The sequence below is a fragment of the Pseudomonas sp. LS.1a genome, from assembly GCF_022533585.1.
In the GTDB taxonomy this organism is placed as follows: Bacteria; Pseudomonadota; Gammaproteobacteria; order Pseudomonadales; family Pseudomonadaceae; genus Aquipseudomonas.
This window is the reverse complement of record NZ_CP092827.1, coordinates 586,374-644,044: the sequence shown is the minus strand read 5'-3', so window position 1 is coordinate 644,044 and position 57,671 is coordinate 586,374. Positions and strand designations below refer to the sequence as shown.

The following is a 57,671-nucleotide window of genomic DNA, read 5'->3' as shown; positions in this document are numbered from 1 at the left end:
TGGTCTGGAGTTGAAGCGAGCCGGCCTGGGCTATTGACCTTACCTGCGTGGCAAGGTTGATGCTGGAGGCCTGTCCAAGGAGGAGAGCCATGCCCGCATCCACCACATACGACCTGCCGATCTCCGGCATGACCTGCGCCAGCTGTGCCGGCCGGGTCGAGCGCGCCCTGCGCAAAGTCACCGGCGCTGAACAGGTCAGCGTCAACCTCGCCACCGAACAGGCCCGGGTCCAGGCCCCGGCCAACAGCCTGCCCGCCCTCGTCGACGCCGTACGCGAAGCCGGCTATGGCGTGCCCACCCGCACCGTCGAACTGCAGATTGGCGGCATGACCTGCGCCAGTTGCGTCGGCCGCGTAGAGCGCGCCCTCGGCAAGCTGCCGGGGGTTGAGCAGGTCAGCGTCAACCTGGCCAGCGAACGCGCACACCTCGAAGTGCTCGCGGCCCTCGACGACAACCTGCTGATCGACGCCGTGCAAAAGGCCGGCTACAGCGCCAGCCTGCCGCAAGCCGCCAAGGCCGACCAGCCTGCTACCCAACGCCGCCTGCGTAACGAACGCCTGGCGGTCGCTGCAGCGTTGCTGCTCGCCCTGCCGCTGGTGGTGCCAATGGTAGTGCAGCCGTTTGGCTTGCACTGGATGTTGCCAGCGTGGCTGCAGTTCCTGCTGGCCACGCCGGTGCAGTTCATTCTCGGCGCGCGTTTCTACGTGGCCGCCTGGAAAGCCGTGCGCGCCGGTGCCGGCAACATGGACCTGCTGGTGGCCCTGGGCACCAGCGCCGGTTACGGCTTGAGCCTGTACCAGTGGGCGCAAGCCCCCGCCGGCATGGCCCCGCACCTGTACTTCGAAGCCTCGGCCGTGGTGATTGCCCTGGTGCTGCTGGGCAAGTACCTGGAAAGCCGCGCCAAACGCCAGACCGCCAGCGCCATCCGGGCCCTCGAAGCCTTGCGCCCGGAACGTGCCGTGCGCCTGGTCGATGGCCAGGAAGAAGACGTGGCCATTGCCCAACTGCGCCTTGGCGACCTGGTACTGGTCAAACCCGGCGAGCGCTTCCCGGTCGATGGCGTGGTCGAAGACGGCAGCAGCCATGCCGATGAAGCCCTGATCAGCGGCGAGAGCCTGCCGGTGCCCAAGCAACCCGGGGACAGCGTCACCGGTGGCGCCATCAATGGCGAAGGCCGGCTGCTGGTCCGTACCCAGGCACTGGGTACCGAAACCGTGCTGGCGCGCATCATCCGCCTGGTGGAGGACGCCCAGGCGGCCAAGGCGCCAATCCAGAAGCTGGTCGACCGGGTCAGCCAGGTATTCGTCCCGGCCGTGCTGGTACTGGCGCTGATCACCCTGGTCGGCTGGTGGCTGGCTGGCGCACCGCTGGAAACCGCGCTGATCAACGCCGTCGCCGTGCTGGTCATCGCCTGCCCCTGCGCCCTCGGCCTGGCCACACCCGCAGCGATCATGGCCGGCACCGGGGTTGCCGCCCGCCATGGCATCCTGATCAAGGACGCAGAAGCCCTGGAGCGAGCCCATGCGGTCAACCGTGTGGTGTTCGACAAGACCGGCACCCTCACCTCCGGCAGCCCGCGCGTTGTCCACAGCCAGGCGCAGGTGGGCAGCAGCGCCGACCTGCACCGCCTGGCCGGCGCCCTGCAGCGCGGCAGCGAACACCCGCTGGCCAAGGCGGTACTGGATGCCTGTGCCGAACAGGGCCTGGACGTGCCTGCTGTTGCCGACAGCCAGTCGCTGACCGGGCGTGGTATCGCCGGGCGCGTGGAGGGCCGCGAGCTGGCCTTGGGCAACCGCCGGCTGCTCGACGAAAGCGCCCTGCCACCCGGAGACCTGGCCGCGAAGGCCCAGGCCTGGGAAGCCGAGGGGCGCACCCTGTCATGGCTGATCGAACGCGGCGCACAGCCGCGGGTGCTGGGCCTGTTCGCCTTCGGTGACAGCCTCAAGCCCGGCGCCGCGCAGGCGATCGATACCCTGCACGCGCAACGCATCAGCAGCCACCTGCTGACCGGCGACAACCGCGGCAGCGCCAAAGTGGTGGCCGACGCCCTGGGCATCGACGACGTGCATGCCGAAGTGCTGCCGGCCGACAAGGCCGCGACCGTGGCCGCACTGAAGCAGGATGGCGTGGTTGCCATGGTCGGTGATGGCATCAACGATGCACCGGCGCTGGCTGCAGCCGATATCGGCATCGCCATGGGTGGCGGTACCGACGTGGCCATGCAGGCCGCCGGCATCACCCTGATGCGCGGCGACCCACGCCTGGTACCGGCCGCCCTGGAGATCAGCCGCAAGACCTATGCGAAGATCCGCCAGAACCTGTTCTGGGCGTTCATCTACAACCTGATCGGCATCCCGCTGGCTGCGCTGGGTTACCTCAACCCGGTACTGGCCGGCGCCGCCATGGCCCTGTCCAGCGTCAGCGTGGTGAGCAACGCGCTGTGGCTCAAGGCCTGGAAACCCACCAGCAACACTCAGGAGGCCCAATGAACATCGGCCAGGCCGCCCGCCGCAGCGGGCTCAGCACCAAGATGATCCGTTACTACGAGTCCATCGGCCTGCTCAAGCCCGCCACGCGCAGCGACAGCGGCTACCGCCTGTACCAGGCGGAAGACTTGCACAGCCTGGCCTTCATCAAGCGTTCCCGCGACCTGGGCTTTTCCCTCGAGGAGGTCGGCAAGCTGCTGACCCTGTGGCAGGACCGCCAACGCGCCAGCGCTGATGTGAAAGCGCTGGCCATGCAACATATCGATGAACTGAACCGGCGCATCGAAGAGCTGGTGAGCCTGCGCGACACCCTCGGCGAACTGGTCTCGCACTGCCAGGGGGACGAGCGCCCGGACTGCCCGATCCTCAAGGACCTGGCCAACGGCGCTGCGGGCGGCTGCTGTCACTGAGGCGCCCCGCAATCCTTTGGTATGCCATATACGTCCAAACACGACCGAATAGTCACCAACTGCGACTTTGTCCAATAAATACGGGCGTTTTCCTACATTAAACCCGGATGCTGCCGATGCAGTTGATACCTGCCTCGTGTATCGAAAATAAAAATCCGGGAGCGTCGATGAGCATCAAACAGAAACTGACCTGGGCATTCGCGGTCATCGCCGGCTTGCCCATCGTCCTTGTGGCCACCCTGGTGGTCCTCAACCTGCGTGGCGAAGCCCGCGACGGATTCCTCGATGGCAGCAGCCGGGAAATCCGCCAGGTCAGCAACGCAATGAACATCTTCTTCCAGGGCATCAACCAGAACGTCGAGTACATGGCCTCGCAGCCCCTGGTCGCCGCCACGGGCAGCGAACTGAACAAGTACATGAGCGCAACCCCGTCCTATGAACTGGGCGACCATGCCAGCAAAGTGCTGGAGTTCATGACTCGTCTGGCCACCACGCACCCCAGCTATGCGTACCTGTCCTACGGGGTGAATGACGGTGGTTACGTCGGCTGGCCGGCCGGGCAGAAGTTCGTCAATTACGACCCGCGCACCCGCCCCTGGTACCAATTGGCCATGGCCAACCCTGGCAAGACCTTGCGTACCGGCGCCTACTACTGGGCTGCCGACGACGCCGTGCTGGTCAGTACCGTGCGCACCGTCGCCAACCAGCTGGGCAACCCTGGGGGCGTGGTCAACGTCGACGTGTCGCTCAAAGGCCTCACCGAGATCGTCCAGCAGATCAAGCTGGGCGAAAGCGGCTACTTGCTGCTGGTGGAAAACAACGGCAACGTATTGGTCGACCCCCGTGACGCCAAGCACAACTTCAAGCAACTGGCGAGCTTTGGCGACGGGTACGCCGAGCTGGCCAAGCACGGCAAGGGGCTGGCCGAAGTGGAGCTCAATGGCGTGCGCTACATGGCCAACATCTACCCGGATGAACAGCTGGGCTGGACCTTGATCGGCCTGATCGAGCAAAGCGAAGTGATGCAGACCACCACCCGCCTGACCTGGCTGATCGGCATCGTGGCCGTGGTGCTGGCTGCGCTGTTCGCCGTGGTTGGCGCCACCTTCGCCAAGCTGATCGTGCGTCCGATCAACAGCGTCACCAGCGGCCTGGAAGATATCGCCCAGGGCGAAGGCGACCTGACCCGCAACCTGGAAATCCGTGGCCGTGACGAAACCGCGCAACTGGCCAACTGGTTCAACCAGTTCCTCGGCGCCATTCGCAGCCTGATCCAGCACATCGGTACTGCCGCCAGCAAGATCCTCAGCACTTCCAGCAGCTCGACCCGGGTTTCCAGCGACATGGCCGAAGCCGCAGGCCGCCAGCGCGAAGCAGTGGACATGGTCTCCACCGCCTTCCACGAAATGGTCGCCACCGCCAACGAAGTGGCTCGCTCCTGCAGCCAGGCGGCGCAGTCGGCCGACAGCGGCCAGCAACAGGCACGCGAAGGGCAGCAGCAGATCGATGCCGCAGTACACAGCGTCGACCGCCTGAGCCAGGAGATCGAACAGTCGGCGCAGTCGATCCAGCAGTTGGAGCGTGACAGCAACGCCATCCAGTCGATCCTCGGCACCATCCGCTCGATTGCCGAGCAGACCAACCTGCTGGCGCTCAATGCCGCCATTGAAGCGGCCCGTGCCGGCGAGCAGGGCCGTGGCTTTGCCGTGGTCGCCGACGAAGTGCGTGCGCTGGCCAAGCGGACTGCCGACTCCACCGCCGAGATCGACGGCCTGCTGGGCAACCTGGCCAGCCGCACCGCCGAAGTGGCCGCACAGATGCACGCCAGCCTGGAGGTTTCGCAGCAGTCGGTGAGCCGCATCGGCCTGGCCCGTGACAGCTTCGGGCAGATCCGCGAGTCGGTGGATGTGATCCGCGACATGAACACCCAGATCGCCACGGCGGCCGAAGAGCAGCACCAGGTGGCCGAGGACATCAACCGGCACATCAGCCAGATTCACGGCGATGCGCAGCTGGTGGCGGAACTTGCCCAGGCGGCGCGGGTGGATTCGGAGAGCCTGGCCGGGTTGTCCAATGAGCTGGATGCACTGGTGCGCAGGTTCCGTACCTGATGTGTTGCCTGTGCCGGCCTCTTCGCGGGCATGCCCGCTCCCACAGAATCACCGCAGCTTTGCAGGCTGTGGAGTACCTGTGGGAGCGGGCGTGCCCGCGAAGAGGCCGGCACAGGCGACCAATCACTAAAGCTTCAATTCTCCCGGCGTCGCGCCAAACAATTGCTTGAACGCCGCAATGTAAGCCGAGGTGGAGTCATACCCACACCCCAACGCCGCCTCGGTCACACTCTCCCCCGCCTCCAGCAGCGCCAGCGATGACAACAGCCGCATACGCTGCCGCCAGTTGCGAAAGCTCAAACCCGTCTCCCGCTGGAACAGCCGCATCAGCGTCTTCTCCGAACACCCCAACTCCCGCGCCCACTGCTGCAAGGTCTGCGGCTGGTCCGGTGCAGCGATCAGGCCATTGCACAGCGCCAGCAACCCCGGGTGCCGTGGCAGTGGCAGCGAAAAACCGACCTCGGGCAGCGTGCGCAACTGGTCGAGCAGCACCGCCACCAGCCGCGCCTCGGCGCTGTCACCCTCCGGGTAGTCTGCCGGGAACAGGCAGAACTGCTTGATCAGTTCGCGCGCCAGCGGGGTCACTTCCAGCACACGGCACTGTTCCGGTGCCCATGGGCAGGCATCCCGGCGCACGTACAGGCTGCGCATTTCGGCCTGCATCGAGGTGACCACCTCATGTTCGGCATCGGCTGGTATCCACACGCCCCACTGAGGCGGAGCGAAGTAGCTGCCCTCGTGGGTATACACCCCGAGGACGCCGCTGATCGCGTAGGAGAACTGCACCCAGTCGTGCTGGTGGCGGGTGGTCCAGGAGCCGGCGCCGAGGCTTTCGGCACGGGCATAGAGCGGCCTGGGCAGGTGGTCCAGCGCCGGGATGGCGCGGGGGTGTCCGATGATCGGCATGGCGGCTTCTTGTAGTTCTGATCAGACAAGCCTAACAGTTGATTCATGGTCAAGTCAGGCGCGCTCCCACAGGGTTTGCCTCAGCGCTCTACGATAACCGTCACCCCCTGCCCACCCGCCGCGCAGATCGAAATCAGCCCTCGCCCCTTCCCCGCCCTCGCCAGCAACTTGGCCAGGTTGGCCAATATCCGCCCCCGGTGGCGGCAAACGGGTGCCCGGCCGCCAGCGAACTGCCCTTGACGTTGAGCTTGCTGCGGTCGATCGCCCCGAGCGGCGCATCCAGCCCCAACCGTTCGCGGCAATAATCGGCATCTTCCCAGGCCTTGAGCGTGCATAGCACCTGGGCAGCAAAGGCTTCGTGAATCTCGTAATAGTCAAAGTCCTGCAGCGTCAGGCCATTGCGCGCCAGCAGCCGCGGCACCGCATACACTGGCGCCATCAATAGCCCTTCGCGTCCCGTAACGAAATCCACCGCAGCGGTTTCGCCATCGACCAGATACGCCAGCACCGGCAGCCCCTGCTGCTCGGCCCATTCCTCGCTGCCCAGCAACACCAGCGAAGCGCCATCGGTCAGCGGTGTGGAATTGCCCGCCGTCAGCGTGCCCTGCCCGCTGCGATCGAAGGCCGGCTTGAGCCGGGCCAGTTGCTCCAGGTTCAGGTCGGGGCGCAGGTTGTTATCACGGGTCAACGACAGAAACGGCGTCAGCAGGTCATCCTGCCAACCTTCGGCGTACGCGGCAGCCAGCGCCTGGTGGCTGAGCAGCGCCAGCTCGTCCTGTTCGGCACGGCCAATGCGCCAGGCCTGGGCCATGCGTTCGCAATGCTCGCCCATCGACATCCCGGTGCGCGGTTCACCGTTATGCGGCAATTCGGGTTTCAGGTGGTGGGGGCGCAGCTTGAGGAACGGCTTGAGCCGCTCGCCCAGGCTTTTGCCACGGTTGGCTTGCAGCAGGATGTGGCGCAAGCCTTCGTTGACCGCAATCGGCGCATCGGAGGTGGTGTCCACGCCGCCGGCAATGCCACAGTCGATCTGCCCCAGGGCAATCTTGTTGGCCACCAGCAGCGCCGCCTCCAGCCCGGTGCCGCAGGCTTGCTGGATGTCATAGGCCGGCGTCTGCGGCGACAGACGCGAGCCTAACACGCACTCACGGGTCAGGTTCATGTCACGCGAGTGCTTGAGCACCGTACCGGCCACCACCTCCCCCATGCGCAACCCATGCAAGCGGTAGCGTTCGACCAGCCCTTCAAGGGCGACAGTGAGCATCGCCTGGTCGCTGGCCGTGGCATAGGCACCATTGGAGCGGGCGAAGGGAATTCGGTTGCCGCCCAGGATCGCGACCCGGCGAAGTGAACGCATGCGCTTGTTCCTCCTGAAACAATTTGATCCGTACAGCCTAGGTGTTTTTACCGCATTCGAACGACCTTGCCACAAAGTTGGTCCACACTTTCAAGCTTGCCTTCCGGGAGACCCACTCATGAGCGATCGCTACCTCGGCTTTGCCAACTCCAACCTCGGCCGCCGTCTTGTGGATGCCCTTGGCCTGCCACGCCCGGCGCCGCTGGAGCGCTGGCAGACAGGCCGCCTGCGCCCGGTCGAAGGTGCTCTGGTACTGGGTGGCGGGGCACTGGCGAGCCAGGTCGAAGCCATTGCCCCGTGCCTGACCGACACCCTTTACAGCTTCAATACCGACAACCTCAAGGCCGAGGCATGGGTAGCTGGCCTGGGACCGAAGATCAAGGCCGTGGTATTCGATGCCAGTCACCTGTCCGACAGCGACGCGTTGAAGCAGTTGCGCGAATTTTTCCAGCCACTGCTGCGCAGCCTGGCGCCGTGCGCCCATGTGGTGCTGCTGGGCCGTGCGCCAGAAAGCCTCGACAACCCGTTGGCCAGTATCGCCCAACGGGCCCTGGAAGGCTTCGGCCGCTCGCTGGCCAAGGAACTGCGCAACGGTGCGACCGCGCAGTTGCTATATGTCGGCCCCGGCGCGGAAGACCAGCTGGAAGGCGCCCTGCGCTTCTTCCTCTCGCCCAAAAGCGCCTTCATCTCCGGCCAGGTGCTACGCCTGCAAGCCTGCGCCAGCCAGGTCAAGGACTGGACACGGCCTCTGGCTGGCCGCCGCGCCCTGGTGACGGGCGCCGCGCGCGGCATTGGTGCCGCCATAGCCGAAACCCTGGCGCGGGACGGCGCCGACGTACTGCTGCTCGATGTGCCGCAGGCCAGCCAGGACCTCGATGCCCTGGCCGCGCGCCTGGGCGGCAAGGCGCTGCCCCTGGACATCTGCGCCAGCGACGCGGCAACGCAACTGCTCGCGGCCCTGCCCGACGGCATCGACATCGTGGTGCACAACGCCGGCATCACCCGTGACAAGACCCTGGCCAACATGACCCCGGAATACTGGGACGCGGTGCTGGCGGTCAACCTCAAGGCACCGCAGCTGCTGACCCAGGCGCTGTACGACAACGGCGCCCTGGGTGAAAACGCGCGCATCACGCTGCTGGCCTCGGTCAGCGGCATCGCCGGCAACCGCGGGCAGGCCAACTATGCCGCGAGCAAGGCCGGGCTGATCGGCCTGGCCCAGGCGTGGGCGCCCCGGCTCGCCGAGCGCGGCGGCAGCATCAATGCCGTGGCCCCCGGCTTCATCGAAACCCACATGACCGCCGCCATGCCCATGGGCCTGCGCGAGGCCGGGCGACGCTTGAGTTCGCTGGGCCAGGGCGGCCGCCCGCAGGATGTCGCCGAAGCCATCGCCTGGCTCAGCCAGCCGGGCTCCGGGGCAGTCAACGGCCAGGTGCTGCGGGTATGCGGCCAGGCCTTGATGGGGGCTTGAACATGAGCCGACACTGGCACGACCTGCACAGCCCGGCTTCGCGCGCCAACCTGTACCTGCGCGCGGTCAGCAAGCGCACCATCAGCGGCGCTCATCTGCCGGACGACGGCCTGCGCTGTTTCATCCGCGTCCAGCCGGGCAACCTGGCCGCCTATCGACGGTTGTGCCACTTCACCGACGATGGCCGGCTACCGGGGACTTATCCCCATGTCATGGCATTCACGCTGCAGTTGCAATTGATGACCGCGCCAGACTTCCCCTTCCCGCTGCTCGGCCTGGTGCACCTGCACAACCGCATCGAAGTGGTGCGCCCACTGGGCGGTATCGAAGGGCTGCGCTTTGCGGTGTATGCGGCCAATCTGCAAACACATGCCAAGGGCGGCACCTTCGACCTGGTTACCGAAGCCGAAGACGGCATCGGCCTGATCTGGCGCGAGACCAGCCGTATGCTGGTGCGCGGGCTGAAGCTGGAAAGCGAGGCAGGCGAACCTGCCGAGGACGAGCCACAAGCATTACCAGAGGCGAGCCGCTGGTACGCCGACAAGGATATCGGCCGGCGTTATGCCAAGGTCTGCGGGGACTACAACCCGATCCACCTCAGCGCCGCCAGTGCTCGGCTGTTCGGCTTCCCCACGGCCATTGCCCATGGCATGTGGAGCAAGGCCATGGCCCTGGCAGCACTGCGCGGGCACCTGCCGCACAGTGGCTATGCCTTCGAGGTGGATTTCCGCAAACCGGTGCGGTTGCCGTCGGAGGTGGTGCTAGGTGCCAGTGAGGCGGGGGCTGCGGGTGAGCTGCGGCTGGATGGGCATGGAGGGGTGCTGCATATGGTCGGGCGCTGGGCTCGGCTTTAGGCCCCTTGCTTTGCATCGGGCCTGCGCAGAAGCTATGCAGCATTAGGAGACCCCCGATGAACCTGCAAGAACTCACCCAACGCCTGCACCAGATCCGCGACAACAACGACTGGCGCGGCTTCCACAGCCCGAAGAACCTGGCCATGGCCGCCAGCGTCGAAATGGCCGAGCTGGTGGAAATCTTCCAGTGGCTGAGCGAGGACCAATCGCGCCAGTTGCCCGCCGACCAGCTGGCCCACGCCGGCCAGGAAATCGGCGATGTGGTGCTGTACCTGTTGCTGCTGTGCAGCGAGCTGGGCCTGGACATGGACCAGGTGGTGCGGGCCAAGCTGGCCGACAGCGAGAGGCGCTTCGCCTGATGAACGACCGTCACTTCGATGAGCTCGCCACCCGCTTTGCCGAGAAGATCTACGGCGGTGCCAAGGGCGCGATCCGCCTGGCCGTGTTGCAGGCCGACCTGGCCGAAGCCCTGCCCGACCGCCCGCTGCGCATTCTCGACATCGGTGCCGGGTTGGGCCACATGGCCTTGTGGCTGGCCCAGCGCGGCCACCAGCTGACCCTGGCCGAACCCGCCGCGCCGATGCTCGACGGCGCACGGGCGCGCTTTGCCGAAGCCGGCCAACCGGCCACCTTCATCCAGGCCCCCTGGCAAGACCTGCTCGGCCAGCTGACCGAACCCTACGACCTGGTGCTATGCCACGCCGTCCTTGAATGGCTGGCCGAGCCGGAAAGCATCCTGCCAGTGCTGCACCAGCTCACCGCCCCCTCCGGGTGGCTGTCCCTGGCCTTCTACAACCGCGACGCACTGGTCTATCGCAACCTGCTCAAGGGCCATTTCCGCAAGTTGCGCAGCAATCGGCTGGAAGGTGAAAAGCAGAGCCTGACCCCACAAAAACCGCTTGATCCACGCGAACTCAGGGCGCAACTTGAGCCTATGTGGCAGGTTGAAAGCGAAAGTGGCGTGCGGGTGTTCCACGACTACATGCCCAAGGAATTCCAGGGCAAGGCCGAGCTGCTCGACCTGCTGGAAATGGAACTGGCCTACCGTCGCCACCCCAGCTTCGCCGGGCTCGGCCGCTACCTGCACTGGGTCTGCCGCCCTCGCTGAACCACCCGCCGGGAGGAATACATGCCATACCGTCTGTTGTGCCTGGCCGTGCTGCCGCTTGCCCTGGCTGGCTGCCAGGGCAGCAACCCGTATGTGGCCAGCAGCCGCCCGTTGCCACCGGCCCCTGCCCAGGCGGCCACTACCTTCGATGCCAGTGCCTATCCGGCACCCACCCGTGATTACGGCCACTATCGCAGCTGGAGCTGGCGCAATGGCCAGTTGCCCAGCGGCTCGGTCGATACCGACCCGGCGCAACTGGCCGATGCCGTCAGCGGCGCGCTCGACCAACACGGCCTGCGCCCCGCCCGGGGCAGCCCCGGCGACTTGCTGGTCAGCGCCGACATACGCCTGGAAAAGCGCTTGCGCCAGGTACGTGACTACGATGCCTACGACCCCTACTACGGCCCGTACCCCTACGGGGGGGTCGGCTATGGCGGCTACCGCCATGGCTATGGGGCCTATGCCAGCGTGCCCGTCGTGCGCACCTACGAGGTGCAGGTGATGGTGGTGCGTATCGACCTGTACGACGCCCGCAGCGGCCAGCCGGTATGGAGTGCCAGCGCCGAAAGCGGCAGCGACAAGGACTCGCCGCGTGAACGCGAAAGTGCCTTGCGCGATTCCGTGCACAAGGCGCTCAGCGGCTATCCTCCCAGTTGATATCTAACGGAGAACCATCATGTTGCGCCGTCTCCTTCTACTGTCATTCGCGTTATTGCTCGCCGCCTGCTCCAGCAATAACGTCCAGCAGGATTTCGATGCCAGCCGTGATTTTGCCGCCTACCGCAGCTGGGCATGGCAGGAGCCGGGGCTGCAGTACCGCCCGGACGACCCGCGAATCAAGAGCGACCTGACCGAGCAGCGCATTCGCCAGGCGGTCGCCGACCAACTCGACCAGCGCGGCCTGCGCCCGGTACAAGGTGGTGCGCGGCCCGACCTGACAGTGCGCGCCTACCTGATCGTCGAGCAGCGTCAGCAACAGATCACCACCCACTACGGCGGTGGCTGGGGGGGCTACTGGGGCGGTTACTGGGGTGGCCCGATGTACAACGAAACCCGCAGCGTCGACTACAAGGTCGCCACCATCCAGATCGACCTGTTCGATGGGCATGACAGCAAGCTGGTGTGGCGCGGCAGTGCCGAGCAGATCATGAACAACTACCCGCCGAGCCCCGAGGAACGCAACAGCGCAATCCACAACACCGTGACCAAGGTATTGGCCAACTACCCGCCGGGCAGCAGGAAGTAACCCCCAACGCGTTTATGCATGCGCCACAGTCCCTGTGGGAGCGGGTTCACCCGCGAAGAGAACGACGCGGTGCATGGCACCGGCCTTGCCGGTGTTCGCGGGTGAACCCGCTCCCACAAGGGTCGCCTGCGAGGCCTGTTTCAGCAGCGACAAAATCCGTCCCGGCCACGCCTTTTTGCCTTTCCACCCCACTCCCCCGCAGGTTCCCGTCTATCTTCACTTAAGGAAACCTGACTGACCGGGTAGATGTGTTCAACATTTGGGAAGGACGACCTGCCAATGCAAAGCATTGTTCTCCTGATGTGGCTTGCCTTGTGCTCCGAACAGGACGTGCGTCAACGCCAGATATCCAACATGCTCACCCTTGGCGTGGCTACCTGCGCCCTGGTCTGGCTGTTCGCCACCGGCCACAGCTGGATCGGCGCCGATGCCAGCGATGCCGGCTGGGCGCTGGCCATCGTCATGTTACTGACCCTGCCCGGCTACATGCTTGGACGTTTCGGTGCCGATGACGTCAAGCTGATGGGCGCACTGGCCTTGGCCACCAGCCCGCAATACGTGCTTGGTACCTTTATTGGCGCCGGTGTCAGTGTGCTGCTGTGGCTGCTCACCCGCCGGCGTCTGTGGACCTTGCTCAACCCAAAGGTGAAAAAACGTTTGCAGGCCCTGACCGAGGAAATGGGCGACAAGCAGGCCTTTGTCCCCTATGTGCTGACCGGCTTTCTTTTGACAGCTGTCTGGATCCAATGAATTTGCCTGTGGTCCGATGCCTTGTACATACCTTGTACATATTCGCGTGGTGCGGCTATTTTTAAGCTGCCAGAGCGTCTGGCCCCGGGAGCAGGGCCGTATACGAACAGGGAGTGGATCGTGACCAGACCAGTGAGTGAATTGAAGATTCTAGTGGTAGATGACCAACCGGTCATTGTCGAACAGCTGTGTGAATTCCTCGAAACCAAGGGCTATGTCTGCGTACCAGCCCATTCAACTGACGAAGCCATCGAGCGCTATGCGGCAGACCCGGCCATCGGCCTGCTCATCTGTGACCTGCATATGCCGGAACGAGATGGCATCGAACTGGTGCGAGCCTTGAAAGGGGTCGACCGCAGCCAGCGCATGTTCGAAGCCATCATGTTGACTGGGCGTGCCGAGAAACAGGACGTGATCCGCGCGTTACGCGAAGGCTTTGCCGACTACTACCAGAAACCGATGGACCTCGATGAACTGCTGGAAGGCGTACGTCGGCAGGAAGAGGCGTTGCTGGAGCGCCAGCGCAACTTCCGCGACCTTGGCGGATTGAATCAGCGCCTGCAGGAACTGGCCGAGTCGATTGACGAGCTCTACCAGGATCTGGAAAGAGCCCGGGGCCAAGGTACTCACCGGCGTGCCACAGATGTGGAAGAAAGCGAAAGCGAGCTGCCAGCGGCGTTCGAGAAGCTGTCGCCACGCCAGCTGGAAGTGGCGCGCCTGGTGAGCAAGGGCAAGACCAACTACCAGATCGCCTGTGAGCTGGGCATTACCGAGAACACCGTGAAACTGTATGTGTCGCAGGTGCTGCGCCTGACCCACATGCACAACCGCACCCAGCTGGCACTGGCGCTGACGCCCAGCTCTTCGCCGATGCATCAGCGATTTACCACCCATTGAGTGCCTTGCAGCCAATCACGACACCTGTGGGAGCGGGCGCGCCCGCGAACACCGGCACAGCCGGTGCCGTGCACCGCGTTGGACTCTTCGCGGGCATGCCCGCGCCCACAGCGCCCCCTTACAACTGAACGCCAACAGTCAGAGTCAGCCGAGGCCTACGGTCCAGGCTATCCAATGCCACATCCGCCAGAGGCTTGGCCACCTCCAGCGCCACATTGAACAAGCGCCCATCGCCCAACCGCACACCAAGCGCCGCCGAGGCCAGATGGGCGTCCTCCACCGGCCCGCGGTTGTGCCAGGCCTGCGCCGTATCCAACACCACATAGGGCTGCACCAGCGCCAGCCAGCTATCACGAACGCTGTAGTTCAACTCGTAAGCCACACCCCAGCCCTTGTCCCCGTCCGCCTGGTCACGCGGGTAGCCACGGCCGAAGTTCTGCCCGCCAAACCCCGCACGCTCGCTGTCGGGCAAGCGGTCATCACTCCAGTACAACGCCCCGGACACCACTCCCTGCCAGCTATCGAGCAACGCATCACTCTGCAACCCTGAAAGCCGCAACCGCAGAAAATCCAGATCGTAGCCGGCGTCACTGCGCGCCCCCAGGTAATCCAGCCCCTGATAGACCCCGACACTGGCGATACGCAAACGCCCCGCTTCCACCTTGCGCCAGTCGCCCTCGAATGACAGCGCACGCACATAGGTGTCGTAGTCCCGGGCCAATGGCAACCCATCCACCCGGTCTTCGAAGTGCTCACTGACCGAATACACCTGCCCCTGCACCACCATCCATTCATCCGGCCTGACGATCACCGGCTGGCGCAGGCCGATCGCATAGCGGTCGCTGTCGCGCTTGCGGGTGATGTCGCGGCCATCGTCCAGACGAATACGCGTGCCGGGTTCGCTGCGGTAGCGCGAAGCCGACAGCAGCAACTGGCTGCCGCCCGCGTCCAGATACTGGCTGTAGGCCAGACGCTGGTAATGCACCTGGTCATCCCCCGGTGGCAGCAACAGGCTGGCCTCGATCTGTTCGGCAAAGCGGGTCTGGGCGTGGCTGGTTGCCGTCAACAGCGCCTGCGCGTCGTCGCGGTTGCCATCGACCACGGTAACCGCAGCGCTGAACGGCTTGCGCCGCGCATGCACGGTCAACCGAGCGGCGCCATCAGCGGTTTGCGCCACGGCCAGCTGCGGCTCTATCGTCACCCCCGGCAGGCGCTCGGCCAGGCCCAGGTAGCGCTCCAGCGTTTCCCGGGTGAGCGGGCGCTCGGCGGCAAGCCGCTCCAGCAACTGGTGCAGATAGGTGCTGGCCGGGCCAATATCGCCATCCACGCGGTAATCACGGATATAGCCTTCGACCAGCACCACATTGACCCGGCCATCGGCCACCTCCTGCGGCGGCAGGTAGGCGTACGACAACAGGTAGCCTTCCTGCCGATAGCGCTGGGTCAGGCGCGCGGTGTATTGCTGCAGTTCGCCCAACGTGGTCTGACGCCCGATCAGCGGCTGATAGTGTTCGCGCAGGTCGCTCAAGGGGAACACCGTGCCACCTTCGAAGCGCACTTTATGCAGCACCAACGGGGTATTCGCAGGCGCCCACGCGGGGCTGTCGCCATCCGCCACGCCCAGCTGCAGGTGAGCGCTGACCGGGCGGTAGGCATCTATCGGCAGGTTGGCGCCGGGCAGGCGACGTTCGTACTCATGGCTGTCGAGAAAACCCGGCAAAGGTTCGGCATGGGCCGCAAGCGCCCAAGGCAGCAACAACAGGGGCACGGCCAGAGGACGCATAGGGCGCTCCATGTTCCCTTGGGTTGCGGGGCGCCAGCCGGTCACACCCGTTACCTGCAAGCGTAGGTGCTGCCTCGGTCCTCGTCGAACGGCTACTCGCTGACCTGGAACGCCACGCGCGCCGTCTCGCCGCTTTCATCCAGCGCGCTGATTTCAGCCTGGCCTACCTGCTGGAAACGCACCAGCAGGCTGTCCTGGCCTTGGGTTTCGCCCAATGGCTGGCCGTTGAGGAACCACCAGCGCCGCCCGCCACCGCCCAGCGCCGACACATGCAGTTGCAACGGTTCGCTGCTGGTGGCCGGGCGGCGCAGGTTGTCGCCCGCGCGCACGCCCACGATCGACAGCGGTGGCGCGCTGGCCGGCAGCTGCGGCGGGCAGGCCGGGTCGATGGCCGGCAGGCGCGCCGCACGCCGCTCGACGCGTGGCAGCCAAGGCTCCAGCGGGGCCGGCCAGAGGGCGATGTCGCGGGCCTTGGCGCCCGGGCAACTGCCATCGACGCGCAGCCCCTGGTCGTTGACCCACACGCTTTCGCGCAGGCCCAGGCCGAGTGGCTGGTCGGCGGCCTGCAGGGTTGGCGGCGTGGTGCCATCCAGAGTCCAGGCGAAACGCTGACGCCGGCAGTTGGGATCCTGCTTGTTCATCGGCTGGCCCAGCGGCCAACAGATTGCGGCCACGCCGACATTCGCCGGCACCCGCTCCACCGGCACGCTGATGCCACGCTGGCTGTCACGGTTGCTCAACAGGTCGTGCACCTGCAGCATCAGCGGCGCTGCCGAAGCCAGCCCGAATTGCCCGGGGACCGGCGTGCCGTCGGGGCGGCCGATCCATACGCCGATCAGGTAGCGCGGGCCCACACCAATCGACCAGGCATCGCGAAAGCCATAGCTGGTGCCGGTTTTCCAGGCCAGTTGCGGGCGCTGCACCAGTTCGGCATGCGGGTCGCGGTCGGGACGTGCCTGGCCGCTGAGGATGCGCCGGATGATCCACGCCGCCCCCGGTGACAGCAGGCGCCGTTCCAGTAACGGGTCCTGCGGTTGCAGGCGCACTCGCGCACTGTTGCCACCCCGCGCCAGCGCAGCGTAGCCACCCACCAGGTCCTCCAGGCGACTGCCCGCGCCCCCCAGGATCAACGACAGGTTGGGCTCGGCCAGGGGCGGCAGTATCAACGGCATGCCCGCCATGCGCAGTTGCGCGGCAAAGCGTTTCGGGCCGTAGGCCTCCAGCAGCTGCACCGCCGGCAGGTTGAGCGACAGCGCCAGCGCCGAACTGGCCGATACCGGCCCGCTGAAGCCCATGGAGAAGTTACCGGGGCGGTAGTCGCCATAGCGTCGCGGCACATCCTGCAGCAGCGACTCGGAATGGATCAGGCCGTCATCCAGCGCCATGCCGTAGAGGAACGGCTTGAGCGTGGAGCCGGGCGAGCGCAACGAACGCACCATGTCGACATGCCCGAAGCGGCGCTCGTCGGCCAGGTCGATCGAGCCCAGGTAGGCACGCACCGCCATGGTTTGCGCCTCGACCACCAGGATGGCGGCGGAGGTGCGCTCCGGCAGCCGTGCGCGCCAGCCCAGCAGCAGGTCTTCGAGGCGCCGCTGCAGCGCGGCGTCGAGCGTGGTGCGGATCAGCGGCGGGCTGTCGCTGCTGTTCAGGCGCCGGGCCAGCAGCGGCGCCAGGGCCGGTTCCTGACGTGGCGCCAGCAGCAGCGGTTCTTCGGCTGCCTCACGGATTTGCTGTGCCGGCCACACCTGGTATTCGGCCAGGCGTTGCAGCACCTTGTCCCGGGCGCGCTGGGCACGTTCGGGGTGGCGGTCCGGACGCAGGCGGCTGGGCGCCTGGGGCAGTACGGCCAGCAGCGCCGCTTCGGCCGGGGTCAGGTGCATGGGCGACTTGCCCAGGTAGGCCCAGCTGGCGGCTGCCACGCCCTGCAGGGTGCCGCCGAAGGGCGCGCGGTCCAGGTAGATCTGCAGGATTTCGCGCTTGGAAAAATGCCACTCCAGCTGCGCCGTGCGCCACAGCTGGCGCAGTTTGCCGGCCAGGGTGCGCTCATGCGGGTCGAGCAGGCGCGCGACCTGCATCGACAGCGTGCTGCCGCCCGACACCACACGCCCGCCGTGCAGGTTCAGCCAGGCAGCGCGGGCCAGGGCCAGCGGGTTGACCCCGGGGTGGCTGTAGAACCAGCGGTCCTCGTAGGTCAGCAGTGCCTGCAGATACAGCGGCGAAACCTCGTCGGGGCTGACCGGGTAGCGCCAAACGCCATCGGCATCGGCAAAGCGCCACAACGGCGTGCCGTCCTCGGCCAGCACCACCCGGGCCAGGTCGTCGCCGGGCATGGGCAGCGGCCAGAGGCGGTCGGCCAGCCACAACAAGCCGAACAACACGAGCATGCCGATCATAGTGGCACGCAACAGCCTGCCCGCACGGGTACGCGGCCGCGTTAAGCTTGGCATCGGGAACCGACCTGGCCAGGTGATGGCCAAAGGCTTGGGAACGGCAACCTCGCCGATTCGTTCATCAGGAAGCAACTATGCATGTAGAAGGTTTTTTCGAGTGGCTGGGCCAGGCGCTGGGGTCGTTGATCCGCTTCATCGTCGACGCATTGAGCGGGCTGTTCAACCTGCTGGCCAGTGCCGGTGGCAATTTCATCGATGGCCTGGCGCGCACGTTGGGCATGGAAACCTCGCTGCTCAGCATCCTCGCCCTGATCATCGGGCTGGTGCTGCTGTACTCGGCAATCCGCGCGTTCATGCGTGCCTCGATCATCCTCGGGATCATCTGGCTGCTGCTGGGGTTGTGGGTGATGAGCTGGGTAATACACTGACATTGAACTGCCCGGCGCGGACCTGTGGGAGCGGCCTTGTGTCGCGAAAGGGCTGCGCAGCAGCCCCGGGATTTCAGCTGCGCAGCCTGAATTGCCGGGGCCGCTGCGCGGCCCTTTCGCGACACAAGGCCGCTCCCACATAGCCCGCGCCTGACAGGCGCTTAGCGGGCTCTTACGGTCATCTCCCCTTGCCCATCCCCCACGGCCTGCAGGTTCGGCCGGTACATCGATTCGACTTGCGGCGGCGGCACGCGGTAGGTGCCCGGGGTCACCGCCCGCGCCAGGTACAGCAGGTGGGTGGTGCCGTAGCTGTCCAGCTTGAGCGCGGCGACGTAACGGTCATCGCGGTACTCCTGGTGCACCACACTGGCGTTCTGCATCGACTCGCGCCATTCCTTCACCGCACTGCTGGCGTTGTCCAGGCTGGCGGCACTCTGCGCCAGGTTCTGGTTTTCCAGCTCCAGACCTGCCGGTAGCAAATCCACCACCAGCGCATCCGGCACCCGGTCTTCAGCCTTGAGCGCCAGGTGCACCAGCACCAGGTCGCCACTGCGCAGGTTGTGCAGGTCCAGCGGCTGGCCATTCATGCCCAGGTACTCACGGCGGATCTGCATGCCGTTGCCACCGGCCGCAGGCGCCTGGCGAGGGTAACCCGACAGGGTCAGTTGCTGGTACAGCGTCTCGCTGCCCTGGTTCTGCACACTCAGCGGCGAGGCCAGCAACGGGCCTTCGAGCTTCATGCCGGACTCGGCATTGTTGAACTCGCGCACTTCGCCCGCGCTGTCCAGGCGCGCCTGCCACTGGCCTTCCGGCTTGCCCAACAGGCCACGGCCGGCCAGGAACAGCGCATTGCGCTCCTGGGTCGACAGCCAGCGATTGGCCGCCAGCTCATCCGCCAGGGCGAACAGACGCTGGTCGACCTGGCGGCTGGCCAGGTTGCTTTCCTGCAGCAGCGCCAGGATCAGTGCCTGGTCGCGCAGGGCGCTGCCATAGTCGGCCATCCAGCCTTTACCGCGGCTGATGCCCAGGCCCGCCTGCAGGGCCTGCTCGGCACGCGGCTTGTCGCCCATCTTGTCCAGCGCCACCGCCAGTTGTACCAGCGGCAGGCCAGAGCGGGCGTCGGCGCGGCGTTCGAACAGGCCACGCAGGGCACCCAGCGGCGCCTGCTGGCTGCGCGACAGTACCAACGCCGCGTAGGCCTGCACGGCGAAGCGGGTGTGTTCGGCGTTCTCGCTGTAGTCGACCTCGATCAGGTTGCGCTCCTGCAGGTAGCGCAGCAGGCGTTCGCTGGCCTTCTTCAGCGCTTCGGCCGGCACACCATAGCCTTGGTCACGAGCACGCAGCAGGAAGTCGGTAACATAAGCGGTCAGCCAGTACTCTTCTTCGCTGTCCGAGCTCCACAGGCCGAAGCTGCCGTTGTAGCGCTGCATGCCCAGCAGGTGCTCGATGCCCATCTCGATCTTGCGCTTGCGTACATCGGCCGGCTCGCCCTTGATGCCCAGGCGCTTGAGGCTGTCGGCATCGGCGTACAGCGACGGGTAGAGGCCGCTGGTGGTCTGTTCCAGGCAACCGTAGGGGTAGGCTTCGAGGGCACGGATCTGCTCGGCCAGGTTCAGCGGTGGCCGGCTCGACAAGGCCAGGCTGGCTTCCAGGCCAGCGGGTTCAAAGGCGGCCAGGTCTGCTTCAGGCAGGGTCCAAGGCTGGTCCTTCAAGGCCACGCGGTAATGCTTGAGCATCGCCGGGTAGGCCGGGCGCACGCCCAGCGTCCACTCACGCTCGAACGCGCCGGTCGGCTCGTTCGGCAGCTGCAGACCAGTGACCCGCACATGCACCTTGCCCTGCCCCAGGCCACCCTGGGCCTGTACCGGGATCATCAGCGTCGAGCGCTGACCTTCAGCCAGGGCAACGTTCTGCACGGCGTTGGCCGCCAGGCTCAGCTGCCCTTCGGTGCTGATTTCAACGTTCAGCTGCTGGGCACGGCCCGACAGGTTGGCCAGGTCCAGCGCCAGGCTGGTGCGGTCGCCACCGGCCAGGAAGCGCGGCGCCGAGAGCTCGGCAATCAACGGCGCAGCGACCACGGTCTTGCCTTCGGCCATGCCGAAGTGTTCCTCGGTCCAGGCCTGGGCCATCAGCCGCAGTTCGCCATTGAAGTCGGGGATATCGACCGTGGCCTGGCCCTCGCCCTTGTCGTCCAGGGTCACCGGCAGGCTTTGCTGGGCGACGATGGTCACCGTGGTATTGGGGCGCTTGCCACCCTTGGCCATCGCCGCGTCACCGCCGAACGCCAGGCTGGCCAGGCGGCCCTGGCCGGCTTCGATCAACTGGCCGTAGATATCCAGCTGGTCAGCACCGTAGGCCTTGCGCCCGAACAGGCTGGCGAACGGATCGGGGGTCTTGAAGTCGGTAATGTTGAGGATGCCCACGTCCACCGCCGACAACAACACATGCACCTGCTTGGGCACGCTGCCATCGGCATTTGCAGCCTTGACCTTCACCGTCAGCGGCTGTTTCGGGCGCATTTTCTCCGGCGCCTGCAGGCTCACCGCCAGCTTGCGCTCGGCGCGGTCCAGCGGCAGGTGCAGCACGCCCACCGCACGTTTCGGCGTGGCGTTGGCCTTGCGCTCGCCGGGGCGGATCACCAGCGCGCTGATGTACAGGTCGTGGCGCGCCCACTGCTTGTCCAGCTGCACGTCGAACGTCTTGCCCTCGGCGGGCACGTCGATCTCCTGCCACCACAGCGGGCCATCGCTGGACTCGATCATCAGGTAGCCACTGCCGGCTGCGGGCGGGGTGACGGTGACCTTGGCGGTAGCGCCGTCGGCGTAGGCCGGTTTGTCCAGCGCCAGCTTGACCTGGTCCGGCCGCACCGCACCGCCTTCGGCGTTGTCCTGGGCGCGGTAGCCGGCCCAGAAGCGCGCGCTGGACACCAGGCCAGTCTGTGGGTCTTCCACCTCGACACGGTACGGGCCCCATTCCACCTGGAAGCTCAGCTTGGCGGTGGAGCCGGCCTTGACGCTGACAGTCTCCTCGCTCTGGGTGAGGAACTTCTCGTTGTAGGCGTAGCTCCAGCCATCGCTCTGCGAGTAGTTCCAGTAGTAGTCGCGACGTTCGCGTACCAGGCGCACCTTGAGGTCGTTGGCCGCCAGCTTGTTGCCATCGCGGTCGGCCACCAGGAACTCGAACTCCACCGGCCCGTCACTGTCGGTTTCCTCACCGTCGAACAGGCCGCGCAGGCCTGGCAGGCGCTCGGCCGGCCAGATGGGTTGTTCCAGGCGCCGGGTGATCGGCCGGCCACCGGACTCCTGCAGGCTGGCCTGTACGGTCAGTTGCAGCGGCGAGCGGGCTTCGGCCCAGCGGCTTTCGATATCGACCACGGCCTTGCCGGCCTGGTCCAGGGTGACTTCGTCCAGCTCCAGGTCCTGGTTCAGCTCGGTTTCGGTGACCGAGCCGAACTGATAGCCCGGCAGCGCCGGCACCGCCTCGCGCAGCGGGCGAACATAGGCCTGGCCGCTCAGGCGGTTGCCGGCAGCCGGGGCGCCGTAGAGGTAACGGCCATTGACCTGGATGCGCGCATCCTGATCCGGAGCCAACGGTTTGCTGCTGCCCTTGAGTTCCAGCGCCAGGCGCTCGGGCAGGAAGTCTTCGACGAGGAATTCATACACCTGCTTGCGCCCGCCGCCCAGGTCGAGCAGCAGTTGCCAGCGGCCGGTCGGGGCCTCGCTGGCCAGCTGCAGCTGGTACTGGTACAGGCCGTTGCTGTCGGCTTCCCAGACGAACTTGCGGCTGACCTGCTCATCCGGGCGGCGCACTTCCACGCTCACCGGCTGAGCCTTGACCGGCTTGCCGTCCTGGTCGCGCAGCAGGCCGTTGAGCAACACCGTTTCGCCTGGGCGATACAGGTCACGCGGGCCGAAGATGAAGAACTGCAGCGGGTTGGCCTGCGGGCCGGTGATGTCGAACTCGGCCAGGTCCAGTGCCGCGCTGCTCAGGCGCAGCAAGGTGGTGTGCACACCCTGGGTGGCGATCAGGGTGTCGGCCTTGGGCGTGATCGGCAGCTGGGCGTGGCCATCGCTATCGGTGCTGGCCTGGGCCAGCAGCTTGCCCTTGTCGTCATGGATTTCCAGGTTGACGCCGTTCATCGCCTTGCCGCCCTCCAGGGCCTGGGCGAACACATCCAGGCGGTCGCGGTAGCGATGCGCGGACACACCGATGTCGCTGAGGGTGAACAGGGTCGCTGGCTGCGAGTAATCATAGGTGCCCGAGGCACGCATCACTGCCAGGTACACGCCTGGCTCCTGCAGCGGCTTGATGCCGGCGATTGGCAGCAGCACGGTTTCGCGGGTATTGCGTGCGGGGTTGAGATCGAAGCGGCCGCTGTAGACCAGCTCGGCCATCTCCAGGGTTTCCTTGGACTGGTAGTAGTACAGGCTGCTGTTGCGCCCCCAGTTGACCAGGAAGGTCGAGAGCATGTCCGGCTTCACGCGGAAGAACTCGACATCGACCTTGTCGACGTTGAGGGCAATCACCGGCAGGCCCTCGGCCAGGCGCGTGGGCAACAGCGATCCACGGCTGGCGAAGCCGATGGTCGGCTGCATGTCGCGGGTTTCCAGGCGGCTGACCGACTCGCTGTCCAGCTGCTTGCCGTTGACTGCCTGCAGGCCCTTGTCGACGGTCAGTACCAGCTTGCGCTGCGGCTCCAGATGGCGCAGGCGCAGCTCCATCTGGTTGTCGGAGAGTTCCCAGGCGCCGTCGAGCTTGCCTTTGACCGTGTCGACCAGGTGCACTTTGCTGGCGAAGTCCTGCTTGGCATCCAGCGGTGCGGAGAAGCTGATCGACAGCGTTGCAGCGCCATCGAGCTGCACTTCGGAAACATCCAGCACGGTGAGCTCGCGGCCCTCGTAGCGCTTGGCGAGTACGGCCGGGTCTTCGCGCTCGGGCGCCGGGGTGGCGGCGGGCGCAGTGGCCGCCGGCTTTTCGGCTGGCGCCGGTTTGTCAGGCGTCGAAGAGTCACAGGCACTGAGCAAAGCCAGCGCGCAGGCCAGCAACAATCCTTTGTTGAACATGGAGTAGAACTCTTTGGCAGCATGTACGTTGAGGGCAGCAACTATAGCGCAACTATGGTCGCGCGAATTGGCTACATGGCCGGTACACTGCTGGCAATTTATAAAAGCGGGGGCGCTTCGCACCCCTTTCGCGACGCAAGGCCGCTCCCACAGGTACTGCACAGGCTTCCGGTTTGGGCGCCCCCCTGTGGGAGCGGCCTTGCGTCGCGAAAGGGCTGCGAAGCGCCCCCAGGATTTCCCAGGACACCCGATGACCTCACTGACCACCGACTGGCAGCACCGCCCCACCCACCACAAGGTCTGGGCCCTGGCCGCGCCGATGATCCTGTCCAACATCTCCGTGCCGCTGGTAGCCCTGGTCGACAGCACCGTCATCGGCCACCTCCCCCACGCCCACCAGCTTGGCGCCGTGGCCGTGGGGGCCACGCTGTTCACCTTCATGGTCGGCCTGATGGGTTTCCTGCGCATGGGTTCCACCGGCTTCGCCGCCCAGGCCGCCGGCCGTGGCGATGGTGCTGCGTTGCGCCAGGTGCTGGTGCAAGGGCTGCTGCTGGCGGTCGGTTTCGCCCTGCTGATCGGCCTGCTGGCCCTGCCCTTCAGCCAGTTGGCGCTGCACGCGATGCAACCCAGCACGGCCCTGCAGCAAGCCACCGAAGACTTCTTCCACACCCGCCTGCTCGGCCTGCCTGCGGCACTGGCCAGCTACGCGCTGGTCGGCTGGTTCCTCGGCACGCAGAACGCCAGGGCGCCACTGGCCATCCTGCTGACCACCAACCTGCTGAACATCGCCTTGAACCTGTGGTTCGTGCTTGGCCTGAACTGGGGCGTGCTGGGTTCGGCGCGGGCGTCGGTGATTGCCGAATGGAGCGCCGCCCTGCTCGGCCTGGCCCTTACCCGCCCGGCCTTGCGCGCCTACCCGGGGCAGATCGTGTGGGCGGCGCTCAAGCGCCGGCAGGCCTGGCGGCCGCTGCTGGCGGTGAACCGCGACATCTTCCTGCGCAGCCTGGCGCTGCAACTGGTGTTCCTGCTGATCACCGTGCAGGGCGCACGCCTGGGCGAAGCCACCGTGGCGGCCAATGCCCTGCTGCTCAACGGCCTGCTGCTGACCGCTTATGCGCTTGACGGGTTGGCACATGCGGTGGAGGCCCTGTGCGGCCATGCCATTGGCGCCCGCGACCGCGACACATTGCGCCGCTCGCTGGTGGTGGCCTGTGGCTGGTCGCTGATCACCAGCCTGGGGTTTGCCGGCTTGTTCCTGCTGGGAGGGCACCTGTTCATCGATTTGCAGACCGACATCGAGAGTGTGCGGGCAGCGGCTTATCCGTACCTGCCGTACCTGGCATTGCTGCCGTTGATTGCGGTGTGGAGTTACTTGCTGGATGGGCTGTTCATTGGTGCGACCCGGGCGCGGGAGATGCGCAATGCGATGTTGCTGTCGGTGCTGATTGCGCTGCCCCTTGGGGTGGTCATGAGCGGATTTGGCAACCATGGGTTGTGGTTGGCCTTTCTCGGATTCATGGCGTTACGGGCGGTGACGTTGGGGTGGGTGGGGTGGCGGTTGCAGGAGAAAGGTGAGTGGATTCAGTAATGCCGCGGCCGCTTTGCGGCCCATCGCGACGCAAGGCCGCTCCCACATTGATCGGCGGACGCAGGACTTTGTGGGAGCGGCCTTGTGTCGCGAAATGAGGGCGAAGCCCTCACCTGCTGACTCACAGCCACACACAATCCCAATGTGGATACTCGCCAGCCCGCTTTACCAGGCCAGCCCGAATCGGGTTTGCAATGATGTAGCGGGCGACGGCCCTCACATCCTCCTCGCGGCGCAAAGCCCGGTCATGAAAGCTGGTCTGCCAGATATGCCGCCTGTCGGCCCCTACCTTGTACAGCGCACAACTGCTTCTGGACTTGAACTCGCACATCAGCCTACTCAGGCTCGACGGCCCAAGCTCAACAAGCCAGTGAAGATGATCCGGCATCAAGACCCACGCCAGAGATCGACACGCCTTGCACTCTTCGCTGAGCCGTAATTGCTGGATAACTGTTCTGGCGAACAAAAAGTCTTTGAACAACGGTGTTCGGTTGCGAGTGGTTGTGGTGAGCAGGTAGAGACGCCCTGGTTCGGACACTCGGCCACTACGTAAACGATGGGAGCCGGGACTTTCCATGTCATCCTCCTTTGAACATTGCATTCAAAGGTAGCGGCGCTGATGTGACAGGCGAGGACTGGACCATTACCAGGTATGACGCGGTGAGGGCTTCGCCCTCATATCGCGACGCAAGGCCGCTCCCACAAAAAAGGCAGGAGCGGCCTGGCGGTTACGACGACAGGTACGAAGACCGGGTCAACCCCAGGCGCAAGGCATCCAGATACTGGGTCCGCTCACGCGCAGTGATCTTGGCGCTGGCCACCTTGTCACGGTAGTGGGTCATCAACTCCTCCGGCGACAGGTGCACGTAGCGCAGCATGTCTTCGATGGTGTCGTGGGTCTCGATACCGGCGTGGTACACGCTACCGTCGGCGTTCTGGTAGATGTTCACCGAATCGGTGTCACCGAACAGGTTGTGCATGTCACCGAGGATTTCCTGGTAGGCACCGACCAGGAACACACCCAGCAGGTAGTCCTCGCCCTCCTTCACCGCATGCACCGGCATGCTGGTCTCGATGCTCTGCTCGTCGACGTACTGGTTGATCTTGCCGTCGGAGTCGCAGGTCAGGTCCTGCAGCACGGCACGACGCATCGGCTCTTCGTCCAGGCGGTGCAACGGAATGATCGGCAGTACCTGGCCGATGGCCCAGGTATCCGGCAGGCTCTGGAACACCGAGAAGTTGCAGATGTACTTGTCGGCCAGCTTGTCGTTCAGCTCGTCCAGCACCTGACGGTGCGAGCGCTGGCGGGCTTTCAGCGAGTTGTGCAGGCGGCGGCACACGGCGAAGTAGCACTGTTCGGCCAGGGCCTTCTCGGCCAGGCTGATCTTGCCATCGGCATACTGCGCAGCCACGTCACCCAGGTAGTGGGTAGCGCGCCAGTAGGTCTCGGTGACCATCTCGATGTCGGTCGGGCCGAGCAGGTCGACCAGCCACTGCACGGTCTCGGGCAGGGCTTCCTTGTTCTCGATGGTCGGCACGTCGTCGTTGTGCTTCTCGACGTCGGTCACCTGGATCACCAGCATGGCGTGGTGCGCGGTCAGCGAACGGCCACTCTCGGAGAAAATGTGCGGGTGCGGCAGGCCCTGCGCGTCGCAGAACTCCTTGAGCATGCCCACCACCACGCCGGCGTAGTCGTCCATGTCGTAGTTGATCGAGCTGGCATTGCGCGAGTGGGTACCGTCGTAGTCCACACCCAGGCCACCGCCAACGTCGATGTGGTCGACCGGCAGGCCCAGCGCACGCAGCTCACCGTAGTAACGGATGGCTTCCTTGAAGCCGTGCTGGTAGTCGGCCAGGTTGGCGATCTGCGAGCCCATGTGGAAGTGCAGCAGGCGGATACCCTGGTCCAGGCCGGCATCGCGGAAGCGCTGCACCACCGAGATCAGCTGGGCGGCGGACAAGCCGAACTTGGACTTTTCGCCACCGGTGTCGGCCCACTTGCTCGAGGCCAGCGACGACAGGCGCACGCGCAGGCCGACCTGCGGCTTGACCTTGAGCTCGGCAGCCTCGTCGATCACCAGGGCCACTTCCGACTCTTTCTCGATGACGATGAACACATTGTGGCCGAGCTTCTGGCCCATCAGCGCCAGGCGGATGAACTCGCGGTCCTTGTAGCCGTTGCAGACGATGGTGCCGCCTTTCGGCGCCAGCGCCAGCACTGCCAGCAGCTCAGGCTTGGAGCCGGCTTCCAGGCCAATGGAGACGTTCTGCGTGGCGATGATGTTCTCCACCACCGCTTCCTGCTGGTTGACCTTGATCGGGTACAGCGCGGTGTACTTGCTCTGGTATTCCAGGCGCGCGATGTTGGCGTCGAAGGCGCCGGTCAGTTGGCGCACGCGGTCCTGCAGAATGTCGGGGAAGCGCACCAGCAATGGCAGCGACAGGCCGCTCTGGCGCAGTTCGTCGACCTGTTCGAACAGGTCGATCGGTGCGCTTTTCGGGCCGTTGGGGCGTACTTCGACGCGCCCGGCTTCATTGATGGCGAAATAACCAGCGCCCCAATGGCGGATGCCATAAACACTGCGGCTGTCGGCCACGGTCCATTGGCTACCATCGTCTTTGCGTGTGCGTCGTACGGACATTCAAGTCCCCTATAGATAAGTCGAAGACACTGCCCCGCAAGGAGGCGGGCGCAGTGTAAAAGCCAAAAATGACGATTCGTCCGTGCCCTGGGATAGACCCTGGTCACGGCAACGAGTTTAGAAAGCACTGGGCAAAAAATCGCGTGGCCGCATCAGCCGCCGGACTTTTTCGCCTTGAAACCCTGCTTGGTCAGCTCACCGATCAGCAGCTCGACATGGTCGCCCTGGATTTCGATGACCCCATCCTTCAGGGCGCCACCGGTACCGCAGCGGCGCTTGAGGGTAGAGGCCAGCTCCTTGAGCTGGTCGAGCGGCAGCGGCACGCCGGTGACGGTGGTCACGGTCTTGCCGCCGCGCCCTTTGCTTTCGCGGCGCACACGGGCAATGCCATCGCCTTCGGGGATGATTTGCTGCTTGCAGGTACAGGCATCCACCGGCTGGCCACAGTCGGGGCAGTGCCGACCAGCGTCGGTGGAGTAAACGAGACCGCCAAGGGCGGCGAAGGAAGAAGCTTTCTTGGCCACTTTTGTTCCTCTGTGCTGAGGACAAAAACTGGTCGGCCCCAGGGGGTTGAGCCCGACCGCGAAGCCCCACTCTGGCAGGGGCGGCGCTACCACCGCAAGACCTGCGGCAGCCCGAAAAGGGCGCGCAGTTTAACGATAAATCCGGCCGTTGCTAAGTACTGGATTGCGGCATTTTGCGAATGTTTTGCGACCCCTTCGCGGGTAAACCCGCTCCCACAGGTACTGCGCAGGTTTCACGGCCTGTGAAATCCCTGTGGGAGCGGGTTTACCCGCGAAGGGGCCGGCATGGCCCACGCATCTATTTGAGGCTTGCTTTATAGCGCTGCAACGCCGCCAACGAGTCCGGGCAATACGGCTTCGTCAGGCTCTCCTCTTCAGCCTGTTCCAGGCCAATGAAGCGCGCCTCGATCACCTCTTCCGGCTGCAGCCGCAACGGCGCATCCGAAACCGCCGAATACACCGCACACCACAAGCGGTTATCCGGCTGGTCGAAGTAGAACCGCTCATGAAAGCGCAGCTCCACACCGTCGATCCCCAGCTCCTCGGCCAGCTCCCGCGCCGCCGAATCGGCATACGCCTCCCCGGCCGTCACCATGCCGCCTGCCGCCACATCCCAGTACCCCGGGTACAGCGCCTTGCTCAGGGTGCGCCGGTGCACGCACAGCTCACCGGCGCTGTTGAACAGCAAAATGAACGTGCAACGCCCGATCAGGCCGCGCTCGCGCAGTTCGGCGCGAGGCAAGGCCCCCAGCACCTGGTCGGCTTCGTCCACCCAGGTGACCAGCTCACGGTCGGAAGCCGCCCGGTGGGCGGCCTCGTTTGGGCTGATAGCCATCATCAACCCTGCGACAGCAGCTGACGCAGGTCGATGACCGCGGCGTTGGCCCGGGAAATGTAGTTGGCCATGACCAGCGAGTGGTTGGCCCACATGCCGAAGCCGCTGCCGTTGAGCACCATCGGGCTCCACAGCGCTTCTTGCGAGGCTTCCAGCTCACGGATGATCTGGCGCACGCTGACCGTGGCGTTCTTCTTCGCCAGCACGTCGGCAAAGTCCACCTCGATGGCGCGCAGCAGATGCGACAGTGCCCAGGCCTGGCCACGGGCTTCGTAGAACACGTTGTCGATCTGCAGCCACGGGGTTTCCACCAACTCCTCGTCCACCTGCGGCGCCTGGCCGGCGACCACCGACTCGGTCTTCAGCGTGGTGTTGAGCTTGACCCGGCCAACGCTGGCCGACAGCCGCTGCGACAGCGAGCCCAGGCGGGTGGCCACGTCACCCAGCCAGTTGTTCAGGTTGTCGGCACGGGTGTAGAAGATCGCGCCCTTGTCGCCGGCAGCCAGACGGGTCTGGTAGCGGGTCAGCGACTTGATGCCCTCTTCGAACTCCGACTCGCTCGACGGCAAGATCCAGCTCTTGTTGTCGAAGTTGAAACGCGGCTCGGCCTTGGCCAGGTCGGCGTCTTCGGTGGACTGCGACTGCGAACGGGCGAAGTCCTTGCGCAGGGCACGGGACAGGTCGCGCACCTGGACCAGCACGCCATATTCCCAACTCGGCATGTTGTCCATCCACAGCCCCGGCGGGAAGCGGTCGTTGGAAATGTAGCCACCCGGCTTGTTCAGCAAGGTGCCGGCCACGGTCTTGAGGGTTTCGATAGTGGTGTAACCCACCACCATCTGCTGGCCAGTGCGCTCGGCGGCGGCCTGGGCGTTCTGCTGCACCGGGAACAGGTCCGGCTCCTGGCTCCAGTACCAGCCCAGGCCGATACACACCAGCAGGTACAACCCGATCAGGGTCCCCAGGGCACGGCTCCAGAGGCCGCCAAGGTAGCTACGGGCGGCGGCGCCACGGCCGTCGACACGCTCGCGGGGCTCGGCTTTGGCCTCGCGGTTTTTCCAGTCCAGCATGGCTTTGTCCTTATCAGTCACGACGGTTCAGGGGCTTGGACCACAGGCCTGCGCCAGGGTGCCACGGCAAGCCCGCATGGCAGCACTATAAAGCAGACACCGCCTTACGCATAAGCGACCAATCAGTCAGCAACTGAATATTCGTTCTACCCGCTTTGTTGATGCAGGGCACTCACGCATCCGGCAAGAGCTGCTAGCATAGAGCCATCATTGCCCCTGCACATCCCAACCTAAAGTAGCCAGGACATGAGCCAAGCAGTCGAGCCGAGCCCGCAGTGCCCCGCCCAACAGCAGACGCGTAGCGGCCTGCGCAAGGACGACCCGCTCGATCAGGTGCTGCTGCCGCCCCTGCGCAAGCCGGTGTACATCCTGCTGCAGGACCACGAACGTGCCCAGCGCCTGGCCCAGCAACTGGAGTTCTTTGGCCTGGTGGTGCAGGCGCTGGCCAGCCCTGCGGCGTTTCACGCCTCGATCGACGAATACCCGCCTTCGGCCATCATCATGGATGTCGACTTCAGCGGCACCGGCCAAGGCCTGCTGCTGGCTGCCCAGGTGCAGCAGGGGCTGGCCCGACACATCCCGCTGCTGTTCTTCAGCCACCACGAAACCGACACCCCGACCCGCCTGGCCGCCGTGCGCGCCGGTGGCCAGGACTTCCTCACCGGCACCCTGGAAGCCTCCAGCCTGCTGGAAAAGGTCGAACTGCTGACCAATGCCGCCCAGCACGACCCGTTGCGCGTGCTGATCATCGACGACTCGCGCACCCAGGCCCTGTACACCGAACGTGTGCTGGCCAGCGCCGGCATGATCACCCGCAGCCTGACCGACCCGATCCGCACCATGGCCGAGCTGGCCGAGTTCCAGCCCGACCTGATCATCCTCGACCTGTACATGCCGGCCTGCACCGGCCCTGAGCTGGCCAAGGTGATCCGCCACAGCGACCGTTATGTGAGTGTGCCGATCATCTACCTGTCTGCCGAGGACGACCTGGACAAGCAGCTGGATGCCATGAGCGAAGGCGGTGATGACTTCCTGACCAAACCGTTTCGCTCACGCCACCTGATCACCACCGTGCGCAACCGCGCCGCCCGTGCCCGGCACCTGAAGGCGCGCATGGTGCGCGACAGCCTGACCGGGTTGTACAACCACACCCACATCCTGCAACTGCTGGAAGACTGCAGCTTCCGCGCCCGTCGTGAGCAGCAGCCGTTGAGCTTTGCCATGCTCGACATCGACCACTTCAAGAAGATCAACGACCGCCACGGCCACCCCATGGGCGACCGGGTGATCAAGAGCCTGGCGCTGTTTCTCAAGCAGCGCTTGCGCAAGACCGATTTCATTGGCCGTTATGGTGGCGAAGAGTTCGCCGTTGTCATGCCCAATACCGCGCTGGACGCGGCGCACAAGGTGCTGGACGAGATCCGCCGGCGCTTTGCCGAGATTCTCTACCCGGCGCAGCCTCGGGACTTGCAGTGCACCTTCAGTGCAGGCGTGGTGCAGCTGGATGAGGGGCTGGATGCGCTGACCATGGCCAGTGCGGCGGACGAGGCGCTGTACCGGGCCAAGCATGCGGGGCGTAATTGCGTGGTGCGTGTAGAGCCCTGAGTTCTTCATCGCCTGTACCGGCCTCTTCGCGGGCTTGCCCGCTCCCACAGGGATTGCGCCTGCATTCAGGTCTGGTAGATATCCTGTGGGAGCGGGCAAGCCCGCGAAGAGGCCAGTACAGGCAATGCAAATACAGGCACTGTGCCACTTTTTTATGACGCCAACCGCCTGTCGTCATCACCCCGTCACAAAATCGCAATAACTTCAGCCACCGACCTCTCCCCCTCCCCGCAGGAAGCTCGCGGCTATGCGCCTGAAGTGGCTGACCAATTTCAACACCCTGTTGCTGGTAACCGTGTGTATTGCCCTGGGCGCCACCTTGTGGTGGTCGCAGCGTGCCCTGGAGCGCCCCTACCAGTTGATGGAGCGCTACCTGGGCCTGTCCCAGCAGTTCCAGAACCAGGCGGCCCGCAACATCCAGGCCTACCTGGGCAGCGGCGATGCCCTGCGCCATGCCGCAGCCATGGAGGCCAACCAGAAACTGCAGGCCGCGCTGGCCGAGTGGCCTGGCGCACTGGCCGACAAACTGCGCCCCAGCCTGGACAGCCTGCAGGCCTTTACCGCCGAGGAGCTGCTGGCCGCCGGCAAGCTGGCTGGCGACCCGCAAGCCCTGCTGCTGCAGGCCGAGCGGGAACTGGGAGCCAACTTCGAACAACTGGCCGGCTACGCCCGTGACAGCGGCAGCGCCGACGCCAACCGCTACCTGGTGCCATTGCTCGACGCCACCGTGCACCTCGGCCGCCTGTCGCTGGCCCGGGACAAGCTGGTCAGCAGCGGCCGCCCGGAACTGGCCGACGAAGTGGAGCGCGAGCTGCAACTGATCCGCGCCCAGGCCCAGGCGATCGACGCCTTGCCCTTGCTGGGCGTAACCCGTACCGCCGAATCCGGTGCCGACGACTTCGCCGCGATGATGGGCCTGGAAACCCAGGCCAGCGCCCAGCAGGAAGACATTGCCGTTGGCCTCAAACGCGAACTGCAGAGCCTGCTCAGCCGCTACCCGGCCGAACTGCAGCGCACCCGCGAACAGATCGAGCGCCGCGTCGCCCTGGCCGCCAGCACCAGCCAGCGCCTGGAGGCCGTACAGCAGGCCATCGCGGCGCTGGAGCCCGAGGTACGCGGCCAGCACGCGAAAATTGCCGCCGAAGTGCGCATCATCCAGGGCCTGATGATCGGCCTGATCCTGCTTATCGCCCTGCTGATCGACACCTTGCAACGGCGCCTGGCGCGCACCCTGACCGGCCTGGCCCCGGCCCTGTCACGCTGGGCCGAGGGCGACTTCGCCGAGGCCATCGCCCTGGGCAAGACCAACCGCGAATTGCGCGACATCCAGGAATCGCTCAACCGCCTGCGCCAGTACCTGGTGGAGCTGGTCGGCACCATCCGCCACAACGCCGAGCAGGTGGCTGGCAGCAGCCACGCCCTGGCCGGCATGAGCGCCGCCCTGCATGACGGCGCCGAGCGCCAGGCCGGCGACACCGGGCAGATCCGCGATGCCCTGGGCGAACTGGAAGCGACCATCCAGCAAGTGGCCGGCGACGCCAGCGCCGCCGCCGACGCCAGCCGCGATGCCGGGCGTGCAGTGGAGCAAGGCCAGGCGGTGATTGGCCAGAGCCTGTCGGGCTTGCGTGAGCTGGTCGATGAAGTGCAGGGCAACGCCCGCATGATCGAACAACTGGCGGAAGAGTCGGCCACCATCGGCGGCGTGCTGACAGTGATCCGCTCGATTGCCGAGCAGACCAACCTGCTGGCGCTGAATGCCGCGATCGAAGCGGCCCGGGCCGGTGAGATGGGCCGTGGATTTGCCGTGGTGGCCGATGAGGTGCGTTCGCTGGCGCAGCGCACCACCGGGGCTACCGGCGAGATTCAGGCCTTGATCGACCGCTTGCAGCAGGCAGCCAGAAGTTCGGTGGCCGGGATGCGCGCGCAGCTCGAACATGCCGAGGCCACGGCCAACCAGGCCCAGGCGGCGGATGGGGCGCTGGACGAGATTGTCTGTGCCATTCGCACCATTTCGGACACTGCGGTGCGGATTGCCGATGTCACGGCGCAGCAGAGCGGTGCCGTGAGCGAGATTCGCGACCACAGCGAGCGGATACATGAGTTGGGTGAGGACAACCTGCAGCGCATTGGCGAGGGGCGTGAGCAAGGCGAGCAGTTGCTGAGTTTGGGGGGCGAACTGAACCGGGCGGTGCGGGCCTTCAGAGTCTAGGTTGGCCTGTACTGGCCTCTTCGCGGGTAAACCCGCTCCCACAGGGATAGCCTATGCGCTCGAGGTGGGAGCGGGTTTACCCGCGAAGAGGCCGGCACAGGCAGCACATGAGCCAGCGGCCATGTGTCGCCCCTTCCGCCAGCATGGCCCCAACCTGCACCAACTCCGCTATCATGCCCAGCACGTTCCACCTCGCGAGTCCGCCATGCGCCGCCTGTTTTTCCTGCTGTTCCTGCTGCTGGCCAGCCCTGCCTTCGCCACAGGCCTGCTCGACAACCGCCCCAGTGCCACCCTCGGCGCCGCGTCACTGGCCAACAACGCCGACTTCCTGCCGGTACACGAGGCCTTCAAGCTCAACCTGGTGCAGGCCGATGCGCAAACCATCAAGCTGCGCTTCGTCGCCACCGATGGCTACTACCTCTACCGCCACCGCTTCCAGTTCCGCACCGAACCGGCCGACATTGCCCTAGGCACACCGAACATCCCCAAGGGCGAGGCCAAGCACGATGAATTCTTCGGCGATGTCGAGGTGTACCACGGCGTGCTCGATATCGAGCTGCCGCGCAACGATCCGCGTGCCTTCACCCTGCTGGTGGGCTACCAGGGCTGCGCCGACAAAGGCCTGTGCTACCCACCGGAAACCGCACGCCTGAGCATCGATGGCGAAGGCGGCGCAGGCACCCCGGCCACCGCTGAACACGCCTGGACCTGGAAGTCGCTGCTGCTGTTCTTCCTCGCCGGGGTCGGCCTGACCTTCACCCCCTGCGTGCTGCCGATGCTGCCGATCCTCTCCGGCGTGGTGCTGCGAGGCCAGGCCGGTGGCCTGCGCGGGCTGGCGCTGTCGCTGGCCTACGTGCTGCCGATGGCGGCCAGCTTCGCGGTACTCGGTGCCCTCATGGGGCTGTTCGGCGCCGGCCTGAACCTGCAGGCACGCCTGCAGTCGGCCTGGGTGCTGGTGCCTTTCGCGCTGTTCTTCGTGGTGTTTGCCCTGGCCATGTTCGGCCTGTTCGAGCTGAAACTGCCGCAGGCCTTGAGCAACCGTCTGAACAATGTCGCCAGCCACACCCGGGGCGGCTCGCTGCTGGGCGCGGCAATACTCGGCGTGCTCTCCAGCCTGCTGGTTTCGCCATGTGTGTCGGCGCCCCTGGCCGGTGCGTTGCTGTACATCAGCGCCAGCGGCGATGCCCTGGGTGGCGCACTCAAGCTGTTCGCCCTGGGCCTGGGCATGGGCGCCCCCTTGCTGCTGGTGGCCACCGGTGGCGCGGCCTGGCTGCCGAAAAGCGGCCCTTGGCTGAACACGGTGAAAAACGCCATCGGCGTCCTGCTGCTGGGCCTGGCCATCGGCTTGCTCAGCCGTGTGTTGCCGGGCCCGATGACCTTGCTGCTGGTCGGGTTCCTCGCCGCTGGCGTGGCACTGTTCCTCGGCGCCCTCGAGTTCGTCGTCAAGACCGCACGCCAGCGCCTGGCCCAACTGCTTGGCCTGGCCTTGCTGGTGTACGCCCTGGCCTGCTGGTACGGCGCCCTCAGCGGCCAGGGCGACCCGCTGCGCCCGCTACCGCCGGCAACCCTTGTGGCCACCGGCAACAGCCCGGCGGTGCAGGCGGATAGCTGGCAGACCATCACTACCCCCGCCGCACTGGACGCCGCACTGGCCCAGGCCAAGGCGGCCGGCCAGCCGGTACTGCTGGACTGGTACGCCGACTGGTGCATCAGCTGCAAGGTGATCGAGCGCGAGGTGTTGACCGCGCCGCAGGTGCAAGCACAGCTGGCCGGCTTCAAACTGCTGCGTTTCGACATCACCGAAAGCAATGCCGACCAACGCAGCCTGCTCGACCGCTACCAGCTGTTCGGCCCTCCTGCCCTGTTGTTCTTTGCCGCGAACGGTAGCGAAATAACCGCTGATCGGGTCATTGGCGAGATAAATGCCGGTGAATTTGCGCAAATTCTGACACGCGTACGCGACAAAGTCGGTCTATAACTTCCCCCGAGCTGTGAAAAATCCTGAAATCAGTGACCAAACCTAATCATTTGGTCACATACTTCGCGCGAACCTCGGACATCGTGCTGGCTATTGCCGGGAACTGGACACTTGCCGTCGCTTTACGGCACACTCGCCGCGCTGTGTCGAATTGCCCTACAAATCCAAGGAATCCGCAGATGGCAACGCTACTGGTGCTTCACGGCCCCAACCTCAACCTGCTCGGTACCCGCGAGCCTGGCCACTACGGCGCCGTGACCCTGGCCCAGATCAACCAGGACCTGGAGCAACGTGCCCGCGCCGCAGGCCACCATCTGCAGTACCTGCAGAGCAATGCTGAATACGAACTGATCGACCGCATTCACGCCGCACGCAACGAGGGTGTGGACTTCATCCTGATCAATCCGGCTGCTTTCACCCACACAAGCGTCGCATTACGTGACGCATTGCTTGCGGTGAGCATCCCATTCATCGAAGTGCACCTGTCCAACGTGCACAAACGCGAACCGTTCCGCCACCACTCCTACTTTTCCGATGTTGCCGTAGGGGTGATCTGCGGCCTGGGCGCCAGCGGTTATCGCCTGGCCCTGGAGTCCGCGCTGGAACAACTGGCTGCCAACGCACAGCCCAAATGATGAAAACCCTGGCCTCAGTGGGCCAGGGTTCGAGAGAAACGTTTCAGATACGTTTTTTTGTATTTCGCCCCCTGACCGAACCTTTGGGAGTTGATGATTAATGGATATCCGTAAAGTCAAGAAACTGATCGAGCTGCTGGAAGAGTCTGGCATCGACGAACTGGAGATCAAGGAAGGCGAAGAGTCGGTCCGTATCAGCCGTCACAGCAAGACCCCAGCTGCCCAGCAGTACTTCGCACCGGCTCCGGTAGCCGCTGCCCCTGTTGCTGCCCCGGTCGCCGCCGCTGCCGCTCCGGCCGCTGAAGCCGCTGCCGCCGCCCCGGCCCTGAAAGGCACCGTGATCCGCTCGCCGATGGTAGGTACCTTCTACCGCAAGCCTTCGCCGACCTCGCCGAACTTCGCTGAAGTTGGCCAGACCGTGAAGAAAGGCGACACCCTGTGCATCGTTGAAGCCATGAAGATGATGAACCACATCGAAGCCGATGTTGGCGGTGTCATCGACGCCATCCTGGTAGAAGACGGCCAGCCGGTTGAATTCGACCAGCCGCTGTTCACCATCGTTTGAATCGCGGAGAGCCAACGATGTCTGGGAAGCTCGAAAAAGTCCTGATCGCCAACCGCGGGGAAATTGCCCTGCGGATCCTGCGTGCCTGCAAAGAGCTGGGTATCAAGACCGTCGCCGTGCACTCCACCGCCGACCGTGAACTGATGCACCTGGGCCTGGCAGACGAGTCGGTCTGCATCGGCCCTGCATCGTCCAAGGATTCCTACCTGCATATCCCGGCGATCATCGCTGCCGCCGAAGTGACCGGCGCCACCGCGATCCACCCGGGCTACGGCTTCCTGGCGGAAAACGCCGACTTCGCCGAGCAGGTGGAAAAATCCGGTTTCGCCTTCATCGGCCCGAAAGCCGACACCATTCGCCTGATGGGCGACAAGGTTTCGGCCAAGGACGCGATGATCAAGTCGGGCGTACCGACCGTGCCGGGCTCCGATGGCCCGCTGCCGGAAGACGAAGAGGTCGCCCTGGCGATCGCTCGTGACGTCGGCTACCCGGTGATCATCAAGGCCGCCGGTGGCGGTGGTGGTCGCGGCATGCGCGTGGTGCACAAGGAAGAGGACCTGATTGCCTCGGCCAAGCTCACCCGTACCGAAGCCGGTGCCGCCTTCGGCAACCCGATGGTCTACCTGGAGAAGTTCCTGACCAACCCACGCCACGTGGAAGTACAGGTACTGTCCGACGGCCAGGGCAACGCCATCCACCTGGGTGACCGTGACTGCTCGCTGCAGCGCCGCCACCAGAAGGTGCTGGAAGAAGCGCCAGCCCCGGGCATCGATGAAAAAGCCCGTCAGGAAGTGTTCAAGCGCTGCGTCGATGCGTGCATCGAGATCGGCTACCGTGGTGCGGGTACTTTCGAGTTCCTGTACGAGAACGGCCGCTTCTACTTCATCGAGATGAACACCCGCGTGCAGGTTGAGCACCCGGTTTCGGAGATGGTCACTGGTATCGACATCGTCAAGGAGATGCTGAGCATCGCCGCTGGCAACAAGCTGTCGTTCCGCCAGGAAGACGTGGTGATCCGTGGCCATGCGCTGGAATGCCGTATCAACGCCGAAGACCCGAAGAAGTTCATCCCGAGCCCAGGCAAGGTGAAGCACTTCCACGCCCCGGGCGGCAACGGCGTGCGTGTGGACTCGCACCTGTACAGCGGTTACTCGGTTCCGCCGAACTACGACTCGCTGATCGGCAAGCTGATCACCTACGGCAAGGACCGCGACGAAGCCATGGCGCGCATGCGCAATGCCCTGGACGAGATCGTCGTCGACGGCATCAAGACCAACATCCCGCTGCACCGCGACCTGGTGCGTGATGAAGGTTTCTGCAAAGGCGGCGTCAACATTCACTACCTCGAGCACAAACTGGCTAGCCAGGAGTGATCGCGTAGTGTGATGTACCGAAACCCCGGACTTGTGCCGGGGTTTTTTATTGCCTGGGAGATCCTGGGGCCGCTTTGCGGCCCATCGCGACACAAGGCCGCTCCCACAGGGTTTCGCAAGGTCTCAAGGTTGACGCTGTACCTGTGGGAGCGGCCTTGTGTCGCGAAAGGGGCGCAACGCGCCCCCAGGACCCTACCCCTTCATCCGCGGCATCTCGATGTGATGCTCATGAACCCGCCGGTACAAGGTCGCCCGCGATATCCCCAGGGCCCGCGCCGCATCGGCCGGCTTCCAGCGATGGCGGATCAGCGCATCCAGCAACAACTGCCGCGCCGGGCACGACACCCCGCTTTCAGCCGAGCCAACCGCTTCACCCCGCACCTCCTGCGGCAGGTCCTGCAACTGCACCCGCCCGCCCTCACTCACCGCACAGGCATAGCGCAACACCTGACGCAGCTGGCGCAAATTCCCCGGCCAGCGGTAAACCAGCAGCGCCTGCAGCGCATCATCCGCCAGCACCACCTCAACCCCACAGGCCTCGGCCTCCTCGGCCAGCAACTGGTGAATCAGCCCCAGGCGGTCCTCACGCTCGCGCAGCGGCGGCAACTCGAACCGGGCATTGGCCAGGCGGAAGTACAAATCCTCACGAAAACGCCCCTCCTCCACCATCGCCGCCAAATCACGATGGGTCGCGCAAATCACCTGGATATCCACCCGCTCCCGCCGCGCCGCGCCCAGCGGCGCCACTTCACCCTCGGCCAGCACGCGCAGCAACCGGGTTTGCAGGTTCAGCGGCATGTCACCGATTTCGTCGAGGAACAGCGTGCCGCCATCGGCCTGCTGCAAAAGCCCCTGCATGCCTTTGCTGGAAGCACCGGTGAAGGCCCCGGCCACATAGCCGAACAGCTCGCTCTCGATCAGGCTTTCCGGAATGGCCGCGCAGTTCAGGGTGACGAACGGGCCATCGCGACGCAGGCTTTGCTGGTGCAGCTGGCGGGCGAACACCTCTTTGCCAGCCCCGGTCTCGCCTTGCACCAGCACCGCCAGGTTGCAGTCCTTGACCCGTGTGGCCAACCGCAGGTGCTGCTCGATGCGGGCGTCCTGGGCCTGACGCAACGGCTGCGCAGGCTGGCGCTGGCGGGGTGCGCTGACCCGGCCGTATAGCCCACCCAGGCCCGGCAGGCGTTGAGCGGACGATGCGTTCACACGGCGCAGCTGGTCCATGTCGAACAGCTCGCCAATGTGCTCGGGCAAACGCCCCAGGTGCGCCACCAACCGCTGACGCGCCAGGCTGTTGATCGCCTGCAGGCGGCCATCGGCATCCCAGGCCAACAAGTAGTCGGGCTGGCTTTCCACATAACCCGGCGTGCCATGGGCGCGCATCACCCAATGGCCCTGGGCGCTGTGCATGAAGAAGGCATTTTCGATCTCGCGGGCGGTCTGCTCGACCAATTGGCGGATAAGGTGCTGGCTGCGGCGGTCGTCCGGCGACTGCAGGGCCGAGACATCCACGACGCCCAGCAACTCGCCCAGCGGGTCGAACACCGGCGCCGCCGTACAGGTCAGGCCAATGAACGCAGCGCGGAAGTGGTCGCGCTTGTGCACCGTGACCGGGGCCTTGCTGGTCAACACCGCCGCCACGCCGCAGGTGCCCTCCTCGCCCTCCGACCAGCAGGTGCCCAGGTACAGCCCGGCCTTGCGGCAGTCGTTGCGGATGGCCGACTCGACCCGGTAATCGATGGTGCGCCCCAGGGCATCGGTGAGCAACACGCAGTAGTCGGCACCGCGTACCCGCTCATGCAAGCGGGCCACGGCATCGCTGGCAATGCGCAGGAACAGTTCGGCGCGTTCGCGGCATTCGTTGAGCAGGCTTTGGGACAGGATGCGCGGCCCCTGCTGGGACCCGGGATCGAGGCGGTACAGCTCCATGGAGCGGCGCCATGAATCGAGAATCAGCGGTGGCACCGGCGCCTGCGGCAGGCGGTCGGCATTCTTCAACACCCTGCTGACGCAGTCGACATGGGCTCGGGAGTTCGCGGCAAGCATTCAGGCCCTCCGGTTCTCGTTGCTGTTTTTATCGTTGTCCGGCCATTAAGCGCTTCCGGGCATGCCCCGACAAGCACTGCGTGATTACCGGCCGGCTTGAGACGCAGCGTCTCAGCGTCTCGGCAAGGTCGGCCCAGCGCTGGCACCGGGCGTCTCGCCAGCAGAACCATCAGCACCTGACGGGGCGCAATGAAACCGCTCTATTGCAGGCACTTCAGCCAATTCAAAAGAAGCTGGCACCGCGCTTGCTCCTGCCCTGACAAACAAGAATACGAGGTGCGCCATGCCGCTACCCGCCCCGACCGTCGGGATCGTTGCCAACCCTGCCTCTGGCCGCGACCTGCGCCGCCTGACCGCCAACGCCGGGCTCTATTCGAGCACCGACAAGGCCTCGGCAATCCAGCGCCTGCTCGCTGCCTTTGGTGCCACCGGCATCGGCCAGGTGTTGCTGCCCAGCGACATGACCGGCATCGCCGCCGCCGTGCTCAAGGCCAGCCAGGGCCCGGCAGCCCGTGACCAGCACTGGCCGGCCCTCGAAATACTCGACCTGCCGCTGACCCAGACCGTTGCCGATACCCGCCTGGCCACCCGCCGCATGGTCGAGCGAGGCGTGGCGATGATCGCCGTGCTCGGCGGCGACGGCACCCACAAGGCAGTGGCCGCCGAGGCCGGTGACGTACCGCTGCTGACCTTGTCCACCGGCACCAACAATGCTTTCCCCGAACTGCGCGAGGCCACCAGCGCCGGCCTGGCCGGCGGCCTGCTTGCCAGCGGCCGGGTACCGGCCAGCATCGGCCTGCGCCGCAACAAGCGCCTGCTGGTGAAGGTGCCCGAGCAGCAGCTTGCCGAATGGGCCCTGGTGGAGGTGGCGGTGTCGCCCCAGCGTTTCATCGGCGCTCGGGCACTGAGCCGCAGCGAGGACCTTTGCGAAGTCTTCGCCTGTTTCGCCGAACCCCATGCCATCGGCCTCTCGGCCCTGTGCGGCCTGTGGTGCCCGGTCTCGCGCCAGGACCCGCACGGCGCCTGGGTACGCCTGAACCCCGGCGCCGAACAAGCGCTGCTCGCGCCGCTGGCACCCGGCCTGCTGCAAGGCTGCGGCATCACCGCCAGCGGCCCACTGACGCCCGGCGTCGCCCACCGCCTGAGCCTGGCCAGCGGCACGCTGGCGCTGGACGGCGAACGCGAAATCGAATTCGCCGAGCGCGATACCCCCACTATCACCCTCGACCACCAAGGCCCATTGAGCGTGGACGTCGAGGCCGTGCTGGCGCATGCCGCCCGCCATCACCTGCTGGCCGTACCGCGCGGCCACCGGTTGCACCCTGCAAACCCGTGTTGAGACAACCCTGGAGAACAACAAGATGTCCAATCAACTCAGTACCGAACAATTGCTGCATGCCTATGAAGTGATGCGCACCATCCGCGCCTTCGAGGAGCGCCTGCACGTGGAGTTCGCCACCGGCGAGATCCCCGGCTTCGTCCATCTGTATGCCGGCGAAGAGGCTTCCGCTGCCGGGGTCATGGCCCACCTGCGCGACAGCGACTGCATCGCCTCGACCCACCGCGGCCATGGCCACTGCATCGCCAAGGGGGTCGACGTGTACGGCATGATGGCCGAGATCTACGGCAAGAAGACCGGCGTTTGCGGCGGTAAAGGCGGCTCGATGCACATCGCCGACCTGGAAAAAGGCATGCTCGGCGCCAACGGCATCGTCGGTGCCGGTGCCCCCTTGGTGGCCGGCGCCGCGTTGGCGGCCAAGATCAAGGGCAACGACGATGTGTCGGTGGCATTCTTCGGCGATGGCGCTTCCAACGAAGGTGCCGTGTTCGAGGCCATGAACATGGCATCGATCATGAACCTGCCGTGCATCTTCGTGGCCGAGAACAACGGCTACGCCGAAGCCACCGCCTCGACCTGGTCGGTGGCCTGCGACCACATCGCCGACCGCGCTGCCGGTTTCGGCATGCCCGGCGTCACCATCGACGGTTTCGACTTCTTTGCCGTGTACGAGGCCGCCGGTGCTGCCATCGAGCGCGCACGTTCCGGGCAAGGCCCATCGCTGATCGAGGTCAAGCTCAGCCGCTACTACGGCCATTTCGAAGGCGATGCACAAACCTACCGCGCCCCCGATGAAGTGAAGAACCTGCGCGAATCCCGCGACTGCCTCATGCAGTTCCGCAACAAGACCACCCGCGCCGGCCTGCTCACGGCTGCGCAACTGGACGCCATCGACGCCCGCGTCGAAGACCTGATCGAAGACGCTGTGCGCCGCGCCAAGTCCGATCCCAAGCCACAGCCCGCCGACCTGCTCACCGACGTCTACGTCGCCTACCCCTGAGCCGCGGATTACAAGAACAACAGGAGAATCACCATGGCAAGAAAGATCAGCTACCAGCAGGCCATCAACGAAGCCCTGGCCCAGGAAATGCGCCGCGACAACACGGTGTTCATCATTGGCGAAGACGTCGCCGGCGGCGCCGGTGCCCCCGGCGAGGATGACGCCTGGGGTGGCGTGCTGGGCGTGACCAAGGGCCTGTACCACCAGTTCCCGGGGCGCGTGCTCGACGCGCCGCTGTCGGAAATCGGCTACGTCGGCGCCGCCGTCGGTGCCGCCACCCAGGGCCTGCGCCCGGTGTGCGAGCTGATGTTCGTCGACTTCGCCGGCTGCTGCCTGGACCAGATCCTCAACCAGGCCGCCAAGTTCCGCTACATGTTCGGCGGCAAGGCGGTCACCCCGCTGGTGATGCGCACCATGTACGGCGCCGGCCTGCGCGCAGCGGCCCAGCACTCGCAGATGCTCACCTCGCTATGGACGCATATCCCCGGCCTGAAGGTGGTCTGCCCGTCCTCGCCGTACGATGCCAAGGGCCTGTTGATACAGGCGATCCGCGACAACGACCCGGTGATCTTCTGCGAGCACAAGCTGCTGTACAGCATGCAAGGCGAGGTGCCGGAAGAGGTCTACACCGTGCCGTTCGGCGAAGCCAACTTCCTGCGTGATGGCGACGATGTGACCCTGGTGACCTACGGCCGCATGGTGCATGTGGCGCTGGAGGCCGCCAACAACCTGGCCCGCCAGGGTATCGACTGCGAGGTGCTGGACCTGCGCACCACCAGCCCGCTGGACGAAGACAGCATTCTGGAAAGCGTGGAAAAGACCGGCCGCCTGGTGGTGATCGACGAAGCCAACCCACGCTGCTCCATGGCCACCGACATCAGCGCACTGGTGGCGCAGAAGGCCTTCGGCGCGCTCAAGGGCCCGATCGAGATGGTCACCGCCCCGCATACTCCTGTGCCGTTCTCCGATGCACTGGAAGACCTGTACATCCCTGACGCGGCGAAGATCGAGGCTGCGGTACGCAAAGTGATCGAAGCCGCAAGGAGTGCCGCATGAGCCAGATCCATACCCTGACCATGCCCAAGTGGGGCCTGTCGATGACCGAGGGCCGGGTGGACACCTGGCTGAAGCAGGAAGGTGATGAAATCAACAAGGGCGACGAGGTGCTGGACGTCGAGACCGACAAGATCAGCAGCAGCGTCGAAGCCCCGTTCAGCGGCGTACTGCGTCGCCAGGTGGCCAGGCCGGATGAAACCCTGCCGGTCGGTGCGCTGCTGGCAGTGGTGGTGGAAGGGGAAGCCGAAGAGGCTGAAATCGATGCCGTGGTGCAGCGCTTCCAGGCCGAGTTCGTCGCCGAAGGTGGCGCTGACCAGGCCCAGGGGCCAGTGCCACAGAAGGCGGAAGTGGGCGGTCGCCTGCTGCGCTGGTTCGAGCTGGGCGATGGCGGCACGCCGCTGGTGCTGGTGCACGGCTTTGGCGGCGACCTCAACAACTGGCTGTTCAACCACCCAGCGCTGGCAGCCGAGCGGCGGGTGATCGCCCTCGACCTGCCGGGGCATGGTGAGTCGGGCAAGGCCCTGCAACGCGGCGACCTGGATGAACTGAGCGAAACCGTGCTGGCCCTGCTCGACCACCTGGACATCACCAAGGCCCACCTGGCCGGCCACTCCATGGGCGGCGCAGTCAGCCTGAACGTGGCGCGCCTGGCACCGCAGCGGGTGGCCAGCCTGAGCCTGGTGGCCAGCGCCGGGCTGGGCGAGGCGATCAACGGGCAGTACCTGCAAGGCTTCGTCGCTGCCGCCAACCGCAATGCCCTCAAGCCGCAGATGGTGCAGCTGTTTGCCGACCCGGCACTGGTCACCCGGCAGATGCTAGAGGACATGCTCAAGTTCAAGCGCCTGGAAGGGGTGGACGACGCGTTGCGCCTGCTGGCATCGGCCATCGCCGACGGCGACCGACAGCGCCACGACCTGCGCGGGGTGCTGGGGCAACACCCGGCCCTGGTGGTGTGGGGCGGCAAGGACGCGATCATCCCGGCCAGCCATGCCGAAGGGCTGGAGGCTGAAGTGCTGGTGCTGCCTGAGGCTGGGCACATGGTGCAGATGGAAGCGGCCGAACAGGTCAACCAGCAACTGCTCGCATTCCTGCGCAAGCACTAAGCCCTTTCCGTGAGCCTGGAGAAAACCCATGAACGACCTGAGCCACACCCACATGCGCGCCGCCGTCTGGCATGGCCGCAATGACATTCGCGTCGAACAGGTGCCCCTGCCGGCCGACCCTGCGCCCGGATGGGTGCAGATCAAGGTGGACTGGTGCGGCATCTGCGGCTCCGACCTGCACGAATACGTCGCCGGCCCGGTATTCATCCCGGTGGAGGCACCGCACCCGCTGACCGGCATCCAGGGCCAGTGCATCCTCGGCCACGAGTTCTGCGGCCAGATTGCCAAGCTGGGTGAAGGCGTGGAAGGTTTTGCCGTCGGCGACCCGGTGGCTGCGGACGCCTGCCAGCATTGCGGCACCTGCTACTACTGCACCCATGGCCTGTACAACATCTGCGAGCGTCTGGCCTTCACCGGCCTGATGAACAACGGTGCCTTCGCCGAGCTTGTCAACGTGCCCGCCAACCTGCTGTACCGGCTGCCGCAGGGTTTCCCGTCGGAGGCCGGGGCGCTGATCGAGCCGCTGGCGGTGGGCATGCATGCGGTGAAAAAGGCCGGTAGCCTGCTGGGCCAGACCGTGGTGGTGGTCGGCGCCGGCACCATCGGCCTGTGCACCATCATGTGTGCCAAGGCAGCGGGGGCGGCGCAGGTGATCGCCCTGGAAATGTCCTCGGCGCGCAAGGCCAAGGCTAAAGAAGTTGGCGCCAGCGTAGTGCTGGACCCCAGCCAGTGCGACGCCTTGGCGGAAATCCGCAAGCTGACTGCCGGGCTGGGAGCGGATGTGAGTTTTGAATGCATCGGCAACAAGCACACGGCCAAGCTGGCCATCGACACCATCCGCAAGGCGGGCAAGTGCGTGTTGGTGGGGATATTCGAGGAGCCGAGCGAGTTCAACTTCTTCGAACTGGTGTCCACTGAAAAGCAGGTGCTGGGGGCGTTGGCCTATAACGGCGAGTTTGCCGATGTGATTGCCTTCATCGCTGACGGCAGGCTGGATATTCGCCCGCTGGTGACCGGGCGGATCGGACTGGAGCAGATTGTCGAGCTGGGCTTCGAGGAGTTGGTCAACAACAAGGAGGAGAACGTGAAAATCATCGTTTCGCCGGGCGTGCGCTGATTGCACCTCAAAGGCTAAACGGAACCTGTGGGAGCGGGCGTGCCCGCGAAGCAGGCGACGCGGTGCCTGGCACCGGCTTCGCCGGTGTTCGCGGCTAAAGCCGCTCCCACAGGTATTGCGCAAAGCTGAAAGTCACCGCTGGACCTGTGGGAGCGGGTTTACCCGCGAAGAAGACCACACGGTGCCTGGCACCGGCTTCGCCGGTGTTCGCGGCTAAAGCCGCTCCCACAGGTATTGCGCAAAGCTGAAAGTCACCGCTGGACCTGTGGGAGCGGGTTTACCCGCGAAGAAGACCACACGGTGCATGGCACCGGCTTCGCCGGTGTTCGCGGCTAAAGCCGCTCCCACAGGTATTGCGCAAAGCTGAAAGTCACCGCTGGACCTGTGGGAGCGGGTTTACCCGCGAAGAAGACCACGCGCTGCATGGCACCGGCGTCGCCGGTGTTCGCGGGCACGCCCGCTCCCACAGGGACCGTGCCAGCTTTTCGATGCAGTGCAGGCTCGAGAGCTGCACCAGCACATGCGTTCGCTGTTTCAGGATCCCATTCTGCGTCATACTCGGCAGACCTATTGCCCGGTTCTCGCCATGCGTCCATTGCTCCCCATCACCCTGGTCCTGCTGCTCGCCGCCTGCGGCGATGGCGAATCGCTGCTCCCGCCGGACGCGCGTCTGCCCGACGGTGGACGGTACCGGGGGCAGGTGGTCGATGGCCTGCTGCAAGGCGAAGGCCGGATCGACTACCCCAACGGCAGCTGGTACGCCGGCAGCTTCAAGGACGGCCAATGGCACGGCCAGGGCGAATGGCACGGGCGCAACGGCGAGGTGTACCGTGGCCAGTTCGCCGCAGGGCTGTTCCAGGGGCTGGGTGAGCTGACCACCCCGGGCAGCCACTATGCCGGCACCTTCAGCCGAGGCCGCCGCGACGGCGAAGGTACCCTCAAGCAAGCCGACCAGACCTACCGCGGCCAGTTCAAGGACGACCTGTATGAAGGCGCCGGCGAGCTGGAACTGGCCGACGGCAGCCGTTACCAGGGCCTGTTCGCCAAGGGCAAGCCCAACGGTGCCGGGGTGCGCAGCGATGCCAGCGGCAACCAGTTCAGCGGCCGCTTCATCAACGGCCAGCTGGAAGGCAGCGGCACCTACGACAGCGTCGACGGCGAGCAGTACATCGGCGAGTTCAAGGACAACCGCCTGGAGGGCCGTGGCCGCTACGAAAACGCCGAGGGTGATGTGTGGATCGGCGAATTCAAGGACGGTTCGCTGGTCGGCGAAGGCGAACTGCTGGGCAGCGACGGCAGCCACTACAAAGGTACCTTCGCCGACTGGCGCCTGTCGGGCCAGGGCAGCCTGCAACTGGCCGACGGCAGCAAGTACATCGGCGGCTTCCTCAATGATGCCTACCACGGTCAGGGCCGGCTGATCCTGGCCAGCGGCAAGGTCGAAAGCGGCACCTGGAGCAACGGTGTGCGCATACGCGACCAGAATGGCAAGCTGTTGCCCGACCCGCTGGACCTGGCGTTGCTCAATCAGGGCCGGTTGCTGGACGAGGCACTGGCCCGGGTACCGCGCTCGACACCACCGGTCCAGCTATACAGCCTGGTGGTGGCCGGCGATGGCCAGCAGAGCGTGTTCCTGCGCGAAGCCGACTACGTCAGCAACATGCTCAAGGTGCGTTTTGGCGCCCGCGGCCAGGTAACCTTGGTCAACCACCGCGACCATATGACCACCCGCGCCATGGCCACGCGCGAGAACCTCACCCGCGCTGCCCGCACCCTGGCCGAGCGCAGCGGCCCCGAAGACCTGGTGTTCATCTACCTCACCAGCCATGGCAGCCAGGACCACCAGCTGGTGCTCGACCAGCCGCGCCTGCAGCTGGCCGACCTGTCCACCGACGAACTGGCCAGCGCCCTGGCACCGCTGAAGGATCGCGACAAGGTCATCGTCATATCCGCCTGCTATTCAGGGGGCTACATCGCAGCGCTCAAGGATGAGCGCACGGTGATCATGACCGCCGCCCGGGCCGACCGCGTGTCCTTCGGTTGCTCGGAAGAAGCCGATTTCACCTACTTTGGCGATGCCCTGTTCGCCGAGGCGCTGAACCAGACCGACGACCTGAAACAGGCGTTTGAACTGGCGCGCGCCAGCGTTGCCGAAAGAGAACAAAGGGAAGGTTTCGAGGCCTCTGAACCGCAGCTGTGGGCGCCGCCGAGTGTGCTCGAGCACTGGCAGCACCTGCGCCGGCAGCAGGCCGAAGAAGCATTGCGTAACGCCGCACAGGCCACCGTGGGGGAACAGGCGCAAACGCCACGCAGCCACTAAGCTTGTGTGTAACAAGGGAGAGACATCATGTATTTGACGCCTCAGCATGTCCTGCTTGCCGGTGCCACGGGTCTGACAGGTGAACACCTGCTCGACCGCCTGCTCAACGAGCCAACCATCACCCGCGTACTGGCGCCTACCCGCCGGCCATTGGCCGAGCATCCGCACCTGGAAAACCCGGTGGGCGACCCGGCGGTGTTCCTCCCGCAGCTGGCCGGGCGGGTCGATATCGCCTATTGCTGCCTGGGTACCACGCTGAAGCAGGCCGGCTCCGAATCGGCCTTCCGTGCGGTGGACCTCGACATGGTGGTGGCCTTCAGCAAGCGTGCCCGGGAGTTGGGCGCGCGGCATCTGCTGGTGGTCAGTGCGCTGGGCGCCGACCCGAAATCGTCGATTTTCTACAACCGGGTAAAGGGCGAGATGGAAGAGGCACTCAAGGCCCAGGATTGGCCGCAGCTGACCATCGTGCGGCCGTCGTTGCTGCTGGGCGAGCGGGTCCAGCCGCGGCTCGGGGAAAAGCTGATGTCGCCGTTTTCCAGGCTGATACCCGGGAAATATCGGGGGATCGAGGCTTGTACCTTGGCCCGGGCGCTGTGGCGGCTGGCGCTGGAGGAGGAAGACGGGGTGCGGATCGTGGAGTCGGATGAGTTGCGCAGGTTAGGCAAGAAATAGGCTTCACTGGTGATGGCCTCTTCGCGGGCACGCCCGCTCCCACAGGTACTGTGATCACTTGAGGATTACACAGAACCTGTGGGAGCGGGCGTGCCCGCGAAAGGGCCCTTACAGGCCGCCAGTGGCCTGGAAGCCTACACCGGCCGCTGTCAGCAACGACAACGGCAGCAACAGGGTATCGAGCAGCATGCTCCCGGGCAGGTCCAGCCCCGGGTACGCCGGGGCATCAGCCCCATAATGATCACGCGGGCAACACCCGCCATTGATCACATACAAATCCAGCCGGGTACCGGCATACACCACCGGCGCCCCGGGCTTGTTGGCATCCAGCGTGCGCACCGTGGCACAGCCACCGAGCAGCACCAGCGCCAGCACAACCGCCAGCGCTCGCTTCAATCATCCACCCCGAAATGGTGCTCACCCCAACGCGGCAACATGTCCTGGGGAATGTTCAGCAGGTTGAGAATGCGCGCGACGACAAAGTCGACCAGGTCATCGATGGTCTGCGGCTGGTGATAAAAGCCCGGCGCCGCCGGCAGGATCACCGCGCCCATCTGCGACAGCTTGAGCATGTTCTCCAGGTGGATGGTGGAGAACGGCGCTTCGCGCGGCACCAGGATCAGCTGGCGACGCTCCTTGAGGGTAACGTCGGCAGCACGCTCGATCAGGTTGTTGCAGGCACCGGTGGCAATCGCCGACAAGGTGCCGGTGGAACAGGGCACCACCACCATCGCCGCCGGGGCGCCGGAACCCGAGGCCACCGGCGACATCCAGTCTTCCTTGCCATACACGCGGATCTGCCCGTCGGCGGCTCCGGTGTATTCGGTGAGAAAGGCCTGCATCGCCTGCGGCTTGGCCGGCAGCAACACGTCGGTCTCGGTGGCCATCACCAGTTGCGCGGCCTTGGAGATCAGGAAGTGCACCTCGCGGTCCTCACGCACCAGGCAGTCGAGCAGGCGCAGGCCATACTGGGCGCCAGAGGCGCCCGTCATGGCCAGGGTGATGCGTTCCGGCCCGCTCACTTCAGTGCCTCGGCCAGCTTGCCGTGCAGGCCGCCGAAGCCGCCATTGCTCATGATCACAACGTGGGTACCTGGGCGGGCCTGGCCCTTGACTCGCTCGATGATCGCTTCGAGGCTGTCGGCCACCACGCTGGGCACTTTGCATTGCGCGGCAGTGGCAGCCAGGTCCCAGCCCAGGTTGGCCGGGGCGTACCAGATCACTTGGTCGGCGTCGTTGACGCTTTCCGGCAGGCCGTCACGGTGGGCACCGAGCTTCATCGAGTTGGAGCGCGGCTCGATCACGGCGATCACCGGGGCCTCGCCAACGCGCTTGCGCAGGCCGTCGAGGGTGGTGGCGATGGCGGTCGGGTGGTGGGCAAAGTCATCGTAGATGGTCACGCCCTGCACTTCGGCAACCTTCTCCATGCGCCGCTTGACGCTCTTGAAGGCACTCAGGCCTTCGATGCCCATGGCTGGCACCACACCTACATGGCGCGCCGCTGCCAGGGTGGCCAGGGCGTTGGCGACGTTGTGCTGGCCAGTGAGTGCCCAATCCACCACGCCCTGCACTTCGCCGTCGAACAGCACTTCAAAGCGCGAGCCGTCGGGGCTGAGCAGACGCGCTTGCCACTGCCCACCTTCGCCAGTGGTCTGCACCGGGGTCCAGCAGCCCATGCCGATCACCCGCTCCAGCGCCAGCTCGGTAGTGGGGTGGATGACCAGGCCTTCGCTGGGGATGGTGCGCACCAGGTGATGGAACTGCCGCTCGATCGAGGCCAGGTCGGGGAAGATGTCCGCATGGTCGAACTCAAGGTTGTTGAGGATCGCCGTGCGTGGATGGTAATGGACGAACTTCGAGCGCTTGTCGAAGAAGGCGCTATCGTACTCGTCGGCTTCGACCACGAAGAACGGCGTATCGCCCAGGCGCGCCGACACCGAGAAGTTCTGCGGCACACCGCCGATCAGGAAGCCCGGGCTCATGCCGGCGTGCTCCAGCACCCAGGCCAGCATGCTGCTGGTCGTGGTCTTGCCGTGGGTACCGGCAACGGCCAGCACCCAGCGGCCCTGCAGCACGTGATCGGCCAGCCACTGCGGGCCGGAAACATAGGGCAGGCCCTTGTTCAGCACGTACTCCACCGCCGGGTTGCCACGCGACATGGCGTTGCCGATGACCACCAGGTCTGGCGCCGGGTCCAGCTGGGCCGGGTCATAGCCTTGGGTCAGCTCGATGCCCTGGGCTTCGAGCTGAGTGCTCATCGGGGGATAGACGTTGGCGTCCGAGCCAGTGACGCGGTGGCCAAGTTCCTTGGCCAGCACCGCCAGCGAGCCCATGAAAGTGCCGCAAATACCGAGAATGTGAATATGCATGGTCGACCTCGCAAAACATCGAGGCAGGGTAGCCCAGGGCGCGATAAATCGCACCAGATGTTTCGCTCAGCCGGCCCTGGTGATGCCGTGTTTGCGCAGTTTTCGATACAAGGTATTGCGGCTGATGCCCAAGTGCTCGGCGACACGGGTGAGGTGCCAGTGTTTTGCCTCCAGGGTCGCCAGCAGCGCATGGCGCTCGGCATCCTCCAAAGCGGCAGGCCCTATCGCCGGCAAGCCGGCTCCCACAGGGTTTGCACATGGCTTGAAGCCATTGCCGTCGATGTGGGAGCTGGCTTGCAGGCGATCGAGGGCGAAGCCCTCGCGAACAATGGCGGGGAGATCCGGGAACACAATCCGGGAGTCTTCGCAAAGCGCCACCAAGGTACGCAGCACATTACGCATCTGCCGCACATTCCCCGGCCAGGCGAAATCGAGCAGTGCCTGGCGCGCCCTCGGCTCGATGTCGATCAGCTGCCCCTGCGCCTCCTGACGCAGCAGAAAGTCCAGCAACTGCGCCTTGTCACTGCGCTCGCGCACCGCCGGCAACGCCACTTCCAGGCCATTCAGGCGGTAATACAGGTCCTCGCGGAAACTGCCCTGCGCCACCCGCTCCAGCAAGTCGCGGTGGGTGGCGCTGACAATGCGCACGTCGACCGCCTGCGGTTCGCCACCGATCGGCACCACCTGGCGCTCCTCCAGCACGCGCAGCAAGCGGGTTTGCAGAGTCAGTGGCATGTCACCAATCTCGTCCAGCAGCAAAGTGCCGCCGTCAGCCTGCAACAGCTTGCCGCGCATGCCTTCCTTGCGCGCGCCGGTAAAGCTGCCGCCACGGTAGCCGAACAGTTCGCTCTCGATCAGGCTCTCCGGGATCGACGCGCAGTTGATGGCGACGAACGGCTTGCCGCGCCGCTCGCTGGCCTGGTGCACAGCCTGGGCGAAAGCCTCCTTGCCACAGCCGGTCTCGCCACGCAGCAGCAGCGGCACATCGCGCTCGAACACCCGCACGCTGCGGCGGAAGTCGTTCTGCAAGGCCGGGTCGAGCAGGCAGATAAGCGGCTCCACGTCCCGCACGGGTCGCGGCTGGGCAGCTGGCACCGACCACACCGGTGCGCGCGCCTGACCACGCAGGCTGGCGAACACCTGGCGCCCGTCCAGGGTGCGCAGCGGCCAGGCCGTGCTGCCAGCGGGCGTGGCGCGGCTGAACAGTTCGTCGTGGCTGCAAGCGAAAAAGCGTTCCAGCGGTTTGCCCAGCACGCCACCACGCACCGTGCCCAGCAGGTTCAGCGCGCTCTGGTTGGCGGCGCAGATGCGCCCGTCACCGTCGAAGGCCAGCAGGCCTTCGCTGAACAGACCGACCGACTCGGCCTGCAGGTGAAAACGCAACAGCCATTGCTGTTCGAAATGGCGCAGGAAGTAGCAGCTTTCGATCATCTTCGCCGACAGGTTGACCAGGGCCATGGTGTGGAACTGGCTCTGCCGGGAAACGTCGGGCCGTGCCGAAGACACATCCAGCACCGCCAGCAGCTCGCCGTGCGGGTCGAACACCGGGCTGGCCGAGCAGGTCAGGCCGGTGTGGCGACCACGGAAGTGCTCGTTCTGGTGAATGGTCAGCGCCTGGCGCTCGACCAGACAGGTGCCGATGCCGTTGGTGCCCTCGCGTGCCTCGCTCCAGTCGGCGCCCAGCCACAGCCCGGCGCGCTCGAAGCTGCGCCGCTCGGTCGGCGCGCTGACGCAATTGAGGATCACCCCACGGGCATCGGTCAGCAGCACCGCATGGCCGGCCCCGGAAAGCTGCTGGTGCAGGCTGTTCATTTCATGGTCGGCAATCTGCAGCACCTGGCGCAGGCGCTCGCGGCTTTCCAGCAGGCGCCCGTGTTCGAGCACCACCGGGGCCTCGATCACCGACGGGTCGAGGTGGTAGTCCTCCAGGCAGCGCAGCCAGGAGCGGGCGATGGAGGGGTCGCTGCCGCCCTCTCCGGCCCCACCATGGGCAACGCTGTGGACTTGCTGGGCATGGCGACTGAAAAGATTGCTCTGCATTGTTGTAGTTCTCCGCAGATAGAGAGTCCCGCCAGCATCCTCCACCCGGGAAGGCTTTGCAATGCACCCTCCGGTTACGTGTCGCAAATGGCACAAAGTGTCACCCCCGCGCGTACCGGTGCTGGCACAGCAACCGTGGGGCAGGCTTTGGGAATCGAGCCAAGTCATTGATTTTACTGGCACTCGAAACGCTGGCCCAACCTTTGCTCTACGCTTTCCAACTCCCTAACAAACACAATAGCCAGGAGACACACCATGCGTTACGCACATCCCGGTACCGAAGGCGCGAAGGTTTCCTTCAAGAGCCGCTACGGCAACTACATCGGTGGTGAGTTCGTTCCTCCGGTAAAGGGGCAGTACTTCGAAAATACCTCCCCGGTGAATGGCAAGCTGATCGCTGAATTCCCTCGCTCCACTGCCGAAGACATCGACAAAGCCCTGGATGCCGCCCACGCTGCGGCCGACGCCTGGGGCCGCACTTCAGTGCAGGATCGCTCCAACGTTCTGCTGAAGATCGCCGACCGTATCGAGCAGAACCTCGAACTGCTGGCCATTACCGAAACCTGGGACAACGGCAAGCCGATCCGCGAAACCCTCAACGCCGACATCCCGCTCGCGGTTGACCACTTCCGCTACTTCGCTGGCTGCATCCGCGCCCAGGAAGGCGGCGCTGCCGAGATCAACGAAGGCACCGTGGCCTACCACATCCACGAGCCACTGGGCGTGGTCGGACAGATCATCCCGTGGAACTTCCCGATCCTGATGGCCGCCTGGAAGCTTGCTCCGGCACTGGCCGCCGGCAACTGCGTGGTGCTCAAGCCGGCCGAACAAACGCCACTGGGAATCACCGTACTGCTCGAAGTCATTGGCGACCTGCTGCCACCTGGCGTGCTCAACGTGGTGCAAGGCTATGGCCGCGAAGCCGGTGAAGCCCTGGCCACCAGCAAGCGCATCGCCAAGATCGCCTTCACTGGCTCTACCCCGGTCGGCTCGCACATCATGAAATGCGCCGCCGAGAACATCATTCCGTCCACCGTCGAACTGGGCGGCAAGTCGCCGAACGTGTATTTCGAAGACATCATGCAGGCCGAGCCAAGCTTCATCGAGAAGGCGGCCGAAGGCATGGTGCTGGCGTTCTTCAACCAGGGCGAGGTATGCACCTGCCCGTCGCGGGCACTGGTACAGGAATCGATCTACCCGCAGTTCATGGAAGTGGTGATGAAGAAGGTGCTGCAGATCAAGCGCGGCGACCCGCTGGACACCGACACCATGGTCGGCGCCCAGGCCTCGCAACAGCAGTTCGAGAAGATCCTGTCGTACCTCGACATCGCCCAGAAGGAAGGCGCCGAGCTGCTGACCGGCGGCAAGGTGGAAAAACTGGAAGGCTCGCTGGCCACCGGTTACTACATCCAGCCGACCCTGCTCAAAGGCAACAACAAGATGCGCGTGTTCCAGGAAGAAATCTTCGGCCCGGTGGTCAGCGTCACCACCTTCAAGGACGAAGCCGAAGCCCTGGCGATTGCCAACGACACCGAGTTCGGCCTGGGCGCCGGCGTGTGGACCCGCGACATCAACCGTGCCTACCGCATGGGCCGTGGGATCAAGGCTGGCCGCGTGTGGACCAACTGCTACCACCTGTACCCGGCGCATGCGGCGTTCGGTGGCTACAAGAAGTCGGGGGTCGGGCGTGAGACCCACAAGATGATGCTCGATCACTACCAGCAGACCAAGAACCTGCTGGTGAGCTACGACATCAATCCGTTGGGCTTCTTCTAAACCGCGCCGTCTTCTTCGCGGGTAAACCCGCTCCCACAGGTACTGCGCTTGCTTAAGGTGCTGTACACCCCCTGTAGGAGCGGGTTCACCCGCGAAGAGGCCTGGCCTGCTTTACACAAAACCCAGAGCGGTAACCGTGCACCAACCGCTCTGGCTCGCTTCCTGCAATACACATCACCATCGGCCCGGAACCCGTCCGGCCACCAAGAAAAACAACAGGTGAATCTATGCCAAGCGATCATTCCGCCGGCTCGCCGGCAGGCTCTTCCGTCGACTTCGAAAAAGTCGGCTCGGACTATTTCCAGCAACGTGAACTGAAAAAAGGCGCCGCAGGCTGGGTCCTGCTGGTCGGCCTGGGCGTGGCTTATGTCATCTCGGGCGACTATGCCGGCTGGAACTTCGGCCTGGCCCAGGGCGGCTGGGGCGGTATGTTCCTCGCCACCCTGCTGATGGCCACCATGTACCTGTGCATGTGCTTCTCGCTGGCCGAGCTGTCGTCGATGATCCCCACCGCAGGCGGCGGCTATGGCTTTGCCCGCAGCGCCTTCGGCCCCTGGGGCGGCTTCCTCACCGGGACGGCGATCCTCATCGAGTACGCCATCGCCCCCGCCGCCATCGCGGTGTTCATCGGCGCCTATTGCCAGTCACTGTTCGGCATCGGCGGCTGGATGATCTACCTGGCGTTCTACATCGTGTTCATCGGCATCCACATCTTTGGCGTGGGTGAGGCGTTGAAGCTGATGTTCATCATCACTGCCATCGCCGCCATCGCCCTGGCCGTGTTCCTGGTGAGCATGGTGCCCCATTTTGATGCAGCCAACCTGTTCGACATCGCCAAAACGGACGCCGTGGGCGCCAGCAGCTTCCTGCCGTTCGGCTATGTCGGCGTATGGGCGGCCATCCCCTACGCCATCTGGTTCTTCCTCGCCGTAGAGGGCGTGCCACTGGCCGCCGAAGAAACCAAGAACCCCAAGCGCGACCTGCCACGCGGCCTGATCGGCGCCATGCTGGTACTGCTGGCCTTCGCCCTGCTGATCCTGGTGGTCGGCCCCGGCGGCGCGGGCTCCGAAGCACTGAAAGCGTCCGGCAACCCACTTGTAGAAGCCTTGTCCAAGGCCTACGGCGGTAGCACCTGGATGGGCGGCTTCGTCAACCTGGTCGGCCTGGCCGGGCTGATCGCCAGCTTCTTCTCGATCATCTACGCCTATTCCCGGCAGATCTTCGCCCTGTCCCGCGCCGGCTACCTGCCGCGCAAGCTGTCGGAAACCAACAAGAGCAAGGCCCCGGTACTGGCCCTGATCATCCCCGGGATCATCGGCTTTGCCCTGTCGCTGACTGGCCAGGGTGACCTGCTGATCCTGGTGGCGGTGTTCGGCGCTACCCTGTCGTACGTGCTGATGATGGCCGCGCACATCACCCTGCGCATCCGCCGGCCGAAGATGGAGCGCCCCTACCGTACCCCCGGTGGCATCTTCACCTCGGGTTTGGCCCTGGTGCTGGCCTGCATCGCCGTGGTCGCCGGTTTCCTGGTCGACCCACGGGTGGTGATTGGCGCCGCAGTGATCTATGCGGTATTAATTGCCTACTTTGCTTTCTACAGCCGCCACCACCTGGTCGCGGGTACACCGGAAGAGGAATTCGCCGCGATCCAGAAGGCCGAAGAGGCCCTGCACTGATCGCCGCCACCCGCCGCGGGGCAACCCGCGGCTCTGGAGAGTCTGTATGGCAAGTTTCGTACACACGGTCGGCCACCTGGTCTACCGCTTCGACAGCCTCAAGGAAGTGATGGCCAAGGCCAGCCCCGCCCGCTCCGGGGACTACCTGGCGGGCGTTGCGGCCAGCAACGACGGCGAACGGGTCGCCGCGCAGATGGCCCTGGCCAATATCCCGCTGACGCATTTTCTCAATGAAGCGCTGATCCCCTACGAAGATGATGAAGTCACGCGCCTGATCATCGACACTCACGATGCCCAGGCCTTCGCCCCGGTCAGCCACCTGACCGTGGGTGGCCTGCGCGACTGGCTGCTGAGCGAAGAGGCCAACGAGGACAGCCTGCGCAGCCTGGCGCCAGGGCTGACGCCGGAAATGGCCGCCGCGGTGTCGAAGATCATGCGCGTGCAGGACCTGGTGCTGGTGGCGCAGAAGATCCGCGTGGTCACCCGCTTCCGTGGCACCATGGGCCTGCGCGGGCGCCTGTCGACCCGGCTGCAGCCCAACCACCCGACCGACGAGCCGGCCGGTATCGCCGCCAGCATTCTGGACGGCCTGCTGTACGGCAACGGCGATGCCATGATCGGCATCAACCCGGCCACCGACAGCATCGCCTCGATCTGCGCCCTGCTGGAAATGCTCGACGCCATCATCCAGCGCTACGACATCCCCACCCAGGCCTGCGTGCTGACCCACGTCACCACCTCGATCGAGGCGATCAACCGTGGCGTGCCACTGGACCTGGTGTTCCAGTCCATCGCCGGCACCGAGGCGGCCAACGCCGGGTTCGGCATCAACCTGAACGTGCTGCAGGAAGGCTACGAGGCGGGCCTGTCGCTG

The 57,671-nt window shown here is 65.3% G+C and carries 44 protein-coding genes and 2 pseudogenes (2 of these 46 cut by a window edge); 31 read left to right on the top strand and 15 right to left on the bottom strand.

All coding sequences use genetic code 11. The features are described from left to right. The 5 genes and pseudogenes from MKK04_RS02890 to MKK04_RS26560 all read left to right on the top strand — a co-directional run. Positions 1-37: the 3' end of a hypothetical protein gene (locus MKK04_RS02890; protein WP_207838104.1), read on the top strand. The gene continues 350 nt to the left of window position 1, outside the view; only the last 37 of its 387 coding nucleotides appear in the window; the start codon falls outside the window, past its left edge; the stop codon is at positions 35-37. Between the two features lie 52 nt (positions 38-89). Further along, positions 90-2,489, top strand: a complete 2,400-nt coding sequence (locus tag MKK04_RS02885; RefSeq protein WP_241106212.1) for a heavy metal translocating P-type ATPase — start codon at positions 90-92, stop codon at positions 2,487-2,489. Further along, positions 2,486-2,896: a Cu(I)-responsive transcriptional regulator gene (gene cueR / locus MKK04_RS02880; protein ID WP_063911119.1), complete on the top strand. Its 411-nt coding sequence runs from the start codon at positions 2,486-2,488 to the stop codon at positions 2,894-2,896. The genes MKK04_RS02885 and cueR overlap by 4 nt, the downstream gene beginning before the upstream one ends. 107 nt (positions 2,897-3,003) lie before the next feature. After that, positions 3,004-4,149, top strand: a pseudogene (locus MKK04_RS26565) (HAMP domain-containing protein); the annotation flags it as partial. Between the two features lie 90 nt (positions 4,150-4,239). Further along, positions 4,240-5,007, top strand: coding sequence for a methyl-accepting chemotaxis protein (locus MKK04_RS26560; protein WP_372239043.1), 768 nt, complete (start codon positions 4,240-4,242; stop codon positions 5,005-5,007). A gap of 126 nt (positions 5,008-5,133) precedes the next feature. On the opposite strand, the gene MKK04_RS02870 is transcribed toward MKK04_RS26560, so the two are convergent. Together MKK04_RS02870 and MKK04_RS02865 are read right to left on the bottom strand one after the other, a co-directional pair. Next, positions 5,134-5,913: an AraC family transcriptional regulator gene (locus MKK04_RS02870; protein WP_207838095.1), complete on the bottom strand. Its 780-nt coding sequence runs from the start codon at positions 5,911-5,913 to the stop codon at positions 5,134-5,136. Between the two features lie 80 nt (positions 5,914-5,993). Then, positions 5,994-7,270, bottom strand: a pseudogene (locus MKK04_RS02865) (acetyl-CoA C-acetyltransferase). A gap of 118 nt (positions 7,271-7,388) precedes the next feature. Between MKK04_RS02865 and MKK04_RS02860 the strand changes: the two are divergent. The 8 genes from MKK04_RS02860 (at position 7,389) to MKK04_RS02825 (ending at position 13,596) form a co-directional block, all read left to right on the top strand. After that, positions 7,389-8,741, top strand: a complete 1,353-nt coding sequence (locus MKK04_RS02860) for a 3-oxoacyl-ACP reductase (protein ID WP_207832845.1) — start codon at positions 7,389-7,391, stop codon at positions 8,739-8,741. Positions 8,742-8,743: 2 nt separating this feature from the next. Further along, a complete protein-coding gene (locus MKK04_RS02855; protein ID WP_241106211.1) occupies positions 8,744-9,595 on the top strand; it encodes a MaoC family dehydratase in 852 nt (283 codons plus the stop codon). 56 nt (positions 9,596-9,651) lie between these two features. Continuing rightward, complete coding sequence (locus MKK04_RS02850; RefSeq protein WP_241106210.1) at positions 9,652-9,954, top strand: MazG-like family protein; 303 nt, start codon at positions 9,652-9,654, stop codon at positions 9,952-9,954. Beyond that, positions 9,954-10,703: a methyltransferase domain-containing protein gene (locus MKK04_RS02845; RefSeq protein WP_100413275.1), complete on the top strand. Its 750-nt coding sequence runs from the start codon at positions 9,954-9,956 to the stop codon at positions 10,701-10,703. Before MKK04_RS02850 ends, MKK04_RS02845 begins: the two co-directional genes overlap by 1 nt. 21 nt (positions 10,704-10,724) lie before the next feature. Continuing rightward, positions 10,725-11,360 carry a DUF4136 domain-containing protein gene (locus tag MKK04_RS02840; RefSeq protein WP_207832841.1) on the top strand — a complete coding sequence of 212 codons (636 nt, stop codon included), beginning with the start codon at positions 10,725-10,727 and terminating at the stop codon, positions 11,358-11,360. Between the two features lie 19 nt (positions 11,361-11,379). Further along, positions 11,380-11,949: a DUF4136 domain-containing protein gene (locus tag MKK04_RS02835; RefSeq protein WP_207832838.1), complete on the top strand. Its 570-nt coding sequence runs from the start codon at positions 11,380-11,382 to the stop codon at positions 11,947-11,949. 279 nt (positions 11,950-12,228) lie between these two features. Continuing rightward, positions 12,229-12,699, top strand: coding sequence for an A24 family peptidase (locus MKK04_RS02830; RefSeq protein ID WP_063911110.1), 471 nt, complete (start codon positions 12,229-12,231; stop codon positions 12,697-12,699). Between the two features lie 120 nt (positions 12,700-12,819). Next, positions 12,820-13,596, top strand: a complete 777-nt coding sequence (locus MKK04_RS02825; protein WP_233694893.1) for a response regulator transcription factor — start codon at positions 12,820-12,822, stop codon at positions 13,594-13,596. Positions 13,597-13,714: 118 nt separating this feature from the next. Here the strand turns inward: MKK04_RS02825 and MKK04_RS02820 are convergent, their stop codons facing one another. Further along, positions 13,715-15,379, bottom strand: a complete 1,665-nt coding sequence (locus MKK04_RS02820) for a ShlB/FhaC/HecB family hemolysin secretion/activation protein (protein ID WP_233694892.1) — start codon at positions 15,377-15,379, stop codon at positions 13,715-13,717. 92 nt (positions 15,380-15,471) lie between these two features. Further along, the gene (gene pbpC / locus MKK04_RS02815; protein ID WP_241106209.1) at positions 15,472-17,826 is read right to left on the bottom strand and encodes a peptidoglycan glycosyltransferase PbpC; all 2,355 of its coding nucleotides are present in this window, start codon (positions 17,824-17,826) and stop codon (positions 15,472-15,474) included. Between the two features lie 77 nt (positions 17,827-17,903). Here pbpC and MKK04_RS02810 point away from each other — a divergent pair, with 77 nt between their 5' ends. After that, positions 17,904-18,197: a hypothetical protein gene (locus MKK04_RS02810; RefSeq protein WP_025337571.1), complete on the top strand. Its 294-nt coding sequence runs from the start codon at positions 17,904-17,906 to the stop codon at positions 18,195-18,197. A gap of 161 nt (positions 18,198-18,358) precedes the next feature. On the opposite strand, the gene MKK04_RS02805 is transcribed toward MKK04_RS02810, so the two are convergent. Next, positions 18,359-23,260, bottom strand: coding sequence for an alpha-2-macroglobulin family protein (locus MKK04_RS02805; RefSeq protein WP_207832830.1), 4,902 nt, complete (start codon positions 23,258-23,260; stop codon positions 18,359-18,361). Positions 23,261-23,510: 250 nt separating this feature from the next. On the opposite strand from MKK04_RS02805, the gene MKK04_RS02800 reads away from it, so the two are divergent. Beyond that, a complete protein-coding gene (locus MKK04_RS02800) occupies positions 23,511-24,848 on the top strand; it encodes an MATE family efflux transporter (protein WP_241106208.1) in 1,338 nt (445 codons plus the stop codon). A 121-nt stretch (positions 24,849-24,969) separates the two neighbouring features. On the opposite strand, the gene MKK04_RS02795 is transcribed toward MKK04_RS02800, so the two are convergent. The 5 genes from MKK04_RS02795 to MKK04_RS02775 form a co-directional block, all read right to left on the bottom strand. Then, positions 24,970-25,425, bottom strand: a complete 456-nt coding sequence (locus tag MKK04_RS02795; RefSeq protein WP_063911105.1) for an REP-associated tyrosine transposase — start codon at positions 25,423-25,425, stop codon at positions 24,970-24,972. A 151-nt stretch (positions 25,426-25,576) separates the two neighbouring features. Beyond that, positions 25,577-27,490, bottom strand: a complete 1,914-nt coding sequence (gene speA, locus MKK04_RS02790) for an arginine decarboxylase (RefSeq protein WP_207832825.1) — start codon at positions 27,488-27,490, stop codon at positions 25,577-25,579. 152 nt (positions 27,491-27,642) lie between these two features. After that, complete coding sequence (locus MKK04_RS02785; protein WP_063911103.1) at positions 27,643-28,014, bottom strand: translation initiation factor Sui1; 372 nt, start codon at positions 28,012-28,014, stop codon at positions 27,643-27,645. Positions 28,015-28,312: 298 nt separating this feature from the next. Further along, a complete protein-coding gene (locus tag MKK04_RS02780) occupies positions 28,313-28,849 on the bottom strand; it encodes an NUDIX hydrolase (RefSeq protein WP_207832823.1) in 537 nt (178 codons plus the stop codon). Positions 28,850-28,851: 2 nt separating this feature from the next. Further along, positions 28,852-29,919: a DUF2333 family protein gene (locus MKK04_RS02775; RefSeq protein WP_207832821.1), complete on the bottom strand. Its 1,068-nt coding sequence runs from the start codon at positions 29,917-29,919 to the stop codon at positions 28,852-28,854. Between the two features lie 246 nt (positions 29,920-30,165). On the opposite strand from MKK04_RS02775, the gene MKK04_RS02770 reads away from it, so the two are divergent. The 6 genes from MKK04_RS02770 (at position 30,166) to accC (ending at position 38,284) form a co-directional block, all read left to right on the top strand. Next, positions 30,166-31,524, top strand: coding sequence for a diguanylate cyclase (locus tag MKK04_RS02770; RefSeq protein ID WP_207832819.1), 1,359 nt, complete (start codon positions 30,166-30,168; stop codon positions 31,522-31,524). Positions 31,525-31,771: 247 nt separating this feature from the next. Next, entirely contained in the window at positions 31,772-33,733 is a 1,962-nt protein-coding gene (locus MKK04_RS02765) for a methyl-accepting chemotaxis protein (RefSeq protein ID WP_233688293.1), read from the top strand. A 205-nt stretch (positions 33,734-33,938) separates the two neighbouring features. Beyond that, the gene (locus MKK04_RS02760) at positions 33,939-35,711 is read left to right on the top strand and encodes a protein-disulfide reductase DsbD (protein WP_241106207.1); all 1,773 of its coding nucleotides are present in this window, start codon (positions 33,939-33,941) and stop codon (positions 35,709-35,711) included. Between the two features lie 179 nt (positions 35,712-35,890). Beyond that, positions 35,891-36,346, top strand: coding sequence for a type II 3-dehydroquinate dehydratase (aroQ, locus tag MKK04_RS02755; RefSeq protein ID WP_003255330.1), 456 nt, complete (start codon positions 35,891-35,893; stop codon positions 36,344-36,346). Between the two features lie 100 nt (positions 36,347-36,446). Continuing rightward, the gene (accB, locus tag MKK04_RS02750) at positions 36,447-36,911 is read left to right on the top strand and encodes an acetyl-CoA carboxylase biotin carboxyl carrier protein (RefSeq protein ID WP_207832813.1); all 465 of its coding nucleotides are present in this window, start codon (positions 36,447-36,449) and stop codon (positions 36,909-36,911) included. Between the two features lie 17 nt (positions 36,912-36,928). Then, on the top strand, positions 36,929-38,284 hold the full coding sequence (accC, locus tag MKK04_RS02745) for an acetyl-CoA carboxylase biotin carboxylase subunit (RefSeq protein ID WP_046615992.1): 1,356 nt from the start codon (positions 36,929-36,931) through the stop codon (positions 38,282-38,284). A 192-nt stretch (positions 38,285-38,476) separates the two neighbouring features. On the opposite strand, the gene MKK04_RS02740 is transcribed toward accC, so the two are convergent. After that, the gene (locus MKK04_RS02740; protein ID WP_063911097.1) at positions 38,477-40,330 is read right to left on the bottom strand and encodes a sigma-54-dependent Fis family transcriptional regulator; all 1,854 of its coding nucleotides are present in this window, start codon (positions 40,328-40,330) and stop codon (positions 38,477-38,479) included. A 283-nt stretch (positions 40,331-40,613) separates the two neighbouring features. On the opposite strand from MKK04_RS02740, the gene MKK04_RS02735 reads away from it, so the two are divergent. The 7 genes from MKK04_RS02735 to MKK04_RS02705 all read left to right on the top strand — a co-directional run bounded on the left by MKK04_RS02735 (position 40,614) and on the right by MKK04_RS02705 (position 48,937). Next, positions 40,614-41,669: an ATP-NAD kinase family protein gene (locus tag MKK04_RS02735; RefSeq protein ID WP_241106206.1), complete on the top strand. Its 1,056-nt coding sequence runs from the start codon at positions 40,614-40,616 to the stop codon at positions 41,667-41,669. Between the two features lie 22 nt (positions 41,670-41,691). After that, a complete protein-coding gene (locus MKK04_RS02730; RefSeq protein WP_207832806.1) occupies positions 41,692-42,669 on the top strand; it encodes a thiamine pyrophosphate-dependent dehydrogenase E1 component subunit alpha in 978 nt (325 codons plus the stop codon). A 33-nt stretch (positions 42,670-42,702) separates the two neighbouring features. After that, positions 42,703-43,725 (top strand): alpha-ketoacid dehydrogenase subunit beta, encoded by a 1,023-nt coding sequence (locus tag MKK04_RS02725; RefSeq protein WP_013970705.1) that lies wholly within the window; start codon positions 42,703-42,705, stop codon positions 43,723-43,725. Further along, positions 43,722-44,828, top strand: a complete 1,107-nt coding sequence (locus MKK04_RS02720; RefSeq protein ID WP_233688291.1) for an acetoin dehydrogenase dihydrolipoyllysine-residue acetyltransferase subunit — start codon at positions 43,722-43,724, stop codon at positions 44,826-44,828. The genes MKK04_RS02725 and MKK04_RS02720 overlap by 4 nt, the downstream gene beginning before the upstream one ends. A 52-nt stretch (positions 44,829-44,880) precedes the next feature. After that, entirely contained in the window at positions 44,881-45,945 is a 1,065-nt protein-coding gene (locus MKK04_RS02715) for a 2,3-butanediol dehydrogenase (RefSeq protein WP_233688305.1), read from the top strand. Positions 45,946-46,531: 586 nt separating this feature from the next. Then, positions 46,532-48,265, top strand: coding sequence for a C13 family peptidase (locus MKK04_RS02710; protein ID WP_207832798.1), 1,734 nt, complete (start codon positions 46,532-46,534; stop codon positions 48,263-48,265). A 27-nt stretch (positions 48,266-48,292) separates the two neighbouring features. Further along, a complete protein-coding gene (locus tag MKK04_RS02705; protein WP_207832796.1) occupies positions 48,293-48,937 on the top strand; it encodes an oxidoreductase in 645 nt (214 codons plus the stop codon). Positions 48,938-49,045: 108 nt separating this feature from the next. On the opposite strand, the gene MKK04_RS02700 is transcribed toward MKK04_RS02705, so the two are convergent. The 4 genes from MKK04_RS02700 to MKK04_RS02685 all read right to left on the bottom strand — a co-directional run bounded on the left by MKK04_RS02700 (position 49,046) and on the right by MKK04_RS02685 (position 53,345). Then, complete coding sequence (locus MKK04_RS02700) at positions 49,046-49,333, bottom strand: YceK/YidQ family lipoprotein (protein ID WP_233688377.1); 288 nt, start codon at positions 49,331-49,333, stop codon at positions 49,046-49,048. Further along, entirely contained in the window at positions 49,330-49,959 is a 630-nt protein-coding gene (gene ubiX / locus MKK04_RS02695) for a flavin prenyltransferase UbiX (RefSeq protein WP_016715383.1), read from the bottom strand. The genes MKK04_RS02700 and ubiX overlap by 4 nt, the downstream gene beginning before the upstream one ends. Then, a complete protein-coding gene (gene mpl, locus MKK04_RS02690) occupies positions 49,956-51,305 on the bottom strand; it encodes a UDP-N-acetylmuramate:L-alanyl-gamma-D-glutamyl-meso-diaminopimelate ligase (RefSeq protein WP_063911089.1) in 1,350 nt (449 codons plus the stop codon). Before mpl ends, ubiX begins: the two co-directional genes overlap by 4 nt. 66 nt (positions 51,306-51,371) lie before the next feature. After that, positions 51,372-53,345 carry a sigma-54-dependent Fis family transcriptional regulator gene (locus tag MKK04_RS02685; RefSeq protein ID WP_241106205.1) on the bottom strand — a complete coding sequence of 658 codons (1,974 nt, stop codon included), beginning with the start codon at positions 53,343-53,345 and terminating at the stop codon, positions 51,372-51,374. Between the two features lie 255 nt (positions 53,346-53,600). Between MKK04_RS02685 and exaC the strand changes: the two genes are divergently transcribed. From exaC to MKK04_RS02670, 3 genes are all read left to right on the top strand, one after another. Continuing rightward, positions 53,601-55,121, top strand: a complete 1,521-nt coding sequence (gene exaC / locus MKK04_RS02680; RefSeq protein WP_012270312.1) for an acetaldehyde dehydrogenase ExaC — start codon at positions 53,601-53,603, stop codon at positions 55,119-55,121. A gap of 227 nt (positions 55,122-55,348) precedes the next feature. Then, a complete protein-coding gene (eat, locus tag MKK04_RS02675) occupies positions 55,349-56,797 on the top strand; it encodes an ethanolamine permease (RefSeq protein WP_013970695.1) in 1,449 nt (482 codons plus the stop codon). 46 nt (positions 56,798-56,843) lie between these two features. Next, positions 56,844-57,671, top strand: partial view of an ethanolamine ammonia-lyase subunit EutB gene (locus tag MKK04_RS02670; protein WP_013970694.1) — the 5' portion only. The gene runs 567 nt beyond the window's last position; 828 of the gene's 1,395 nt are visible here — the first part of the coding sequence; its start codon is at positions 56,844-56,846; its stop codon lies off the right edge, out of view.

Bases quoted from the DNA above. Each gene is read 5' to 3' on its own strand.
- MKK04_RS02885 (WP_241106212.1), top strand. From the start codon at position 90: ATGCCCGCATCCACCACATACGACCTGCCGATCTCCGGCATGACCTGC.
- cueR (WP_063911119.1), top strand. From the start codon at position 2,486: ATGAACATCGGCCAGGCCGCCCGCCGCAGCGGGCTCAGCACCAAGATG.
- MKK04_RS26560 (WP_372239043.1), top strand. From the start codon at position 4,240: ATGGCCGAAGCCGCAGGCCGCCAGCGCGAAGCAGTGGACATGGTCTCC.
- MKK04_RS02870 (WP_207838095.1), bottom strand. From the start codon at position 5,913: ATGCCGATCATCGGACACCCCCGCGCCATCCCGGCGCTGGACCACCTG.
- MKK04_RS02860 (WP_207832845.1), top strand. From the start codon at position 7,389: ATGAGCGATCGCTACCTCGGCTTTGCCAACTCCAACCTCGGCCGCCGT.
- MKK04_RS02855 (WP_241106211.1), top strand. From the start codon at position 8,744: ATGAGCCGACACTGGCACGACCTGCACAGCCCGGCTTCGCGCGCCAAC.
- MKK04_RS02850 (WP_241106210.1), top strand. From the start codon at position 9,652: ATGAACCTGCAAGAACTCACCCAACGCCTGCACCAGATCCGCGACAAC.
- MKK04_RS02845 (WP_100413275.1), top strand. From the start codon at position 9,954: ATGAACGACCGTCACTTCGATGAGCTCGCCACCCGCTTTGCCGAGAAG.
- MKK04_RS02840 (WP_207832841.1), top strand. From the start codon at position 10,725: ATGCCATACCGTCTGTTGTGCCTGGCCGTGCTGCCGCTTGCCCTGGCT.
- MKK04_RS02835 (WP_207832838.1), top strand. From the start codon at position 11,380: ATGTTGCGCCGTCTCCTTCTACTGTCATTCGCGTTATTGCTCGCCGCC.
- MKK04_RS02830 (WP_063911110.1), top strand. From the start codon at position 12,229: ATGCAAAGCATTGTTCTCCTGATGTGGCTTGCCTTGTGCTCCGAACAG.
- MKK04_RS02820 (WP_233694892.1), bottom strand. From the start codon at position 15,379: ATGCGTCCTCTGGCCGTGCCCCTGTTGTTGCTGCCTTGGGCGCTTGCG.
- pbpC (WP_241106209.1), bottom strand. From the start codon at position 17,826: ATGCCAAGCTTAACGCGGCCGCGTACCCGTGCGGGCAGGCTGTTGCGT.
- MKK04_RS02810 (WP_025337571.1), top strand. From the start codon at position 17,904: ATGCATGTAGAAGGTTTTTTCGAGTGGCTGGGCCAGGCGCTGGGGTCG.
- MKK04_RS02805 (WP_207832830.1), bottom strand. From the start codon at position 23,260: ATGTTCAACAAAGGATTGTTGCTGGCCTGCGCGCTGGCTTTGCTCAGT.
- MKK04_RS02800 (WP_241106208.1), top strand. From the start codon at position 23,511: ATGACCTCACTGACCACCGACTGGCAGCACCGCCCCACCCACCACAAG.
- MKK04_RS02795 (WP_063911105.1), bottom strand. From the start codon at position 25,425: ATGGAAAGTCCCGGCTCCCATCGTTTACGTAGTGGCCGAGTGTCCGAA.
- speA (WP_207832825.1), bottom strand. From the start codon at position 27,490: ATGTCCGTACGACGCACACGCAAAGACGATGGTAGCCAATGGACCGTG.
- MKK04_RS02780 (WP_207832823.1), bottom strand. From the start codon at position 28,849: ATGGCTATCAGCCCAAACGAGGCCGCCCACCGGGCGGCTTCCGACCGT.
- MKK04_RS02775 (WP_207832821.1), bottom strand. From the start codon at position 29,919: ATGCTGGACTGGAAAAACCGCGAGGCCAAAGCCGAGCCCCGCGAGCGT.
- MKK04_RS02770 (WP_207832819.1), top strand. From the start codon at position 30,166: ATGAGCCAAGCAGTCGAGCCGAGCCCGCAGTGCCCCGCCCAACAGCAG.
- MKK04_RS02765 (WP_233688293.1), top strand. From the start codon at position 31,772: ATGCGCCTGAAGTGGCTGACCAATTTCAACACCCTGTTGCTGGTAACC.
- MKK04_RS02760 (WP_241106207.1), top strand. From the start codon at position 33,939: ATGCGCCGCCTGTTTTTCCTGCTGTTCCTGCTGCTGGCCAGCCCTGCC.
- aroQ (WP_003255330.1), top strand. From the start codon at position 35,891: ATGGCAACGCTACTGGTGCTTCACGGCCCCAACCTCAACCTGCTCGGT.
- accB (WP_207832813.1), top strand. From the start codon at position 36,447: ATGGATATCCGTAAAGTCAAGAAACTGATCGAGCTGCTGGAAGAGTCT.
- accC (WP_046615992.1), top strand. From the start codon at position 36,929: ATGTCTGGGAAGCTCGAAAAAGTCCTGATCGCCAACCGCGGGGAAATT.
- MKK04_RS02740 (WP_063911097.1), bottom strand. From the start codon at position 40,330: ATGCTTGCCGCGAACTCCCGAGCCCATGTCGACTGCGTCAGCAGGGTG.
- MKK04_RS02735 (WP_241106206.1), top strand. From the start codon at position 40,614: ATGCCGCTACCCGCCCCGACCGTCGGGATCGTTGCCAACCCTGCCTCT.
- MKK04_RS02730 (WP_207832806.1), top strand. From the start codon at position 41,692: ATGTCCAATCAACTCAGTACCGAACAATTGCTGCATGCCTATGAAGTG.
- MKK04_RS02725 (WP_013970705.1), top strand. From the start codon at position 42,703: ATGGCAAGAAAGATCAGCTACCAGCAGGCCATCAACGAAGCCCTGGCC.
- MKK04_RS02720 (WP_233688291.1), top strand. From the start codon at position 43,722: ATGAGCCAGATCCATACCCTGACCATGCCCAAGTGGGGCCTGTCGATG.
- MKK04_RS02715 (WP_233688305.1), top strand. From the start codon at position 44,881: ATGCGCGCCGCCGTCTGGCATGGCCGCAATGACATTCGCGTCGAACAG.
- MKK04_RS02710 (WP_207832798.1), top strand. From the start codon at position 46,532: ATGCGTCCATTGCTCCCCATCACCCTGGTCCTGCTGCTCGCCGCCTGC.
- MKK04_RS02705 (WP_207832796.1), top strand. From the start codon at position 48,293: ATGTATTTGACGCCTCAGCATGTCCTGCTTGCCGGTGCCACGGGTCTG.
- mpl (WP_063911089.1), bottom strand. From the start codon at position 51,305: ATGCATATTCACATTCTCGGTATTTGCGGCACTTTCATGGGCTCGCTG.
- MKK04_RS02685 (WP_241106205.1), bottom strand. From the start codon at position 53,345: ATGCAGAGCAATCTTTTCAGTCGCCATGCCCAGCAAGTCCACAGCGTT.
- exaC (WP_012270312.1), top strand. From the start codon at position 53,601: ATGCGTTACGCACATCCCGGTACCGAAGGCGCGAAGGTTTCCTTCAAG.
- eat (WP_013970695.1), top strand. From the start codon at position 55,349: ATGCCAAGCGATCATTCCGCCGGCTCGCCGGCAGGCTCTTCCGTCGAC.